We start from the raw sequence: 57,671 nt of genomic DNA, 5'->3' as shown, positions 1-57,671 counted from the left end.
GTTAAAAAACAGAAAATGAAAATCACGCACACAGCTTTGTTAACTCTTCTTCTTGTTTCCTCCAGTTGCTTGTCAAAAAACAATCAATCACAAACTGAATTGGTCCAGAAAGAACAAGAAACCACATTAGAAACAGCTCCTCTTACCGCCGTGGAATTACAGCAATTCGAAACAGCTTATTTCGCCAGTGGTTGTTTTTGGTGTGTAGAAGCCGTTTTTGAAAGTGTAAAAGGTGTAAAAGAAGTCTATTCCGGGTATTCGGGTGGAACAAAAAAAAATCCTACTTACAAAGAAGTGGCTTACGGTTTAACCCGCCATGCCGAAGCAGTTGAGGTCTATTATGATCCTAAAATGATTTCCTTCACCCAATTGGTTCAAGTTTTCTTCGGCTCGCATGACCCAACCACACTAAACCGACAAGGACCGGACAGAGGAGCCCAATATCGTTCCATTGCATTTTACAAGAACGAAGAAGAAAAGAAAATTATAGAAAACTACATTGCCGCGCTGCAGTCAGAAAACATTTATCAGGGACGTCCAATAGTCACAGAGGTCACAAAGTTTGACACTTTCTACAAGGCTGAGGAATACCATCAAGATTATGAGCGCAAGAATCCAAATAATTCCTACATACGGAATGTTTCCGTGCCAAGATTAAATCGATTTAAGAAAAACTTTAAATCCCTTTTGAAAGAAGAATCTCATTGAACTGCAAAGGTTTCAAAATGGAATTAAGGAAAAGAATTTTAAAAGTGCCATTTGAATAATCGCATTGGATAAGATTGTTTTCGGCAAAGCTCAGGTTTGTTTTTGGGAAGATTTAAAAGTGAAGGACTACGCTACTCTTTCAGTACAACATCGCCGTATCTGGAAGTTATATTAATGGATTGACTATTTTTTTTGCTTTTGTAATAGCCTCTATATACCCTATTATTGTGGTTTTTAGAGGAATTCAAGGTCAATGTTGTCGGGTATTTGAATTCGGATAAGGTTTCATTTACATAGATGGAAAAGGGAACGGATGGCAACTTGAGGTCAACTTCCCCGTGCTCCACTGAAATATCAATGCTTGAAAACCTATCGTCGACGGAATTAATACGCAATGATCCCAGGTTGTTGGAAACTAAGACATTGTCCAAGATCCTATCTATGGTTACATTGGAAGAGATGGCGTTCAATTTCAATTCCTTTACCTCTTTTAGGTTTACCTCATCGGAATAATCTGTTTTAAGTTGTCCATAGTTCCATTTTTGAACCAATACCGGAGAATAGGAGGCCCGAATATTGGTGCCACTACCATCAATGGTAGTGGCAAGCAAGCTTGCATAGGACAAGCTTGCATTGATGTTCCTAGTGTTGTCGGCCAGCTTTACCTCACCATGTCTAACGTCCATTTTAAGTTTAACGGACTTTGGCATGTTAATCTTGATGTGGATTTTAACCTTATATTTTTTGCTCTCCCCATCGGAAGAAAAATAGAAAACATTTGAATTACCATCGGAATGAATCCTGACACTTCGCTCTATTCTTGCCTGATGCCTTAACCCATCCCTCTGTTTTCTTAGCTCATCGCGCTGCTTTCGTGCTTCATCCCTTACCTTTCTGGCTTCTTCTCTAATTCTTTCCCTTTCCTCTCTAAGTTGCTTTATTTCTTCCTCCCGTTCTTTGCTCATTTTTTCCACTTCCTTACTCCACTCTTTTATATGCTCTTGATACTCCTCATCAAAGTTTTCATCAAAATCTTCTTTCCATTCCTTAAGGTACTTGTCCCCATCTTTTTTATAGGCATTATAATCAAATTCCAAAAAGGGAATGGGTGGCATAGGCGGCATTTCGGGGATTACCATTACCTCAGGCAACTCAATACCTTCCAAAAGGTGTTCTACCGAAGGAATATCGGGAATAACTATATCTAAATCCCCAATGTTAAACCCATAAGGCGCGTGCATTGTCATTCCTCCCCCTACGGTCCGTACTTCAATTTCCTTACTGTTTCCGACAATTTTTATCGGATCCTTCTCAAAAAACACTACTGCCTCTTCGTCTGTAGCATTCTCAAGTTCCACCACTGCGGTAACTTCCACTTGGTTTCTATCCCAAGTTTCAAATTCGATATCCGCATGGCTGGTGTTAATATTTAAAATGGCGTCATTACCTACATTAAAGGTTTCTTTGTAGGTCTTGCTCGTTTCCTGTGCATGGCACCAAAAACCCGCCAACACAAAAAGGGAAACATTAAACAATATGCGATGATTTCTGTTCATTTTTTGATGATTTTAATTGGTTCAACTTTGATTTTAACTTTTGCAACAATTGTAGTCTCAATTGAAGATTCTTCACTAGGGCATTAATGGTATGATCGTTGGGGCCCAATTGATTAAGTTCTTGATTTAGGCGGCGGTACTCAGCATCCAACTCGGCCAACCTTTCCATAAAACTGTCCATAACCTCCTTATTGCCAGGATCAACTTCCAAATCTGAAAGTTGAAGGTTGATGTTGGACAAATAGTAGTTTTCAATCTTCTTTAAATCGGGGGAAAGATCACCCAAGGAAATCGATCCTTCCATTTTCTGAGATGTATTTGTATCCACAATTTGGGTGTCCGTTTCCTTTTTCTTGTTGAACCCATCATTAAAAAAATAGATTCCTAGACTTACAAATAGAATGACCGAAGCCGCCACTTGAAGCCAAAAGGGGAAACCGCTTTTCTTTTTTGTGGTGTTGATGGTCATCTCGGCTTCCAATTTGGATAAAAACCGTTCCTCGTGTCCTTTCTTCAAGATTGGATTTTCCTTTTCCCGCTGTTTAGCAAACATCTTTTTAAGATCATGTGCCATATGCTCTCTTTTTTAAATTTTCTTTTAACTGTGCCTTGCCCCGAAGCAATCTAGTCCTGGATGCAGTCCCTGAAATTTTCAAAATTTGGGAGATTTCTTGATGATCATAGCCTTCAACCAAGAACAACTGTACCACATATCTATATTTTTCAGGAAGTTCTTCAATAGCAGAATTCACTTGCTCAATCGAATGGCTTTCTTCAACGGTCCAGTCCTCATCATCCTCAGCCAAGTGTAGGTATTGTTCATTGAGTTCCACCGTTTTCTGATGCTTTGATTTCAAAAAATCAATGCTCCTGTTCACTACAATTCTTTTAAGCCAAGCTCCAAAAGTCACCTCTCCCCTAAACTGCTCTATCCTTTGAAATGCTTTTATAAAAGACTCTTGTACTACATCTTCAGCATCATCTGGATTCTTCAAAAAACGCATTGCAACCCCATACATGCCATTACAGTATTGTCTGTACAGTTGTAATTGGGCCTTACGATCATTGGCCTTGCATCTTTCTACCAGTTCAATTTGAAACACTTTCAGTTTTGTGGTTTGGTATCGTAGTTGTTCGTTTTAAGGACGGAGGAAAAAAAGTAATGTTGCAAAATAGTGTCAATTTTGATTTCTTTTAACAAAAAAATCCCGTTGAACAATCAACGGGATTTTTTAATATGGTGACAGAAAGCCTATTCATCCACCAGTAAATTCAAGTGTACCGTTATATTGTCCCGCGTAGCTTTGCTGTACGGACATATTTCATGTGCTGAGTTGATCAAGCTCTCTCCAGTCTCTTTGTCCACTGTGGGCAAATAGGCATCTATGGTAGCTTCCAAAAAAGCTCCGTCCTCCTCAGTATTAAATGCTATCGTAGCTGTTACGCTAAAGTCGCCTAAATCGGATACCTTATGATTTTTGGCCACAACTTCCAGTGCACCTGCAAAACAAGTGGAATAGGCAGCGGCAAAAAGCTCCTCCGGATTGGTGGTCTTCGGGTCAGTTTTCCCTTTTGAGTTTGGCATACTAATGTCAAAATCCAAAAGACCATCCTCGCTTTTCACGTGTCCCGACCTGCCCCCTGTGTTGGTAGCTTTGCTTTCAAAAATAGTTTTCATAAATCAATATTTTGTTTTACTTCGAAAAGTTACTATTTGTAAAGCTATAGCCCTAATAAAATTCCATTAAATTTTTGTGAATGCCCCCTACTAATTGACACCTCTGCTATTCCCGATTAAATCATTATAACAAGAGATATACCTTAACCCATGAAAACTTTTTACTTTAGTGGGGAATTACACTCGAAAATCCTTGGAAAACAATAAAAACCAAAGGTCCAAAACCGTTTCTCGAATCAAACAACTACGCAAGCAGGAAGTTGGCGTGGAAATCTTGGTAGATGGTATTTTTAAGGGAGACCAAGCTTTGTTGGCCAAGGCCATAACACTGCTGGAAAGCAGCAATCCATCCCATTTTGAAAAAGCCAACACCCTAATTGAAAGATGTCTTGCCAAACCCAACGACAGTATACGAATTGGTATTACCGGGGTTCCAGGGGTGGGAAAAAGCTCTTTTATCGAAGTGTTTGGAAAAATGCTTACCTCAATGGGTAAAAAAGTAGCCGTATTGGCCGTAGACCCTACAAGTTCGTTGAGCAAGGGTAGCATTTTAGGGGATAAAACCCGAATGCAGACACTTTCCAAAGACCCCAAAGCCTTTATCCGTCCCTCGCCTTCTGGGTCTTCATTGGGCGGGGTGGCCAAAAAAACCCGTGAGAGCATCATCATCTGTGAAGCCGCAGGGTATGATGTAATCCTGGTAGAAACCGTTGGTGTGGGGCAAAGCGAGATTGCCGTGCATAGTATGGTAGACTTTTTCCTGTTGCTTAAGCTTTCAGGGGCCGGAGATGAATTGCAGGGAATAAAAAGGGGCATTATGGAGATGGCCGACGCCATTGCCATCAATAAAGCAGATGGAAGTAATCTGGAAAAAGCCAAGCTTGCGGTTACCGAGTTTTCAAGGGCTTTGCATCTATATCCGCCTAAGGAAAATGGATGGATTCCCAAAGTCATGGCCTGTTCGGCCACTGAAGGTACGGGAATCAAAGAATTGTGGGATATCATCCAAGCGTTTACAGAACAGAATAGGGCGAACAGCCATTTTATCCGGAACCGAAAAAAACAGAACATCAATTGGTTCCTTCAAACCGTTGACGAACATATAAAGCATTTTTTTCATCAGAAATCCTCTTTTAAAAAGGCCCAGGCGAAAATGTTGAAACAAGTGGAAGAGAGCAAAATATCCCCCTTTTATGCTGCTCAGGTTTTGATAAATGAGATTACCAAAGAACTTTAAATAAAAGCGATAACTTTGCACGGATCATATACCAACAAATGAGCGCCATAACCGAATCTCTCCTGTCCATAGTGGTCCCACTTTATAATGAGCAGGACAATGTGGTTCTTTTGACCCAAAAAATACACGAAAGTCTTAAAGGTTATAACTACCAGATAGTTTATATCGATGATTTTTCCTCAGACCAAACCCGAAAAGTGGTCAAAGACATGGATGATCCAGAAGTGCATCTGATCGAGCTCAAAAAGAATTATGGGCAAAGCTTGGCCTTGGCTGCTGGAATTGACTACGCACAAGGGGAATATCTCATCACTATGGATGGAGACCTTCAGAACGACCCATCTGATATTCCCACCATGTTGGAGCACGCCTTAAGCGGGGAATATGATGTGGTAACCGGAATTCGCCAAAAGAGAAAGGATTCTTTGGTCAAAAAAATACCTTCCAAAATCGCCAACTTTTTGGTAAGAAGAGTTACTAAACTCGACATTAAGGACAATGGTTGTGCTTTAAAAGTGTTTACCAAGGATATTGCCAAAGGATTGAATCTGTATGGGGAAATGCATCGATTTATTACGCTTTTGGCCCATTTGGAAGGGGCCCAGATAAAGCAAGTGCCGGTAAAGCACCACGCCCGTCATGCCGGGGTATCAAAATATGGACTGGAACGGGTCTTTAAGGTGGTGGCCGATATGATGTTACTCCTATTTATTAGAAAATATTTTCAACGTCCCATTCACCTCTTTGGAATTTTTGGCGTGCTGTTGATTATTCTCGGGGTGTTCATTAATATCTATTTGTTGATCGTAAAACTAGGCTTCGGGGAAGATATTGGAAGCAGGCCCTTACTTATTTTTGGGATGATGTTCATTTTGGGGGGCATTCAATTGTTCACCATTGGCATTGTGATGGAATTGCTGATAAGAACGTATTATGAATCACAGCAGAAAAGACCCTACCGTATCAAAAACATTTCCATAGGTGACGGAAAAACAGCGTAAAAGGCTATTGACCACACTGAAAATTGTTGTCAGTGCTGTGTTAATCTACTTCATATTTACTAAAATAGATTTGGATGAGGTATTGAAGACCTTGAAAAAGAGCCGTCCTGAATATCTATTTATGGCTTTGTTATTTTTTATCCTATCCAAAGTATTGTCAGCCTTTCGTCTTAATCTGTATTTTCACAAGATTGGAGCCCACCTGACACAAAAAAGTAATTTGGCCTTATACCTGTTGGGTATGTTCTACAACCTCTTTTTACCAGGTGGCATAGGTGGTGATGCCTACAAAGGCTACGCAATTCAGAAAAAGTATCAATCGGGCACTAAAAAGGTCGTTGCGGTTTTACTGTTGGACCGCTTGAGCGGTATGTTGCTCATCTTTATCTATGCCTGTATCTTGGCCCTGCTGTCAAAACAGGTTGTTTTTGCAAACTTTGAATGGCTTTTTGCCTTGATGATTCCATTAAGCGTACTGGTCTTTTGGTTGTTCAAGAAAAAACTCTTTTCGTACACGCTTCCCATTTTTTGGAAATCCCTCACGTACTCCGCTTTGGTACAATTTGCGCAACTTGTGAGTGTTTGGTGCATTTTACGATCCCTTTCGCTTCACTCTGACATTCTTGAATACCTCTTTGTATTCCTGATTTCATCCATAGTTTCTGTTATTCCATTGACCATTGGTGGTATTGGAAGTAGAGAGGTGACCTTCTTATACGGGGCCAAATGGTTGGGGCTAAATGCCAGTACTTCGGTGGGCATTAGCTTCACGTTTTTTTTGATTACAGCTTTGGTATCCCTTTCCGGTATAGTCTACCATTTTAAAAAACCCGATTTAGAGACGGTTTCTTAGTGTTTTAGATGCACTAAATGCATCCGTTCCAATTTTTTCTGTCTTGTATGCGGATTTAAAAACTTAAACTGAAGCCTGGTAATCCGGAATTGGTCAACGGTTATTTGCTCATGCCAATGAAATCCTTCACTGCTCAGTTTATCCAATTCCTTGTCTGTGGCATACAGCCAAATATCCTGCATCTCCATCAACTTATCCGTGGATACTATATTGACAGGATTCTGATTGTAGAAGTCCAAGGCCCATGTGTGACGTTCCGAAATTTTATAAATGCTATCCACTGGAATTTTGTGCTCGGCTACCTTTTCGGCCATAGAAGATCCTGCTTGATAGTTCAACAGACGAGGATAAAAATGCGTGTTTAAAACCCCATTCAACAACAAGGAACTACATACGGAAAGGGTAATGATCCGCATATATTGTGCTTCCCGTTTCAAACAGAAATATATGATTCCCGCAAGTACCCCAACCAATATGAGGTACCCATGAAAATGTTCAAATTTAAAAACATAAAAACATATCAAAAGAGAAAAAATGAACACAATCCCCAATATAAAATATTGGATGCCCAACAAAATGTTTGCTACCTTATGCTTGTCATATCGGTATAAACTGTAGAGATATGAGGCAGAAAGTATAGCATACAAGGGCATTAGAATGTTCATGTAATGCGGAAGTTTGAACTGTGCAAAACTTATGATGAAAAACAGGACTGTGATTGCACCCAAAGTCAGAAATTCGTACTGTGGAAGATAGGCAAAACGCATCTTCAAAAATGTTTTAACTCGACACCAATAAGCAATTAGGGCCAACACGGTCCAAGGCAAGAAAATCCACAAAAATGTATGAAAAAAGAAGAAGAAATCACTGCTGTTTTTTCCAACACCTTCCCCACTCAACCGCTCAAAACTTTGTTCCCAAAAAATAAAGAAAATACCACTTCGGTGGTCCTTTCCGCGAATGACTTTTTCAGGGTGTAGATCAAATTGATTGTAATAAGCATAGAGCATTGGAGCAATGGCAATTGCAAAGACCAATAAGGCCACCACGACTTTCCAATTTAACAAGCATTTCCATTTTCGGGTGTAAGCCAAATGACAAAATAATGATATGCCTATGACCACCAAGGCAATTTGTCCTTTGGTGGAAAAGGCCAATCCTGCCCCTAAAGCACCTAATGCTATATTTTTGATTGAATTTGTTTCAACAAAGGCTGCCAATTGCCAAATGGAAAAGATGGTAAAGCCTGTCAATACGGCATCAGTCCTAACATCGATTACTGCGAGTACAATGGTCTGTGCCGTCATAAAAATCAATGCAGAAAATCGACCAATATCCTTGTTGTACAGCAAATTTCCCAGACCATAACAACTATAAGCCCCCAGTAAAGTCACTAGAATAGCCGGAATTCGATATGCCCATTCATTAATTCCAAATAGTTTGAAAGAAAGGGCCGCCAACCAATAATGCATGTGAGGTTTGTCCAAATACTCCTCTGTGCCCTTTATCAGCGTCAGAAAGTCATTTTCCTGGACCATGCGCATTGCCATTACCGCAAACTGCGCGGAATCGTTTTCAAAAAGGGTCACGAACATTCCGGCGATATAGACCAGAACAACAAGGGCAATTAAAAACCAGTACCTGGTTGAAGAAATCATTTCCCCAATTTTTGGAATGCAAATATAGCCAACTTGGCAAACAACCAACCAAATAGCATTCCAATGCAAGCTCCGGTGAGCACATCCAAGGGATAATGTACCCCGATGTAAATGCGGCTATAGGCGACCAAGCATGCCCATAGAATAAGGACAATTCCTATATACCTTACGCTATTTCGAAACAAAATCACAAAAAAAGCAGCAGGACCGAAGGAATTGGCGGCATGTGCAGAAAAGTAGCCGAACTTGCCACCACAATAACTTTTCACCAAACGCATGGTCTCACTGACTTCTTGATCATAACACGGCCTTAATCGACCAATGCCATATTTAAAAAAGTTTGAAAGTTGGTCCGTGCAGGTAATCAACAAGGCGATGGCCACCAATATGATACCGGTCTTTTTCCATCCAAAGGTCTTATAGGTCAAATAAAGCAACAACAGGTAAAGGGGAGCCGAGTTTCGGGTTTTGGTGATAAACATCCAAAAGCCATCCCAAGTTGAAGTTCCCAAACCATTTAGGAACAAAAATAAATCTTTGTCAAACTGTACTAATTCCTCAAGCATCACGAGTCATATCTTGAAACCTCCCGATCATAAAAGGCGGTAGCTGCTTCAATCAAGTTTTCAGCCTCCGAGGCCAATTCTTTTTCATCTTCTTTGGAAAACTCTTCCAGCCATTCCACTTCATCATTTTCTAAGTTGATAATGAATCGGGGATACTGGGTATGAACTATAAAAATAGCATCGGGATAATCCGTGTTATCGCCCAAAAGAAATTTCGGTAATTCCATGTGCTCTTGATTTAATGGCTTGGTACGTCCGATTTAGTTTTTATCAGTTTTTTGGTCAAATAGTTGAATCGAATATACAACATTACCGCCGATGCGGTAAGCCCCAACAAGAGGCCCAACCAAATACCTGTGCTCTTCAGTTCGGAAAACAGGCCAAAGTAATATGAGACTGGAAAACCTATCAACCAATAGGCCACAAAAGTGATCAAGGTGGGTATTTTTACATCTTGTAGTCCCCGCAGTGCTCCCAAAACGACTACTTGGAGTCCATCTGAAATCTGGAAGAAGGCAGCTACCAGCAGTAGTTTGGCGGCTATTATAATTACCTCGGTATTATCCATTTGATTGGCAATGTCATCTACATCCAAATATATCGTAGGCAACCAATGTCTACCCAAAAGAAAGAGTGATGCAAAGATCACTTCCAGTAGCAAGGTCAGAAAAAAGATGGATTCTGCAATTCGCCTTAGTTCTCTGAAATTTTGTAATCCCTTTTGATTACCAACCCTTACCATCGCCGCTACGCTGAGCCCCATACCCACCATAAAGGTCATACTGCTCAAGTTCAAGGCAATTTGGTTTGCTGCCTGTGCATTTTTGCCTAAAACTCCGCTCAACCAAATGGCGGTAGTAAAAATGGCGACTTCAAAAAACATTTGCATGGCTGAGGGAAAGCCCAGGCTGATAATTTTTTTCATCACCTTTTTTTCGATGTTTTTAAAATTGAAATTGGTGACGAATGGCTTAAATTTATCCTTTCGCTTAAGAAGATACCAGATATACCCAACCATAATAAAACGAGATGCCAAAGTTCCCACAGCGGCACCAACAATTCCCAATTTTGGAAAGCCAAACGAGCCGAAAATGAGCAAATAGTTGATGCTAATGTTGATCACATTGGCCAAAATGGTGGCAAACATAGGGTATTTGGTCTGGGAAAGTCCTTCGGAAAACTGTTTAAAAGCTTGAAAAACAATAAGGGGAACCAAAGAAAAAGCCACCAAATCCAAATAAGGAATGGCCAATTCCACTACTTCGGGAGGCTGATTCATGGAATGTAAGAGCGGTTTACAAAGCAATATTACGCCGAACAAAGAAAATCCCAAAAGCGTGCAGAGTACAAGACCATGTTTTAAGGCGCTTTTCCCATCTTTATGATTACCGGCGCCATCCGCTTCGGCAACAAGTGGTGTTATGGCTGTGGAAAAACCAATACCCAACGACATGGCTATAAACACAAAACTGTTGCCCAAGGATACCGCTGCGAGCTCTGCCGTGCCAAGTTGCCCTACCATAATGTTATCCGCAAAAGCCACGAAAGTATGGCCCAACATTCCCAAAATCACGGGATAGGACAACCTTAGATTATAGGCAAACTCTTTGGTGTATTGTTTTAGCAAAATGGATACTTAAAAGCGGACAAAGATAACTGAATAGGCACATCTAAAGATGCTTCTCCGGGTTGTTTTTGACTAAAAATGAACAATGATTTAAGCTCTTTTTGCCTCTTCCCAGAAGACATCCATTTCGGCCAAGGTCATTTCCTTCAAGGGCATTCCCTTTTCCTTCGCCTTTCTTTCCAAATACTGAAATCTATTCATGAATTTTTTATTGGTACGCTCTAATGCATTCTCAGGGTTTATACCTAAAAAACGGGCATAGTTGACCATGGAAAAAAGAACATCTCCAAACTCGGATTCCATTTGTTCAATGTTGTTCAATTCTACCTCCACCTGCAGTTCTCCCAGCTCCTCTTTCAATTTCTCGAAGACCTGTTCGGGTTGTTCCCAATCAAACCCTACCCCAGCTACTTTTTCCTGAATCCTGTTGGCCTTGACCAAGGCAGGCAGACTATTGGGCACGCCTTGTAGCACACTTTTCTTACCTTCTTTGAGTTTGATATTCTCCCAATTCTGTTTTACCTCCTCTTCATTTTCAACTTTCACATCGCCATAAATGTGAGGGTGGCGGTTGATTAATTTATCGCAGATGTCATGGGCCACATCAGCTATATCAAAATCCTTGGTTTCTGAGCTAATTTTAGCATAAAAAACTATATGAAGCAACAAGTCGCCCAACTCCTTTTTTACCTCCTCCAGATTATTGTCCAAAATGGCATCGCCCAATTCGTACGTTTCCTCAATGGTCAAGTGCCGTAACGATTGTAGGGTCTGTTTCCTGTCCCATGGACATTTTTCCCGGAGTTCGTCCATGATATCCAAAAGTCGTGCAAAGGCCTCGAGTTGTTGTACTCTACTGTTCATCCTTCAAATTTTTATTAAAAGTACAAATCCCCTGTTTAGCAAACTTCTATTTCTTTCATAAGACTTCTTATTTTTAAACAACCGAAGGATAAAAAAACAGTTGTATTTTTGAATAAATACCAGATAGCATGAGATCAATTGCACTGTTCGCCCTTCTGCTCAGCATATTAAAACTTTCTGCCCAAGAAATTGTAAAACTGCCTGTGGACGAGAACCCATCCGTGGAATGGACCACTGCGATAAATCAATATTATTCTCCCATTTGGCAAACAGAGGTGGTGACCAATGTTTCTGAACCTTCGCTACAGGTTTTCCGTCCAAATGAAGAAATAAACACGGGAACATCGGTAATCATAGCGCCTGGAGGTGGCTTGTACGCGCTCAGCATCAACAATGAGGGTTCCGAGGTAGCAAAATGGCTCAACCAAAAGGGCATTACCGCCTTTATTTTGCAATACAGATTGGTTCCCACAGGACAGGATGGTGTGGCAGAGATTACGGATTTATCCATCAACAATCCCGACAAAATTGGTGAAGAGGTAGCCAAGGTACTCCCCTATTCTATTGAAGATGGGCTTAATGCTATTGAGCATGTTAGAGCAAATGCGGTAACATATGGTGTGGATCCCAGCAAAATTGGTTTTATGGGATTTTCAGCAGGAGGAGCGGTCACTGTAGGGGTAGGCTATAATTATTCCCAGGAGAACAGACCGAATTTTTTGGTGCCGGTGTATTATTGGTCTGATGTGATTCCACTCCAAGAACCCAAAGCCGATGCGCCACCCATGTTGCTCATTTGCGCCTCGGATGATCCATTAGGATTGGCAAAAGGAAGTGTTGATCTATATTCCTTATGGTTAGAAGCGGAAAAAACTGTGGCCTTGCATATGTACAGCATGGGAGGACATGGTTTTGGAATGAAAAAGCAAGGATTGCCATCAGATTCTTGGATTGAGCGTTTTTATGAATGGAGCCTTGGCCAAAACCTAATTAGCAATTACTGATTTATTTTTCCAAAGACCTTCTAAAGCATGTTCTATTTATTTCCCGTTCCAATATCATGAAAAGACTTCTTGTCCTCTTAATTGTGTTACCTGTTTTAAGCCAGGCCCAGGACCCAGAACGATTTGCCGAGGAGATTGTTGAGATTCAACACAAGAATGATTCCATCTGGGACTCCTCAAGACCTGTTGTTGTATTCACTGGTAGTTCCAGCGTGCGGTTGTGGGAAGATTTGCAAATGCGATTTCCGGAACATCAGATTTTAAATACTGGATTTGGGGGTTCTCAATTTTCTGATTTGGAACATTATCTAAACCCTCTGGTGTTGAAATATGGTCCTGCGCGGATTTTTATTTATGAGGGCGACAATGATATCAGCGACAAGAAAAGACCTGGACGTATTCTGAAAACCACGAAAAGAATCATACAAAAACTTCAAATGCAATTGTCGAATCCTGAGATTGTGCTTATTTCACCCAAACCCAGTATTGCCCGATGGCGACTTAGAGGAAAATATCGTCGGCTCAATCGCAGACTGGCTAAATTTGCTGCAAATACCCAAGGAGTGCGTTTTGCCGATGTCTGGCATCCTATGTTGCACAATAGAAAGCTGAAACCTAATCTGTTTATTGACGACGGTTTGCACATGAACACAATGGGCTATGATATATGGTATGATGTTTTAAAAGAATTTGTTGATGATGCCAAATAAAACCCATTATGTTTAAAAAGGTAATTGTTGTATTCTTGGCTATGCTCATTTTTGCCGCTTGCCAACCTGAAAAAAAAGAAATCTTGTACCCCCGAACAGACCTATCAAATGCTCCTTTGATTCCAAAACCAGTTAAAACAGTAGCTACACATAGTGCTTTCGGGTTGGATCAGAATACCGTTATTAAAACCACAAGTGATAAGGGCTTTGAAAAGGTAGGTCATTTTTTGTCTGAAAAAATCAAATGGCAAACGGGATTGCAAATTCCGGTGAACGATCCCACAAAAGATGAACCGTATCAACGTTTCATTTACATCAGCCATGCAGATACAATTGAACTAAAAAAACCTGAGTCTTATCAATTGTACATAAAACAAGATTCAATTTTCATCAATTCCAGCACAGCAGCAGGCGCTTTTCGGGGCGTACAGACCCTTAGGCAACTCATCCCAGAAAAAAGCAACGATACGCTCACGGACCACCCGTTGTGGTTAGTTCCCACCGGAAAAATAATAGATGGCCCCAGATTTGAGTTTCGCGGTACTATGCTGGATGTCGCACGTCACTTTTTTACGGTAGAAGAAGTAAAGAAGTATATCGACCTTTTGGCCTATTACAAATACAACATGTTGCATTTGCACCTCTCGGATGATCAAGGTTGGAGAATCGAGATTAAATCATGGCCCAAGCTTACGGAAGTTGGGGGCTCTACAGAAGTTGGTGGTGGTGACGGAGGGTTTTATACCCAAGAGGATTTTAAGGAATTGGTCGATTATGCCGCTGAAAGACACATCACCATTATCCCAGAAATAGATATGCCTGGACACACCAATGCAGCATCTCTAAGCTATCCTTTTTTAAATGGCAATGGAAAAACCTTAAAACCCTACACAGGAACCCGAGTTGGCTTTAGCACTTTCGCAACAAATAAAGACACGGTTTATGCCTTTTTGAATGATGTGGTTCGCGAAATCGCTTCCATTTCACCTGGCCCTTACTTCCATATTGGTGGTGATGAAAGCCATGTTACACCAAAAAAAGGATATATCCACTTTGTGGAACTGATGGAAAAAATTGTGCGAAAACACGGCAAAACCATGATTGGTTGGAATGAGATAGCACAAGCGGATATCAGTTCTTCAAGTGTGGTTCAACTGTGGAAAGAAAAAAAACATGCCCTAAAGGCTGCTCAAAATGGTTCCAAAATCATTCTGTCCTCTGCTGAAAAGGCCTATTTGGATATGAAATACGATTCCCTGTCCACCTATGGGCTGGATTGGGCAGGTCACATTCCCGTGGACTCGGCCTATGCTTGGAATCCTGAAACCTATATTGAAGGTTTACCTAAGGAAAGTATTTTGGGCATTGAAGCACCATTATGGTCCGAAACCATTTCCAATAGCCCTGAACTAGAGTATTTGGCCTTTCCCAGAGCGATAGGATATAGTGAGCTGGCTTGGTCCATCCAAGAACATTGTGATTGGAACGACTATAGAAAAAGATTGGCACGCCATACCCCTTATCTGGAGCGAATGCAGGTCAATTATTATCCAACAAAGCTGGTGGATTGGAAGAAATAGGATACCTTATTCCTCATCGGCGGCGGCTGTTTGGACAGTTTCTTCCGTTTCGCTTTCCGAAAAATCAGTGATCTTGTTTTCTACGAGAATGTTGTACCACTGTACTATTTTTTTGATATCACTAGCATACACTCTATCCTCATCGTAGTTCGGCAAAATCTCAAAGAAGTATTCCTCCAAGTCCAATTTTTGTGCTTTATGGCTGATCTTGGTTTTTTTGCCCCCTTCTTTTTCCATTATTTTTTGGAAAACTTCTCTTAAGGGAACCTCTTCTTCCAACGTATATATGGCAATTTCGGATAAGACGCTCACGTTGTTTCTAAGGCCAACGGTAATTCGTTTTCCATCGAGTAAAGATTCTCCAACAAATCCGCTTCTCGTTTGGGTCAACAGTTTATAAAGTCCAGGCTTTCCGCCTATGGATAAAATTTTATCTAATGCCATTTATTTTATTTTCTGGGCGTAAAATTATGGTTTTGTTGCAAATGCTATTTTTTTTAACGTCTTTTTTTGATTTTGGGAAACCGCATCTTATAATCCACATTGATTTTTCCTTTTGAAATCTTATCTAATCTGCTTTTTAGTAAACGCTTTTTGAGTGAAGACAGTTTGTCCGTAAAAAGAATTCCTTGAATATGGTCATACTCATGTTGTATTACACGGGCCAACAATCCATCATAGGTCTCCGTATGGGCATTGAAATTTTCATCTTGGTAGGAAATTGTTATTTCAGGCTTGCGTTTTACATCTTCACGTATTTCGGGAATGCTCAAACAACCTTCATTGAAATTCCAATCCGTTCCATTTTCTTCGCCAATTTCAGCATTGATGAAAACTTTTTTGAAATCCTTTAACCGTTCTTGTTCCTCTGGACTCAGTTCTTCATCGTCTGCAAACGGCGAGGTGTCCACAAGAAAAAGCCGTATGGGCAAACCGATTTGCGGTGCTGCGAGGCCTACACCATGGGCATTGTACATGGTCTCCCACATATTGGAAATCAACTCTTCCAATTTTGGGTATTCGTTGGTAATCTCCTTGGCCTCCCTTCGCAAAACAGGGTCTCCGTATGCAACTATAGGTAAAATCATAAATTAAATTCTGTTAAGGTAAGCCTGCAAAATTATCGTGGCGCTTATTTCATCGAGCTTTGCCTTGTCTTGACGTTTTTTCTTCTTCATTCCACCTTCAATCATGGACCGTAATGCCATCTTGGAGGTGAACCGTTCATCCTGTCGTTCAATGGGTATTTGCGGAAATTGATTTGACAGTTTTTCCAAGAAGGGTTGAATCAACTCTTCCGATTCCGACGCCGAACCATCCATCTGTTTTGGAAGGCCCACCACAAATGTTTCCACGGCTTCTTTGTTGGTGTAGTCCAAGAGGAACTGTATCAAATCCTTGGTTGGAACCGTCGTAAGTCCGGAGGCAATCATTTGAAGTTCATCGGTAACTGCTATTCCTGTCCTTACTTTTCCAAAATCCAAAGCTAAAATTCTCGCCAACCCAATTTTTTTTGCAAAAATAGCTTAAAAATGTTACGTCTTTAAAATAAGGCACATTATTCTGACGAGGAAGTTATCTTTGCGCAAACTTTAATTCACATGACAAAATTACGAGCCTTGGTGGAAAGAGCATGGGAGCAACGAGAGCTCTTACAAGAGGACGAGACACAGAAGGCCATACGCGAAGTGATAGACTTGATTGATATAGGCAAGTTGCGTTGTGCTGCTCCCACGCCGGAAGGTTGGACAATCAATGAATGGGTAAAAAAAGCAGTAGTGCTCTATTTCCCAATTCAAAAGATGGAAGTTTTGGAAGCCGGCATTTTTGAATATCATGACAAAATTCCATTAAAAAGAGGATACAAAGAAAAAGGTATACGGGTGGTACCGCATGCAGTGGCCAGACATGGGGCCTACATTTCGAAAGGAACGATTCTAATGCCCAGTTATGTGAACATTGGGGCCTATGTCGATGAGGGCACTATGGTGGACACTTGGGCCACAGTAGGAAGTTGCGCCCAAATAGGAAAAAACGTCCATTTAAGTGGTGGTGTCGGCATCGGTGGTGTCCTGGAACCCTTGCAGGCAGCTCCTGTAATCATTGAAGACAATGCCTTTATTGGTTCAAGATGTATCGTTGTAGAGGGGGTGCATGTGGAGAAAGAAGCGGTTTTGGGAGCCAATGTTGTCCTAACCGCATCTACAAAGATTATCGACGTTACCTGTGAAGAGCCAACTATAGTTAAAGGCCGAGTACCGGAAAGGTCGGTGGTGATTCCTGGAAGTTATACCAAAAAGTTTCCGGCTGGAGATTTCCAAGTTCCTTGTGCGTTGATAATTGGTAAGCGCAAAGAAAGTACCGACAAAAAAACTTCTTTGAACAACGCATTGCGAGAGCATGATGTTGCCGTATAACGCTGGGGCTCATGAGACTGACAATAAACTCCATTTAAAAAAGTGAAAAAAATGTTAAAATACAAAGCAACCCTTTTTCATTATTTAATCCTACTGGGTAGATGACAACCTCAACATTACTTATACAAAAGTAGGGTATATTCAATTTCAGTTGTTGTAAGAAAAACTGACTGCGCAACAATTTTTACCCCATTTTTTTGTTATAATTTTGTCAAACCAATTTTGAAGACCAATGAATATGGCTGAATTGAGTGCCCCAAAGCAAAAATTATCAGCATTGATCATAACCTACAATGAAATGGGTTATATTGAAAAATGTATTGAATCCGTCTCATTTGCTGATGAAATTCTAGTTGTTGATTCTTACAGTACGGACGGTACTTTCGAATATTTGCAGAATCATCCCAAGGTTAGGGTACTTCAAAATCCATTTGAAAACTTTACAGCGCAGAAATCTTTCACCTTAAAACAGGCTTCCAACGATTGGATCCTTTTTGTTGATGCCGATGAAATTGTTACTGACGAACTTCAGGCAGAAATAATTAGTACCATTAATGACCAAAAAGCATGTGAGGCTTATTGGTTCTACAGGAAGTTCATGTTCAAAAATGAACCATTGCATTTTAGTGGCTGGCAAACCGATAAGAACCACAGACTCTTCAGAAAAAGCAAGGCCAAATTTACCGATAAAAAGATAGTCCATGAAACGCTGGAGGTTGACGGAAACTCTTGTATCCTCAAGGAAAAACTGGTGCATTATTGCTACAAAAATTACGAGGACTACAAAGGAAAAATGTTAAAGTATGGTCAATTGAAGGCCAAAGAAGCTTTTTATAAAGAAAAGCAGTTCAATTATTTTCTTATGGTCTTTAAACCACTTTGGAAATTCTTCAACCATTATGTGCTCCGACTTGGATTTTTAGACGGAAAAAAGGGTATGATTGTATCGTATTTAAATGCTCTAGGAGTTCTGGAAAGGTACCGTGAACTTAAACGATTGGAGAAGAAAAATGAGCTTGCCTACTATTTGGTGATGCCATGATGGGTCCAAACCACTTTTTGGGACTTAGTTTCTTTTCTTATAGCCAGATTCTTAGCTATTGATTCTGGAGTTTTATAGCCGCGCTTATGATCTAAATGCACACAAACAGCGCTATATCGTAGCTGTTTAGACTTAATCCCAAAATTGAACAAACGTTCGCCTAGCTCCCTATCCTGACCTCCATATTGCATACGCTCATCGAAACCGTTAACATTAAGAATATCTTTCTTCCAGCCCGATGAATTATGACCGTTCCAACTTGCATTGGTGGGCGTAAGGGTGTTCAAAAACTTTGAGATAGCCCCCCTTGCGGTAAGCTTGTTGTTTTTAAACGTCTTTGGAATACCTTTTTCTTTTAGCCAATGAATATTAAAGCAGTTTTGCTGCTCAATATCCTCAAACGTAATCATTTTGGAAATATTCATGGGGAGCATGTAGTACCCTCCCGAAATGAAGTATCCTTTTTCCTTGTTGATATAATGCACCTCAACAAAATCCTCCCTGGGAATACAATCCCCATCGGTCATGATAATGTAGTCTGCATTGCACGCCTCCACCGCTTTGTTGAGTATTCTGGATTTTTGAAAACCATCGTCTTCCTGCCAAACGTGAATGATATTGTAAAAGACCCGTTTGGAAAGTTCATCCAAAAGCTCCTTTGTCTTTGGTCCCGAACCATCATCAGCTACTACCACCTCAAAATCTTTGAATATCTGGCAATTAAAGCCCCATAGCACCTTTTTTAACCACTCCTCGGCATTGTAGGTGCTTACGATTACGGAAATTTTTGGTGCTTCCTGTTCTTTCTGGTTCATCTTAGCAAAAATAGAAATATTAAATGTTATCGCATATCCTTAATTTTGCAAGACTAAAATCCTTTTATGAAGGTAAAAGAAATACCCGTTTCGCTTTTTCATCAAATTCGGCTTTCTTCCAAATCTAAAGGCAGCTTGAAAAGGAACAAGAAACGGGTTCCAGTAATCGTTTCCCTGGCTTCAATACCGTCCCGGCTGGATGTTGTCCATTTGACCATACGCAGTATTTTGGACCAAGATGTGCTTCCTGAGAAAATTTTCCTATGGCTACATGAAGACTTAAGAACCAAAATTCCAAAAAAACTGTCCAGTCTAATCGGCGATATTTTTGAAATTAAGTATACAAAATACTCCAGTTCGCACAGAAAACTGGTGGAACCCCTAAAACTATTCCCTAAGAAAATAATCATTACCTGTGATGATGATATGATGTACCCGAAAGATTGGTTGCCCAAACTGCATGAATCACATTTAAAAAATCCCAATTGTGTGGTAGCTAACCAAACACGTTGTATTTCTTATTCCGAATCTGGAGATTTACTTTCTTACAATCAATGGCTGTCCAAATCAAAATCTTGCAAAAATCCATGGGCAACCTTACCCATTGGTGCAGGCGGTACATTATATCCTCCAGGTGTTATGAATGAACAAGTCTTTGATCAACAATTATTTCTGCGACTTGCTCCCAAGGCGGACGATCTTTGGTTCAAAGCCATGACGCTGTTAACAGAAACATTGTCGAAACAAGCAAAAAGCAGCAAAAAAGAGCCCATCCCAATTTTGGGCTCGCAAAAGACTTCGTTGAAAAAAACCAACATTAAAGAGGACAAAAACCGCACACAATGGTTGGCACTAACTGATTATTTTCAACTAAAACTTCAAAAATATTGACTGAAGAAATCAATAATTGTATCCAAGAACTCGAAAAGGGAAATCTTATTTTATACCCTACTGATACTGTTTGGGGCATTGGTTGCGATGCCACCAATTCTGAGGCTGTAAAAAAGGTGTATGCCCTAAAACAACGAGAAGATAGCAAAGCTTTAATCTGTTTAGTATCCAGTCAAGCCATGTTGGAGCGATATGTAAAGCAGGTTCCCAACGTGGCTTACGACATTATGGATTTAGCTACAAAACCTACTACTATCGTCTTTGATGAGCCAATAGGCATTGCCCAAAATTTGGTGGCTGCGGACAACACTTTGGCCATTCGGATAGCCTCTGATAAATTTTGCCAGTATCTCATCAACAAATTTGGCAAACCCATAGTATCCACTTCGGCCAATATTTCTGGACAGCCAACACCCAGAAACTTTAAAGAGATCGACACTAAAATTTTAAAAGGAGTGGACTATGTGGTAAATTTGCCAGACGAAAGCAAAAGCCCTTCCCCCTCCTCCATTATTAAATTGGGTAACGATGGGCAAGTAAGGGTAATTCGGGAATAAAATGACGCAGGAGTTCCATAAAGAAGCCATACAACATCCCATTTTTCAAACTATCGGAAAAACCGCAGAGGAACTAGGCATGGATGCCTATGTCATTGGTGGTTTTGTTCGTGATTATTTTTTAAAAAGAGACACCCCAACCGACATCGATTTTGTGGCCATCGGAAGTGGAATTCAACTAGCCAAAAAAGTGGCCTCCCAACTTAAAGGAAAACCAGAGGTCACCGTATTTAAAAATTTTGGTACGGCCATGATTAAACATCAGGGTATGGAACTGGAATTTGTGGGCGCCCGCAAGGAAAGCTACCATAAAGACAGCAGAAAACCTGTAGTTGAGGATGGCACCTTGGAGGATGACCAAAACAGACGTGACTTCACCATCAATGCAATGGCACTTTCACTCAATCCACAGAGTTTCGGCATTTTATTGGATCCCTTTGATGGTTTGGGCGATTTGGACAAAAAAATCATACGTACCCCATTGGAACCCGGCATCACCTATTCCGACGACCCTCTGCGGATGATGCGCGCTATACGTTTTGCAACACAATTACATTTTAACATTGCCTTACCTTCTTTAAAAGCCATCAACCAGCACAAGGATCGTCTCAAAATCATCTCCAAAGAACGTATAGTCGACGAACTCCATAAAATATTGATGAGCCCCAAGCCCTCTGTTGGTTTTACATTGATGCACCAAACCGAACTATTGTCACTCATATTGCCTGAACTTACAGCACTTCAAGGCATTGAAGAAGTGGAAGGGCAGCGCCATAAAGACAATTTTTGGCACACGCTCGAGGTAGTGGACAATATTGCCAAAACCACTGATAACCCATGGTTGCGTTGGGCCGCCCTTTTGCACGATATCGGAAAGGCCCCTACCAAAAGATTCCACAAAAAAATAGGCTGGACATTCCATGCGCATGAATTTGTAGGTGCCAAGATGGTTTACAAGTTATTCAAACGGCTTAAAATGCCATTGAACGATAAGATGAAGTTTGTTCAAAAAATGGTGTTGATGAGTTCCCGGCCCATAATCTTGGCCGAGGAGCATGTCACAGATTCAGCAGTGCGGCGTTTGATCTTTGATGCCGGTGAGCATGTGGATGAACTGATGACACTTTGCGAGGCCGACATCACCACCAAAAACCCCAGAAAACAGAAAAAGTATAAAAACAATTTTCAACTTGTTCGTCAGAAAATAGTGGAGGTCGAGGAACGGGACCATATCCGTAATTTTCAACCTCCCGTCTCTGGAGAAGAAATCATGAAAACCTTTAACCTAAAACCATCTAGGGAAATTGGTATTATTAAGGAGGCGATAAAGGAAGCCATTTTAGATGGAGAAATTCCCAACGAATATGAAGCAGCCTATCAATTTATGTTGGAAAAAGGTAAAAAGATGAAATTAAAAGTCCAATCTTAATGAAGGAGAACAAATATGTAATTTATTGGTTATTAACTGGGTGCGTTCTTATTTTTGTTATGGTTTTAGTGGGTGGCATCACTCGCCTAACCCATTCCGGGCTTTCCATATCAGATTACAAACTGATACAGGGCACCTTACCTCCAATGAACGAACAGGAATGGCAAGAGGCCTTCGAACTTTACCAGCAATATCCTGAATACCAAAAACTCAATTATCATTTTGATCTTGAGGATTTCAAGGACATCTATTTTTGGGAATGGCTGCACAGAGTGTTGGGAAGGTTTATCGGAATTGTATTTATCCTGCCATTTCTCTATTTCTGGTTGACCAAAAAATTGGATAAGTCTACCCTAAAAAAATGCTTAGTCCTACTTCTTCTAGGTGGGTTTCAAGGTTTTTTGGGGTGGTACATGGTTAAAAGTGGTCTTGTTGATCGCCCCGATGTGTCGCATTATCGGCTGGCTGCACACTTGACTACAGCCTTCATAACCTTCGCTTTCAGTCTTTGGGTGGCCCTAGACCTTATTTTCCCTTTAAAGAAAGAAATTCAAACAGGAATTCGGAACCTCATAAGAGTTGGGCTCTTGGTACTTTTGGTTCAAATTATTTGGGGTGCTTTCGTGGCCGGACTGGATGCGGGTTTTATTCACAACCATTGGCCTATGATGAGTGAGGGCAAATTGATTCATGAAACGGTGTACATTGAACAGCAACCTATATTGAAAAATTTTGTAGAAGGAAGAAGTGGGGTCCAATTTGTGCACCGCTACCTGGCCTATGTCGTAGTTGCATTAATTGCATTGATTTGGTTCAGAACCCGAAGGACATCAAGAACACCATGGCAAAATAAAGGCCTTCAATCCGTTTTGGTTCTTGTTTTCATTCAATTTTTGCTCGGTGTGCTCACCTTGGTTTACGCAGTACCACTATGGCTGGGAGTAGCCCATCAAATAGGTGCATTTTTTCTATTGGCCGCTATGACCTTTACCTTGCACCGGTTCACCAAATAACAGTGAATTGTCGTAAATTTGTGCCCACTTTAATTTTTTTAGATGATTTATAAAATCAGGATTATTCTTGATGCTGAGGAAGATATCTTTAGGGATATTGAAATTGAGGACGGTGAGACCTTGGAAGTACTACACAATGCCATTACCCAAGCCTTTGGTTTTGGAGGCGACGAAATGGCTTCTTTCTATACCTGTGATGAGGAATGGAACCAAGATGAAGAAATTGCACTTTTTGACATGGGTGAAAACGGTTCTGAGATTCGATTGATGAACGAAACATTTTTAGAAGAAGTCCTCAACGAAAAAAGTCCCAAATTGATTTATCTATATGATTTTTTCAGCATGTGGACTTTCTTTGTGGAGTTGGCCGATATTGTCGAAAAAGAAGACGGGAGATCTTACCCCAACGTGTTGTTCAGTTTTGGAGAACTGCCTGACTCGCCCCCCGAGAAAAGATTTGAATCCAAACCCAGTATGGAATTTGAGGATCCCATGGACAACTACGATGATTTTGATTTTGATGAAAACTGGAACTAAACCACCATTACCTTTTACCTTTTACCTTTAACGCTTATGCTGAACCTATATTCCGCCCAAATTGAAAGTATTTCCCTCCATCGGGTAGGGAACAAAAGTAAAAATGAAACTGCTTTCCTATCCGCCGAACCTTTTACACTAAACGATGAAATGGCCGGCTTGCTCAAAGAATACTTTTTTAAGCCCTTTAGAGAGAAAGAAGAGAACTATTTTCAGTTTTCGCATGAAGTTGATTTGGAGTTCAATGAAGTTTTCAACGCTGTTACCGAAATTTTTAAAAATCCTTCAAAGGTTCATGCTTCGTCAAAAAAAATAACCCAACACCTTTTTGAGCAGTCAAATCATCCACATATTAAAAGTGGGGAGGTTTTCGTGGCGCATTTTTCAGATATGGTAGTGGATAACCAAAAAATAGATGCCGTAGGTATTTTTAAAAGTGAATTGAAACATGATTTTCTTCAATTTCGCGAAAAAGAACAAAACTTGGACATTTTCATCCGCCAGGGCATCAACACCAATAAATTGGATAAGGGATGCATTGTCTTCAATATAAACCAAGAGGAAGGGTACAAGGTATTATCCGTGGATAGTAATCGATACGATGCCAAATATTGGCTGGAAGATTTTTTAGGTGTAGCTCCCTTGGCCGATGAGAATTTTTACACTAAAAACTACCTCAAGTTCTGCCAAAATTTTGCAAAAGATGTGGTATTGCCCGCAGAGGATAAACAACAAGAAGTGCTTTTCATGAACCGGGCGGTGAACCATTTTGCCAAGAACGATGCCTTTGAGGAAACTTCATTTTTGAACGAGGTGATGGAAAACCCGGAATTGATTCCCGAGTTTAAACATTACAAAGTTGAAAAGGGCCCAAAATATAGTATTGAAGATGTTTCCAATTTTGATATTTCCAACAAAGCGGTTTCAGATAGCCGAAAAAAAATCAAAAATGTCATCAATCTCGATACCAATATCCAGATAAAAATGGATTTTATCAATCCAGAATCGGCCCAAAAGTTCGTGGAAAAAGGTTGGGATGAGGAACGGCAGATGTATTACTATCTGGTCTATTTCAACAAAGAGCAGAAAAGCTAAAACTTCTTCTCAATAATTTCCTTCATGCTCACATCTTGGTAGTTTCGTTTTACAAATTCGAGTGCTGTGAAGAGTATTTGCCCCATGGTATTGCATTTTTTAAATTCCAAGTCCATGGTAAAATCGTGCAGCTCATTTCTTAGTCGTTCCACATTTTCGGGCAAGGATATTCTATCGGTCTTCACACAATTGATGAGACGTTTTATTCGGTTCCCTGAACTAATGATTCGCTTGGCCACAATGGAACGTTCCTCAATCTTATATTGGTCCACAGAATATTCTTGAAGCTTTTTCCCAACCAACTCCACCATATTCAGGTTTTCTTTAAAAAATTGGGGCAAGTACACCTTGAATTTACCTTCAAAGCATTGCTGGTCAAAATCAATGGCCCGTATCCTATAAACCACATGATCGAAATCATGCACCGGTACAATCACATAATTGTAAGATCGCATATCGCCCAAAAGCCGTATCATGCATCGTTCATTGAATTTTACGAACTCCTTAGCCAACTGGGCCTTTTCAGGTTTTGAACATTTTGGCAGCATATCCTTTATAAACACATCACCTGGAATACCAGCAATGTGTTCTTCAATCAAGGTATCCTTGTACACCAAAAAGTTAAGGTTGTAAGGCGAAAGCATATGTTCCAATTCCAGGCCATACACCCGAGAAGCATCCGTCTTTTTGACATAAAAATAGGTATAGTTGTCATTTAGGATATTCCGAATCTTTATACGAAAAGGTTTTGAGTTTCCGAAGGTGCAAAAATCCACGGCATCCACATTGAGATAATCCAAGATTCGGTTGCTCCCATCGGAATGCAAAATGGAATACACTTTTTTTAGGCTGAGGTCTATTTCCTCTCGATCAAAATCGGAATAATACACCCGTACCCATAAGGTATCGATTCCATCATTGTCATAGACAACGACCGAACCTGAAAAACGCAACAAATCGTCATAGAAGATCGGGATTTCAATTTTACGGTTGTACCGATCCAGATAGCCATCCAATTTTTTTGTGATTGGAAAAGCCGGTTTTTTTTTCGACATCAATTTTTCCTCGGACATTCTTTCGCTATTTTGTAACAATTTTCCGTTAACCTCGTCAAGTTACTATAAACAAATCGAAAAATGATTCCGTCTTGCAAACAATACTGACTGTAACCAATCTAACAAAGAAATTCGGCTATCTCACGGCTGTAAAAGACCTGTCGTTCACCATTGAAAAGGGTAATGTATATGGCATTTTAGGGCCTAACGGAAGTGGAAAATCCACTACTTTGGGCATTATCTTGAACGTGGTGAACCGAACATCCGGCAACTTCAGCTGGTTCGATGGAAACACCTCGACCCATGATGCCCTAAAAAAAGTGGGGGCCATTATTGAAAGGCCCAATTTTTATCCCTACATGACTGCTGTTCAAAATTTGAAACTGGTTTGCAAGATCAAAGAAGTACCTGAAACCAAAATCCAGGAGAAATTGGAGTTGGTTGGGCTTTGGGAACGAAAAGACAGCAAGTTCAAAACGTTTTCCCTAGGGATGAAACAGCGTTTGGCCATAGCCTCAGCCCTTTTGAACGACCCGGAGATTCTTATTCTGGATGAGCCCACAAATGGGTTGGACCCTCAAGGAATCCATCAAATCAGGCAAATCATAAAAAAGATTGCCAGTGAAGGCACGACTATTTTATTGGCTTCACACTTGTTGGACGAAGTGGAAAAAGTATGCTCACACGTGGTCATCCTCAGAAAAGGAGAAAAATTATATTCCGGACCCGTCGATGGCATGATGGCAAGCCATGGTTTCTTTGAGCTTCGTGCCGGCGATATGGAAGAATTGAAAGCCCTCTTGGAAAAGAATGTCAGTTTTGGGAAAGTGGAAACCTTCAATGGAACACTTACTGCCTATTTAAAAGAAGAGATGGACGCTGAAGCCCTTAACAAATTTTTGTATGATAAAGGTATCGTCCTTTCCCATCTGGTAAAACGGAAAGAAAGTCTTGAAGAACAATTCCTCAACCTAACCAACAATAAATAATCAAAGAACGAATGGTACGCTTACTACAAATAGAGTTCATAAAACTTTGGAACAATAGGGCCAGCAGAATCCTGATCACCTCCTATTTTGTGCTGTTGACCTCAATTGCACTAATCGCTGCGATCAAGTTTGATATTGGCCCGGTACAGTTTCATTTGGCCGATCAGGGCATTTTTAACTTCCCGTACATCTGGCATTTCAACACTTGGGTAGCAGCAATTTTCAAGCTGTTTTTGGCAATTGTAATTGTTTCCATGATGGCCAACGAATACAGTAACAAAACCATCAAGCAAAATCTGATTGACGGGCTTTCCAAGAAAGAATTTATTCTTTCCAAATTCCTGACAGTCATTTCTTTTGCCTTGATTTCCACAGTATTTGTTTTTATCACTTCCATTATTTTGGGATTGATCTATTCCGATTATAATGAAATCTCGATTATTTTTTCAGACCTGGAATTCTTGCCAGCCTTCTTTGTAAAGTTGGTTGGTTTCTTTTCATTTTGTCTCTTTTTGGGTATGCTGGTAAAACGTTCTGCATTTGCCCTCGGGTTCCTAATTTTATGGACTATTTTAGAACAGGCCATTTTTGGTATTTTAGGCTGGAAGGTAATGAGTTGGCCCGCTGCCAAACGTGTAAAGGATTTTTTTCCGTTGGAATCGATGATGAACCTAATTAAAGAACCCGGCTCTCGGCTTTCTGCAGTGCAGAACATAGGAGATCAGATTGGGGAGAACTTTCGATTTGACTACCACACGTATTGGTACGAGTTTGTAATTGTAATCTTTTGGACTGCACTTTTCATCTATTTGTCCTACGCTTTATTGAAAAAGCGTGATTTATAGTATCTTGTAAGATGCTATAATGAGGATGAATGCTATTTCGACACCACTATTTTTTATTGGTCTGTCTTTTTTCCTGCTTTACTGTCCTAAGTCAGGATGAAACCTCCAATTGGTATTTTGGAAATGGGGCAGGTATTCGATTTAATACCGATGGTTCCGTAACCCCACTAACGGATGGAAGGCTCGACACCTTTGAGGGCTGCGCGTCAATTTCGGATGCTACTGGCAATCTTGTTCTTTATACGGATGGTATTACCGTCTACGATCGCAATCATAATATTATGTCCAACGGAACAGGGCTTTATGGAGACCCCTCCAGCACACAATCTGCCATAATTGTACAAAAACCCGATGATCCCAACATACTTTATGTTTTCACAGTAGACACCAAGACTTTTGAAGAAGACCCTGATCGCGGTTTCAATTACTCTGTTGTAGACCTTTCGTTAAACAACGGCAATGGGGAGGTGACCCAGAAAAATATCACCCTTTTAGCCGATTGTTCCGAAAAAATATCCGCGGTATTAAAAGATTGTTTTGATAAATCCATATGGGTGGTTACCCTCGGGCCTCCAGCTGGCGATCCAACGCGGTTCAATACCTATTATGCGTATGAAGTCAACAATTCAGGAGTGAACCCATTTCCTGTGGTGAGTACTTTTCCGGATCTTCAAATACAGGATCCCAGGGGCTATTTAAAATTTTCACCCGATGGCACCATTCTGGCCAGTGCCAATGCCCTTGGCGGACTCTATCTTTATGATTTTGACCCAGCAACTGGAATTATCTCAAATCAACAATTAATAGCCACGTCAAACTCCAACAACATTTCCTACGGGGTCGAATTCTCTCCGAATCAACAATTTTTGTATGTAATGTCCTCTGGTGCCCAATCTCCAGATGAACCACAAGCCCCATCAACATCCTTGTTGCAATATGATCTTACGGAGACGGATATTGCTCAATCTGAGGTAGAGTTGGACCGAAGGCCTTTATTTCGTGCAGCCTTACAGCTCGGACAAAACGGCAAAATATATAGGACCATAGCACAAAGTTATCTGCAGGGAACCCCCTATTTAGGTGTTATACAAAATCCTAATGAACAAGGAAATGCTGCCAATTACGTTCACAATGCCATTTTCTTAAATGGAAGAAATGCCACCCAGGGGCTTCCGCCTTTTGTACAGTCCTTTTTTAATAAAATCGATTTGATACGAAATCCAGATGGGACTACCAGCAGTTCAATGGAAATTTGCGACGGTGAATCCATTACCCTGGAAGGTGATAACATCCTAAATGCCACTTATATTTGGGAGAAAGATGGTGCAACTTTGACCAATTCGGGCAATACCCTAACTATTAACCCTGCAAATATTTCTGATTCTGGTCACTATACCTTGGAAATAATTTCCAGTGACCCCAATGAATGTCCAATAATCGGCGAAGCATTTATTTCAGTAAACCCGTTGCCCAATGCTGAACCTCTTTCTTTGGTTCAATGTGATGCAGCAGCTACCAACACTTCAGACGGCCTAACCACCTTCAATTTGGAGCAGGCGATTACAGACACATCTTTCACTTATCATTTTTATGAATCCCTTACGGATTTGAATACGGACAATCCAATTACGAATCCAGTAGGATACGTCAATACCCAACCTTTTGACCAAACATTATATTATAAAATTACCGACGGCAACGGCTGTGAAGATGTCAATGAATTAACGCTTCAGGTGCTTTCTGTTATGCTCAGTGAAGGTGAAAAAACATATTACGTATGTGATGATATTGCGGAAGATGCATTTTTAGAAGGTAGTTTCAATCTTGATGATATTTTGGATATAGACTATCCAAACCAAGATGTTACATTGTACACCACGCTAGAGGATGCCAGTTTGGAACAAAACCCAATATCGGGAACCTATTCAACTAGCTCCACCATGCTTTATGCGAGGATTGAAATGAACAATCAATGTGAAGATGTGGACCGATTGAACCTTATTGTGAATCCAACACCTTTGTTGGATTTCCAAGAAGAAATTTTATGGTGCACGGATGGACCTCCGATTTCCGTAGATGCACCCCAAGGGTTTGATATATACCGATGGTACAAAGCCGATGGCAGCAACTTGGTCGAGGTAAGTGACCAATCCTCGTTGCAGGTTTCCGAAATTGGGGAATACCATTTGGAAGTGGCATATCTATACTTTACTGCCGAGGGAACCCAAGAATGTTTCAATTCGAAGGCCTTTAAAGTGATACCATCCAACAAGGCCACTATTGAAAATGTGCTTGTAGAAGACATTTCAGAAAACAATGTGGTGGAAATACTTGTTTCTGGAGACGGTGATTATGAATATGCGCTAGATGGTATCAATTATCAGGATTCATCCATATTTCAAGATGTACAACCAGGATTCATTACAGCAACGGTTCGGGACAAAAATGGATGTGGAATTTCCGAAGAATTAATTTCCGTGATTGGATATCCAAAATTCTTCACTCCAAATGGTGACGGAGTCAACGATTTATGGCAAATACAAGGTGCAGATAATCAATTCCAATCAGAAAGTATTATTCACATTTATGATAGATATGGAAAGTTAATGGCGCAAATAAGCCCCAAAATGGCAGGATGGAACGGCATGTACAACAACAGTCAGCTCCCGGCCTCTGATTATTGGTTTCAAGTTTCACTGGAAGATGGAAGAACATTCAAAGGACACTTTAGTCTGAAGCGTTAATTAAAACAGAATTATTTCGTAAATTAAAATGTTTGGTTCCAGTCAAATGTTAAAAAAATTGCTATTCATATTGGCTTTCGGCCTATATGGCTTTGGTAGTGCACAACAGTGTCCCGCATTGTTGAGCCCTACTGATGGTGCAACGGGTGTGCCGCTGAATACGACTATTACTTGGGAATTTGTGGATAATGTTCAGGCATTTATTATTGAATTGGGTACTTCTCCGGGTGCTTCTGACATCTTGTCCCCTCAATTCGCAAGTGGAAATTCCTTTACTCCACCCCAAGGCCTTCCTCAGAATCAAGAAATCTTTGTAACCATTTCGCTATTTTTCTTTGATAGGCCCAATGTGGAATGTTTTAGTCGAAGCTTTACCACAGAAACAATAACGGTAGCGCCCAACTGTACGCAAATGTCCAATCCGATGGACATGTCCGTAGATGTAACACCGACAACCAATATTTCTTGGGAATATGCGTATGGAGCTACGGGATATATCATCAGTTTAGGAACCACCGCCGGAGGAACCGATATCCTAAACAATCTTGATGTTGGGAATACGTTGACCTACAATCCTCCAGATCCTCTTCCATCAGAAGATACAATTTACGTCACTATAACCCCCTATAACAACATCGGGATGCCCATGGGCTGTTCCTCTCAAAGCTTTACCACCAGTGCCGCATCCCCACTACCCTCTTGTGCACAGATGGTTTCTCCAAGAAATGGTGAAATCAACGTGCCACTATCCCCAATTCTTGAATGGACACAGGTGCCAGGCGCTACGGGTTATCGCGTTACTATTGGAACAACCCCCAATAGTGCTGATATTCTTGACGACAACGTATTCAACTCAAATTCAACTCCTGTAATCAATTTTGAACCCAATCGTACTTTTTTTATTACTGTTATTCCCTTTAACGACACTGGAGATTCCATAGGTTGTGGGCAAGAGAGTTTTTCAACGCTTTTAGGATGCGGCCCTTATTTGGATTTTACTACCGGTGAATTTGTGACCTTAAACCCTGAAATTGACTTTCCTGATGAAATCTCGTTTTGCGAAAATGAAGCTCCTTTCACCCTAACCTCAACCGATGTTGCCGATGGCTATCGATGGTATCAGGTAGATCAATCGGGTGTCGAAAGCTTGATTTCCGATACCAATCAAGTAATCCTTATGGAAAATGGCAACTATAGATATGAAGCATACAATATCGCATCTCAATCCGGTAACACCATTGAATGTCCTGCCACCAAGGAGTTCAAGGTGGTTTCCTCCGAAATTGCCACTATACAACGTTTACGGGTTGAATCCAATGGTTTGAACCTCCAGATTACGGTGGACGCTACCGGAAATGGAAACTATGAATATGCCATAGATAACGAAAATGGCCCATATCAGGACAGTAATGTATTCAGAAATGTGGAGCCTGGCACCCATATTTTCTTCGTGCGGGATAAAAATGGTTGCGGGGTGGTACAGGAAGCCTTTATCCAAGATTTGACCGTTGAAGGTTTTCCAAAGTTTTTTACCCCAAACGGTGATAACATAAACGATTTTTGGCAGTTTATTCAACCACCCAATTCAGATGCCATTGTGCTACAAAGTATCCGAATTTTTGATCGTTTTGGTAAGTTTTTAGAAGAGATTTCACAAGATTCGCAAGGGTGGGACGGAAATTTCGCAGGAAGACCATTACCCTCAGGGGATTATTGGTTTAGGGCTGTTGACGATACAAACAGGGAAATTATGGGTCATTTTTCTCTTAAGCGATAATCTTCTTTTTTTACTTCGTTTTGGGTAAGGCCTTTAGTATTTTTACCTAATGAAGTTTCAAGTAGTCTCAGAATTTAGCCCCACTGGCGACCAACCCCAAGCCATAAATCAGCTCGTAAAGGGTATTGAAGACGGTGACCCGCACCAAACACTGCTTGGTGTTACCGGATCGGGCAAAACTTTTACCGTGGCCAATGTGGTGGAGACCGTTCAGCGCCCCACCTTGGTACTCGCGCATAATAAGACTCTTGCCGCTCAGCTATATTCTGAGTTCAAGCAGTTTTTTCCAAAAAATGCCGTTGAATACTTCGTATCGTACTATGATTACTATCAACCCGAAGCCTACATCCCAACAAGTGGACTTTATATTGAAAAAGATCTTTCCATTAATGAGGATATTGAAAAACTGAGATTGAGCACAACATCCTCATTACTTTCCGGGCGAAGGGATGTTTTGGTGGTGGCTTCCGTTTCCTGTCTTTATGGTATTGGAAACCCTATTGAGTTTCAAAAGAATGTGATTTCTATCCAAAGAGATCAGGTTCTTTCCAGGACCAAGTTTTTGAAACAATTGGTGCAAAGCCTTTACTCCCGCACAACCGCTGATTTTAGAAATGGAAATTTTAGGGTAAAGGGCGATGTGGTGGACGTTTTCCCTGGATATGCGGACCACGCCTTCAGAATTCACTTCTTTGGAGATGAAATAGAGGAAATAGAAGCCCTAGATCCATTCAACAACAATGTCATAGAGGTTTATGATAGCCTCAACATCTATCCAGCCAATATGTTTGTCACCTCCCCGGATATTCTTCAAAATGCCATTAGGCAAATTCAAGACGACCTTGTAAAGCAGGTGGATTATTTTAAAGAAGTAGGTCGCCCTTTAGAAGCCAAACGTTTGGAAGAACGTACCAATTTTGATTTGGAGATGATTCGGGAATTGGGCTATTGTTCAGGGATTGAAAACTATTCAAGATATTTGGATGGTCGAGAGCCCGGCACAAGGCCCTTCTGTCTATTGGATTACTTTCCAGATGATTATTTGATGATCATTGACGAAAGCCATGTCACCATCCCCCAAGTACATGCCATGTACGGTGGTGACCGCTCAAGGAAAGAGAATTTAGTGGAATATGGGTTTCGACTTCCTGCTGCCATGGACAACAGGCCATTAAAGTTTGAGGAGTTTGAAGCACTGCAGAATCAAGTAATTTATGTCAGTGCCACCCCTGCTGATTATGAGTTGGAACTTAGCCAAGGGGTTTATGTGGAGCAAGTGATACGTCCAACAGGGCTCTTGGATCCCATTGTTGAAGTAAGGTCGACTTTGAATCAAATTGACGACTTGATTGAGGAAATACAACAACGGGTCGAGATTGATGAGCGGGTTTTGGTTACCACGTTGACCAAACGAATGGCAGAGGAATTGACCAAATATTTGACCCGCATCGATATAAGGTGTCGGTACATCCATAGTGATGTTGATACCCTTGAGCGAGTTGAAATTATGCAGGATTTGCGTAAAGGAATTTTTGATGTGTTGATTGGGGTAAACCTGCTAAGGGAGGGATTGGATTTACCGGAGGTTTCGTTGGTCGCCATCTTGGATGCGGACAAAGAAGGTTTTTTGAGAAGTAACCGCTCGTTGACCCAAACAGTGGGCAGGGCCGCACGAAATTTGAATGGTAAAGCGATTATGTACGCTGATACGATTACGGAGAGTATGCAAAAAACCATTGACGAAACCAACTATCGCAGGGAAAAACAAATGGCTTACAACAAGGAAAACAACATTGTCCCCACAGCTTTGAAGAAGAATTTGGACAGTGCACTTGCCAAAAATTCGGTGTCCACTTATCATTTTCAGAAAGAGGAACTGCGCGCTGCGGAACCAGACTTGGAATACCTTACGTCGGAACAACGCGAAAAACTGATCAGGAACAAAAGAAAGGCCATGGAAAAGGCGGCCAAGGAATTGAACTTTATGGAAGCCGCCAAACTCCGTGACGAAATAAAACAGCTTCAGGAGCAGGAATAAAAGCAAGCGCGCCACATACACAAAGTGCAGCAGCGCGCCCACAAACTAACCAACTCAATCAACCATCATGAAACACCTAAGTTGGTGTACTTTTACTCTTTATCCGATTGAAATCAATCGTTTTGGCTTTGGTAATGCCTCTTGTTTTTTAGGCAAGGTCAGTCTCAAAATTCCATTCTCGTACTTGGCGTCGATTTTAGAGCCATCTACTGTATCTGGTAAGGTGAAGGCTCTTTTAAAGGAAGAGAATGAGAACTCTTTTCGGGTATAATTGTCCTGGGTTTCTTCATTCTCAGTTTTAATTTCACTTGAAATGGTCAACACATCATTGTCCACTTCAACTGTAAAATCATCCTTTTTTACTCCTGGAACAGCTAGTTCGAGTTCAAAATTTTCTTCATTGTCCTTTATGTTGACGGCAGGAACAGAAGTATTCCAATTTTCAGTTCCACCGAACCAATCCGGACCCATAAAATCGTTCACCAATGATGGGAAAAACAGTTTATTTCTTTTTACTATGCTCATGGCGTTTATTTTTTTGATTAAACATTAAATTCAATCAATTACTGGCAAATGGTATACCAACGCTTAAAGCATGTCATTTTGACGTTTTTTTAACAAAAAATTATGTCAGAATGGCATCAATTATAATGTGCTTTGAAAATATTGATCAGTACATCCGCAGGGACGACCTTATCGGGATAGTTATGCATTATTTCAAGTACTTGTCCAATGGCGGCGGGCGGAAGTCCCATTTTAAGGCCTACATTATATAATCGTTGGATTTCCTTGCTATGTTGTTCTTGGTCAATGTTCATCAACAATAGCAACCTGTGAAATTGAACGATGCGGTCTGCTTGGGATTTAAGGACAACTTCTGGAGACTTTTTCCTTAACAGACTTTTCACGGCATCTTTATTGACACCCAAATTATTGGCCACTGTCAACAAAAACCGAAACTCCGACTTCTTCATAGAGTAATCCACCCTTGCAAAAGCAATCATTTCGGAAAGAATACTCAGTTTTTCCTGATAGGATTTCATCGGTTGGGTGTTGAAAGTACTTTAGTATATAACTCATAACCGATGTGTTTTAGTGTACTGCTGCCAAATGATATGAATACTATAGAAAAGAAAAAGGGCAAAACCTTAAAATCAGGTTTGCCCTTTTAATATCACAACAAATGAATCCGCTAGGCCAATACTTCTTTAACCTTGTCCGCAGCTTCTTGAAACTGAACTGCAGAATGAACCGCCAAGCCGGAATTATCTATAATTTCTTTCGCCAACTCGGCATTGGTTCCTTGCAATCTTACAATAATGGGAACCTTAATGGCATCTCCCATATTCTTATAAGCATCTACAACACCTTGAGCAACCCGGTCACAACGAACGATACCACCAAAAATATTGATTAATATGGCCTTGACATTGGGGTCTTTCAAAATTATTCTGAAAGCCTCCTCTACCCTTTTGGCATCGGCAGTACCACCTACGTCCAAAAAGTTAGCCGGCTCTCCGCCTGCCATTTTTATCAAGTCCATCGTTGCCATGGCAAGTCCGGCGCCATTTACCATACAACCCACATTGCCGTCCAAATCCACGTAGTTCAAACCCACTTCGCGTGCCTCCACCTCAATGGGGTTTTCTTCACGTAAATCCCGCATTTCTGCATAGGCTTTTCTTCTATATAGTGCATTGTCATCAATGGATACCTTGGCATCCACTGCCATAATCTTATCGTCCGAGGTCTTCAAAACGGGGTTGATTTCAAAAAGGCTGGCGTCACTTTGATCATATGCCTTGTACAGGGCAGAAACAAATTTCACCATTTCCTTGAAAGCGGTTCCGGACAATCCCAGATTAAATGCTATTCGTCTTGCCTGGAAAGGCAACAATCCCATCCCCGGGTCAATTTCCTCGGTAAAAATGAGATGAGGAGTCTTCTCGGCTACTTCCTCGATATCCATTCCTCCCTCTGTGGAATACATAACCATATTCCTGCCTGTGCTTCTGTTCAGCAAAACAGACATATAGAACTCATTGGTCTCATTATCCCCTGGATAGTAGACATCCTCGGCAACCAAAACTTGGTGTACTTTTTTTCCTTCTGCCGATGTTTGGGGCGTTATCAGATTCATTCCAATGATGCTTCCCGCCAATTCTTCAACTTCCTTCAAGTTTTTGGCCAATTTCACGCCTCCACCTTTTCCACGTCCACCAGCATGAACCTGTGCTTTAATTACGTGCCAACCTGTTCCCGTTTCTTGTGTAAGCTGTTTGGCCGCATCTACTGCTTCCTTGGCATTTCGAGCCACAATCCCGCGTTGTATGCGGACACCAAAGCTGGCCAAAATTTCCTTTCCTTGATATTCGTGAAGATTCATCTATCTGATAACTTTTGTTCGCGGACAAAAATAGAAAACAGCATTGACAAAAGGAAGATGATGATGAAGAATTATCGCTATACTGGATTCTATATTTTGAAATCCTTGAAATCCAAAGGGTCAAAGTTTTTAAAGTGCCCATTCATTTCTATAATTCCCTTGGTACGGTTTATTTCCTTCAAAACCCGGATGGTGGTCTCCAAATGGGTTTTAATGAAGTTTAAACGGTCTGTTTCCTTGGGAATCTGCAGTAGTTCGTATTCCTGTTCGAAGGAAAGCCCCATTTTATGCGCCAACGAATAACTGTTGAATTGTTCGGGAGGTATTTTCGAAAAAGGGACTTCCATTAAATTATACAATATTTCAATATTGTCCAGGACCTCTTTTCTAAGGGTATTGTCGGCATCGTATTCCAAATCCAAGAACCGCACTTCCCCGCCAGCATAAAGTTTTTCTTCCATTTGTTGTTCAAAAGAAAGTATTTTGAACACCTGACGGGCCACGCATACCACGTCCATTGCATCATTCTCGTAGGTGTTGACCACTTCTACCAACTGGACCTCGGTTCCATAGGAAATAGTGTTGTTTATAAATACCGGAATTCCAAAAGTGATAGCTTCACTTCTGCAATCGTGGATAAGCTGTTTGTAGCGTTCCTCAAAAATGTGAAGCGGTACGGTTTCTCCCGGAAAAAAAATGGTCTGTAACGGAAATAGGGGTAATTTCATCTGCGCAATTTGTTTTAAATGTACAATCTGAAGGTCAAAAGAGCAAGAACAGGATGACCCTCTTTTTGTTATTTTTAAAACATTTTGTTATAAAAATTTTATTTCGGCGAATATGCTTGTGCAACACAGGGACAAGGTTTAGTTTTGTTTTAAAGATTTGATATTAAGATGGAATCCCAAAACCTATTGAAACTTGCAGCCCAATTTGATGCTCCACTATACGTATATGATGCGGCTAAAATTGCTTCACAGTACCAACGGCTCACAGAAGCCTTTAAAGGAGTTGGAAATCTACGGTTAAATTATGCCGCCAAGGCATTGTCCAATATCAGCATTCTCCGGTTAATGAACCATTTGGGGAGCGGTTTGGATACGGTATCCATCCAGGAGGTGAAGTTAGGGCTTATGGCCGGTTTCCAGCCCGAGTCCATAATCTTTACCCCCAACGGTGTTTCCTTGGAAGAAATAGAAGAAGCTGCGGCTCTCGGGGTACAAGTCAACATTGACAATCTTTCAATTTTGGAGCAATTCGGGAGCAAACATCCTGATATTCCCGTGTGCATCCGTATAAACCCACACGTGATGGCTGGGGGCAATTCCAATATTTCCGTAGGGCATATCGATTCCAAATTTGGCATCAGCATCCACCAGATTCCCCATTTGTTGCGCATTGTTGCATTGACCAAAATGAATATAAATGGCATTCACATGCATACCGGCAGTGATATTCTTGATATTGATGTGTTCCTGTATGCGTCGGAAATCCTTTTCGAAACTGCCAAAAACTTCAAGAATCTTGATTTTATTGATTTTGGTAGCGGTTTCAAGGTTCCTTACAGGGAGGGTGACATCGAAACCAATGTGGAAGAACTGGGCAAAAAACTTACAGCGAGGTTCAATGAATTTTGTTCGGATTACGGTAAAGAGCTTACCCTTGCTTTTGAACCCGGCAAGTTTTTAGTGAGTGAAGCAGGACACTTTTTGGCCAAAGTGAATGTGGTAAAGCAGACCACGTCCACAGTTTTTGCCAGTGTGGACTCCGGTTTCAATCACCTGATTCGTCCCATGTTATATGGTTCCAATCACCAAATTATAAATATTTCCAATCCAAAAGGTCGGGAACGTTATTACTCGGTAGTGGGTTATATTTGTGAAACGGATACCTTTGGGAGTAATAGAAGAATCAGTGAGATTTCAGAAGGGGATATTCTGTGTTTTAAAAATGCCGGGGCCTATTGTTATACCATGTCCAGCAACTACAATTCGAGATATCGTCCTGCAGAGGTGCTTTGGCTTAACGGAAAAGCTCACTTGATTCGGGAACGCGAAAATTTTGATGATATCCTAAGAAACCAAGTGGACGTAAAAGACATATTTGAAACCCCAAAAACAGAGACCATTAAATAGTATGGATGTTTTGGCTGTTATACTTTCCATTGTTTTGATTTTTTTGGCAGCCCTACATTTTTACTGGTCCCTATTTGGGATTAAAGACCCTGAAGCCGTACTTCCCACAAAACTTGAAAATACTACAGCAATGTCTCCTGGTAAATTTGGAGCGGCTCTTGTGGGCATCATTTTGTTATTATTTGCCTTTATATTCATTAACAAAGCGCTACTCCTTATCAACCATCCTTTGCTGGGCTACATTTCCTTTGGAATTGGGGTGATTTTTATATTGAGGGCATTTGGTGATTTTAGGTATGTTGGCTTTTTCAAAACTGCCAAGAACAGCAAATTTTCTGCTTTGGACACCCGTTATTATTCTCCTTTGTGCCTGCTGATGGGAATACTAATACTCATTTTGGAAGTTTTCGGATAGATACTTTTTTGGCACAATTTTCGTTAGTTTTGTATAGATAGCACGACAAAATTGTCAAAAATTAATCCTATGCGCGCAACGGTTACCCAAATCGGCTTACTTTTTTTCTTGTTAATTGGATTTCAGTCACAAGCCCAAGACATCAATTGGTTGACTTGGGAGGAAGCTGTTAACTTATCCCAAACGGATGCCAATCCCAAGAAAATATTCATTGATGTGTATACGGACTGGTGCGGTTGGTGCAAAAAGATGGATAAAGATACTTTTCAGAATCCTGAAGTATCAGCCTATATGCATGACAATTTTTACATGGTAAAAATGGATGCCGAAGGTAAAGACCCCATAGAATATCAAGGAAAAACCTTCAAGTTTGTGCCCAGTGGTCGAAGAGGCTACCATGAGTTGGCTGCGGCCTTGTTACAGGGCAAAATGAGCTATCCTACCGTTGTTTTTTTGGATGAAAAGCTGAATATGCTCTCCCCGGTCCCGGGTTATCAAAAAGTGAAGCCTTTTATGCAGATTGCCAAGTATTTTGGCGACAACATATACAAGGAAAAGGACTGGCAGACCTATGCTGGAAAATAAAATCCTTATCGACTATAATTCGGACTTTCCTTGGTGATTGTCACATTATGTGGATGGCTTTCATGGATTCCGCTGGAAGTAATCTTTACAAAACGACCTGTTTCTTTTAATGTAGCGACATCTTTAGCGCCGCAATACCCCATTCCGGCGCGTAAACCGCCAATGAATTGGTGCATGCTTTCGTAGAGTTCGCCCTTGTAAGGCACCCGACCTACTATTCCTTCGGGAACCAACTTTTTAATGTCATCTTCAACATCCTGAAAATAACGGTCCTTGCTCCCTTCTTTCATGGCTTCCACAGAGCCCATGCCACGGTAGGACTTGAACTTTCGACCTTCATAAATGATGGTCTCACCCGGAGATTCTTTGGTGCCTGCAAGCAACGAACCCAGCATCACCGTATCTGCACCGGCAGCAATGGCTTTGGGAATATCACCCGTATAGCGTATTCCTCCGTCGGCAATAACAGGAATTCCTGAACCTTTCAAGGCTGTAGCCACTTCCAAGACTGCTGAAAACTGTGGGAATCCAACACCAGCAACCACCCTGGTGGTACATATGGACCCAGGACCAATACCTACCTTTACCGCGTCAGCGCCAGCCTCTACCAAAAACTTAGCTGCTTCGGCAGTTGCAATATTTCCTACCACAACCTCCAATTCTGGAAAAGCTTTTTTTACACTTTTCAAAATACTCACCACACCTTTGGTGTGCCCATGTGCCGTATCAATAATTATAGCGTCCACACCGGCTTTGACCAAGGCTCCTGCCCTGTCCACGGCATCTGAAGTAACACCAATGGCAGCCGCAACCCGCAATCGGCCGTATTGGTCTTTATTGGCAATAGGTTTTTGAGTAAGTTTGGTGATGTCCCGAAATGTAATCAATCCGACAAGGGTGTTTTCCTTGTTGACCACTGGTAATTTTTCAATTTTATTCTTCTGAAGGATTACCTCGGCTTGCTCCAAAGAAGTACCCTCCCCAACAGTAACCAAATTTTCTGAGGTCATTACCTCTGAGATGGGGCGGTCATTATTTTTTTCAAAACGAAGATCTCGATTCGTGACGATTCCAATCAACTTTTTGTTGTCATCCACAATGGGAATTCCTCCGATACTGTGTTCTTTCATATTGGCTTTGGCATCCCAAACTGTTGAATCCAATGGCAAAGTGACCGGATCCATTATCATTCCACTCTCAGCTCGTTTTACCTTTCGCACTTTCAAGGCCTGCTGTTCAATGGTCATGTTTTTGTGCAACACCCCTATTCCTCCCTCCTGAGCCATGGCAATGGCCATACGAGATTCGGTCACCGTGTCCATGGCCGCGGATACAATGGGCACATTTATGGTAATGCTCCTGGTAAATTTTGACTGGATATTGACTTCTCTGGGGAGTACTTCGGAAAATGCTGGCACAAGTAGGACATCGTCGTAAGTTAGTCCTTCGCCAACAATTTTGTTTAGGTGGGCTTCCATTGCAATTACGGATTAATTGCGTGCAAATATACCATATTTAATTCAATATAGAGGTGCCGCAAAGACTTTCAGAAATACATTATTGAGACTTCTTCTTTTTAAAACTAACTGATAATCATTTAAATAATATATAATATATATTATTTGTTTTTATTTATTCTAAATAAGCTTTGATTTTAAAAAGAGTGCATGTACTTTTGTCGTTCACTAAATTATTTTTAACCAGTCTTAATAAATAAAATGATGCGATTAATTCCAGTACTCCTTTTTTTATGCTGTTTCTTCGTAAAAGCCCAACAAAATCCAACCGCAAACGATTCCTCCCTCATTAAACTGGACGAAGTTATTCTCTCCGCAAAAGTCATTTTCGGAAGCAAATTTGTTGCCAAGAACCGGACAGGGTCTGCTTATTACATTTCTCCAGAAGAGATAAAAAAATTCAATTATACCGATGTTAACCGCACCCTGCGCAGTGTGCCCGGGGTGAATGTATATGAAGAAGATGGGTTTGGACTCCGGCCCAATATCAGCCTAAGGGGAACTTCTCCAGAGCGAAGTGCAAAAATTACGTTGATGGAAGATGGTGTACTTATCGCACCGGCTCCTTACAGTGCGCCATCAGCCTATTATTTTCCTACCATAGCCCGCATGCAGGCCGTTGAGATTTTAAAAGGAAGTAGTCAGGTACAATTCGGTCCCTATACCACTGGTGGTGCCATCAATATGATTTCCACCGAAGTTCCGGATACATTTGAAATCTTTCTTAACTCTAGCTATGGTAGTTTCCAGAGCGGCCGGGTTCATGCCCAGTTGGGAGATAGTCGCAAAAACTTTGGCTATTCTGTGGAATATCTCAACTACAACTCAAACGGTTTCAAAGATTTGGACAACGGGGCCAACACTGGCTTTGACAAAAATGACCTAGTCGCAAAGTTTAAGGTGAACACCAATCCAGAAGCAAAAATTGGGCAAGCATTTGAGTTGAAGTTTCAATATTCCGATGAAAACTCCAACGAGACTTATTTAGGGCTTACGCAGGAAGATTTTGACGCCAATCCCTTTAGAAGGTATGCTGGGTCACAGGAAGACGAAATGACCACTGAGCATATACAGTTTATGGGAACCCATACACTCGACTTCAGTGATAATTTTAGGATAACCACCACTGGATATATCAACGACTTTAGCCGCAATTGGTACAAGGTTGATTTTGTAACCATAAATGGCGAGCGTGAAGGCATTGGAAGCATATTTGGCAACCCAACGGATTTTGCACCTTATATAGATTTGGTAACAGGTGCATCAAACAGTGGCGCTGACGACACCCTCAATGCCAGAAATAATAACCGAGATTATTATTCCACAGGACTACAAACCAAGTTGGATTACCACTGGAATGGGGAAAACACATTTCATGATCTAGAAATAGGTCTGCGATATCATTTTGATGAAGAGGACCGTTTTCAGTGGATTGATGACTATGCCATGGTCGATGGGGACATGCAATTGGTGAACGCGGGCATCCCAGGCACCAACGCCAATCGAATCAGTGATGCTAGAGCATTTGCCAGCTATGCTATGTATAAAATAAAGTATAAGGATTTAACCTTGACGCCAGGTATACGTTATGAGAACATTACATTAAGAAGAAAAGACTACGGCAACAATGACGTAGATCGTACTAGTGTTGATCTTGCTGAAAGAGAAAACAAAGTGGATGTATTCATCCCTGGAATTGGCTTCAACTACAACTTTCAGAATCTATCAGTGTTTGGTGGTGTACACAAAGGATTTTCCCCTCCCAGCAACCAACCCGATGAGGACCCCGAAGAAAGTGTCAACTATGAGTTGGGGACACGATTCTCCTACGCTGGTGTTTCTGGTGAAATCGTTGGATTTTATAACGATTACAGCAACCTCTTAGGGAGTGATCTAGCCGCCACTGGTGGCACAGGATCTTTAGACCAATTTAACGCAGGTGAAGTTAAGGTGCAGGGTATTGAACTATTGTTGAACTATAACTTTTTGGAGAAGAATGAAACGCTTCAAATGCCATTTACTTTCGGATATACGCTTACTGATACCGAATTTTTGAACACTTTTGGCAGTGAGAATGATATCTGGGGTGAAGTTACTGCCGGCGATGAGCTTCCCTACATTTCGAAGCATCAGTTCAATGCGCAGCTTTCCCTAGAGCATGAAAAGTTCGAAATCAATTTAAGTGGAAGATATAATGGTCAATTCAGAACAGAAGCGGGCAGTGGCAGTATTCCCCAAGATGAATTAGTCGCCTCTAATTTTATTATGGACCTTGGTGGGCGTTACCGCATAAATCCACATATCGCGTTGACCGCCAATGTAATTAACCTATTGGATGAAAGTTATGCTGTGGCTCGTGTTCCTGCTGGACTGAGACCAGGGCATCCTTTTGGCATCTATGCTGGTTTGGAGCTAAGGTATTGATGTAAGTTTAGCTTAATTTTAAGTTTTAGGGCATCTGGATATTCAGATGCCTTTTTTTTGTTAATGGTATACCGAAAACAATTCGGTTGCCTTATTGAACGCTGCCTCAAAAACCATCCAGTTCACCCCTGTATCTGCTTTTTCAGCGGTAAAATAGGACAACATTTTTTCAGTGGGCATATTGCCCGTAAGTTCGTCTTTGGCCATTGGACAACCTCCAAAACCTTGAACCGCCCCATCAAAACGGCGACAACCTGCCTTGTAAGCGGCATCAACCTTTTCCTTCCATTTCGTCGGTGTGGTGTGCAAATGTGCGCCAAACTCAATATCCGGATACTTCGGAATAAGTTGTGAGAACAAATAATCTATAACCTCAGGTGTGGAACTTCCGATGGTGTCTGAAAGTGAAAGGATTTTGGTGCCCATGGCAGCCAATTTTTCGGTCCACTCCCCCACAATGTCCACATCCCAAGGGTCACCGTAGGGATTGCCAAATCCCATGGAAATGTAGGTAACCACTTCTTTTTCATGAGTATTCGCCACCTCCAAAATACCCTTTAGGGTATCCACGGATTGAGCTATGGTTTTATGCGTATTCCGCATTTGAAAGTTTTCGGAAATTGAAAAAGGGAAACCCAGATAATCAATCGCTTCATGTTCGCAGGCATCATTGGCGCCGCGAAGGTTTGCCACAATGGCCAAAAGCTTACTCTTAGTCCTTGACAAATCCAACAGGTCCAAAACTTGTGCCGTATCCTGCATTTGAGGAATTGCTTTTGGTGATACAAAGCTTCCAAAGTCGATGGTATCAAAGCCACATCCCAACAATGCTTGTATATATTTGGCCTTTTCTACTGACGGAATAAAGGTTTTAATGCCTTGCATGGCATCCCGAGGACATTCTATGATCTTGACCTTTGACATGGAAACCATAAAATTACCACTTATTTATTCGACAAGAACAGATATATGGCAATCCCCAGAAAAACAATTATTTGCAGCCATTTAAGATACCATCCGGCCCTGGGATGCTTGGTCAGATAGTGTGAAATATTACCAGCCAACAAGGCAATCGAAGAAAAGATAAGGAAAGCTACCAACATGAAAAGCAATCCCAATACATAGAACTGAATTACCGTATTCAGGGTGTCACTGAACAAAAATCCGGGAAAAAAGGCCAAAAAGAATATGGTGACCTTCGGGTTCAATACATTCATTGTGAAACCGACACGAAACAAACGTGTCAATCCTTTGGATTGCATCTTGTTTTGGTTCAAAAGTATGGGGGCATCACTTCGGTACACCTTATAGGCCAGATACAACAGATATAGTGCCCCGAAAATTTTGATGGCATTGAACAGCACATCACTTCTTTTTATGATTTCCGAAACCCCAAAAGCCAACAGCGTGGTGTGCACCAAACAGCCGCTTACGAGTCCTACCACTGTGGCCAATCCCGATTTAACTCCGTTGGAAAGGCTTTGGGTTAGCACAAAAATATTGTCAGGACCTGGTGCAATGGCCAGTGCCGATGCCGAAATCACAAAACCAATAAGTATGGAATAGTTAATCCCTTGAAAAAATTGAATGAACGATACGTACAAGAGATCCATCACATCCTTTCCAATAAGGCCTTGTTGATTTTTTTGATAAGCGCTGGTCCTTCGTAGACAAATCCGGTGTACAACTGGACCAAATCAGCACCAGCATCCAATTTTTCAAAAGCATCCTCGGCGGAATGTATACCTCCCACTCCTATAATGGGAAATGCCTTGTTACTTTTCTCCGCTAAAAATCGGATTACCTCAGTGCTTCTGTTCTTTAAAGGTTTTCCACTGAGACCTCCTTTTTCTTCCGTTAAAATTAAATGGGATTTTAACCCGTCTCTAGAAATCGTAGTGTTGGTAGCTATAACTCCATCGATACCTGTTTCTTTTATAATGGAAATTATATCCAGTAGCTGATTATTGGTCAAATCTGGTGCAATCTTGAGAAGTATGGGTTTTTGTTTGAGCTCTAATTTTTTGGACAACTTCGCATTGTGACTTTTCAATTTGTTCAAGAGCTTGGTTAGAGGCTCTTTGTCTTGTAGTTCTCTCAAACCTGGTGTATTTGGAGAGCTCACATTCACAACAAAATAGTCTACGTACTCAAAAAGAGCATCAAAACAGATCATATAATCCTTAATGGCATCTTTGTTCGCTGTAGTCTTGTTTTTTCCAATGTTACCCCCAACAATTACCCTATGCTTTTTCTTCAACTGCTCGACCGCTTCAAAAACACCTTTGTTATTAAAACCCATTCGGTTGATGATGGCCTTATCCTCCAAAAGACGGAACAATCGTTTTTTAGGATTGCCCGCTTGGGGTTTTGGTGTAACGGTCCCTATTTCCACAAAACCAAAACCAAAATCGGAAAATTCATTGTACAACTTGGCATCCTTATCAAATCCTGCGGCTAGACCCACCGGATTTTTGAACTTTAATCCAAAAACCTCTTTTTCCAGTCTTGAGTCATTTACATGGAACGCTTTACGAAACAGTCGTGTCAAACCCAGCCTGGATAGTATTCCAATGGCGCTGAACGAAAAATGGTGGGCGGTTTCCGCATCAAACAAAAAAAGGAACGGCCTAATGAGGAGTTTATACATTCAAAAAATTTTGACAAAAATATAAACTCTTCAACGCCGATGTAAGAAATCGGCTATTTTTCGTCAACTGACCTTTCTATGTGGATAGGACGTAATGCAAGCTGTCGGCAAAACTTCAAATAGAGTTGATACTGTTTTTCATTAAGAATGGACAGCATTCGAGTATCTATCATTCGTACATTCTGCTTCATACTGTCCAAAATGCCTTTATACTGGGTGGACACGTTAATTAAAACCTCAGGGGAACTTTCTTCGTGCCTTTTTATGAGATATTTGGCTTGATCTTTAAGAAGATCATTTCTGACTTTAAGTTCCGCACTCCAGTTCGTCAATTTTTCTTGTTGTTCTTCATTTAATTGAAACACTTCGATAATCGTTTCATCGTCCTTTCCACCAATACCTAAAAGACAATCTCGTTGTGAAAATCCAAAGAAGTAGCTAAACAGACACATAAATACTAAGGTTGATTCTAATCGCATACTTCCAAAAAAAATGAAATATAGGTTTCTAGCTCCTATTTTTCCCAAAATCACGATTGAATTAGCGTTATTTTTGATAAAAAGCATTTCATGGAAAAATTATTACCCCGATTTCTGGAGTATGCAACCATCGATACTCAGAGCGATCCCTATTCCAAAACCACCCCTAGCACAGAAAAGCAATGGGCTTTGGCCAAAAAATTGGTGATGGAGCTCCATCAAATCGGAATGCAAGAGGTTTCCATTGATGAAAATGCATATATCATGGCCACCTTACCCAGTAACTTGGACAAAAAAGTACCTGTTATAGGTTTTATTTCCCATATGGACACATCTCCGGATTTTTCAGGAAAAAATGTGAAACCACAGCTCATAAAAAATTATGATGGAAAGGACATTGTTCTCAATAAAAAAAAGAACATTGTCCTATCACCTGATTATTTTGAGGATTTATTGCAGTACCAAGGGCAAACGTTGATCACCACCGACGGTTCCACCCTCTTGGGAGCAGATGATAAGGCAGGCATTGCCGAGATCATCACTGCTATGGAGCATTTGGTCAACCATCCCGAAATAAAACACGGAGAAATACGGGTGGCATTTACCCCTGATGAGGAAATTGGCAGAGGTGCCCATAAGTTTGATGTAAAAAAATTTGGTGCTGATTGGGCCTACACTATGGATGGAAGCCAAGTAGGTGAGTTGGAATTTGAAAATTTTAATGCGGCACGTGCCACCATAACAATCAAAGGAAAAAGTGTACATCCAGGTTATGCCAAAGGAAAAATGGTCAATGCCGTTGGCATTGCCAACGAGTTTTTAAGTCTGTTGCCCCCACGTGAAGTCCCGGAACATACTCAAGACAGGGAAGGTTTTTTTCATGTACACAAGATAAAAGGAGAAATTGAACATGCTGAAATAGAACTTATTGTCAGAGACCATGATCTTGTACATTTTGAAGCAAGAAAGCAATTGCTACAAGATATTCAGAGAAAAATCTCAAAAAAGCATGGGGATTGCATCGTATTGGACATTGAAGATCAGTACAGGAATATGCGTGAGAAAGTAGAGCCGGTGTTTCACATTGTTGAAATTGCCAAAGAAGCCATGGAATCTTTGGGCATTGAACCGATTATAAAACCTATACGGGGTGGAACGGACGGTTCTCAGTTAAGCTTTATGGGTTTGCCCTGCCCCAATATTTTTGCTGGGGGACACAATTTCCATGGAAAGTATGAATACATTCCTTTGGAAAGTATGGAAAAGGCGGTCATGGTCATTGTAAAAATCTGTGCGTTGACTGCCGAACAAATAAAGTAAAATGGAAAAATCAGAAAAACTGGAGGCGTATTATGACAAAGAAAGCCCTTTCAAAAAAGGTATAGCGCTATTGCGAAAACTGGCAGCGCAATCGGATTGCTTTGAGGATTTCAAATGGAATTTCCCCGTTTATACCGTAAATAACAAAAATGTCTTTGGTATTTGCCGATTCAAAGAACACTTTGGGATTTGGTTCTTTAATGGAGTTTTTTTGAGTGATCCCAAGAACATATTGGAGAACGCTCAGGAAGGTAAGACAAAAGGTATGCGACATTGGAAATTCCGTGCAGTGGAAGAAATTGATGAACAAATGGTCTTGGAATATATGAGGGAATCCATTGAAAATCAGAAAGAGGGCAAGGAAATCGAGGTGGAAAAATCGACCGGTACTACCATACCCGAACTATTAGAGGAACGACTCCAGCAAAGCGACCGACTAAAAGTAGCTTTTGAAGCATTTTCCCCTTATAAGCAGAAGGAATTTTGCGAGTATCTCATGGAAGCAAAACAGGAAAAGACCAAATTAAGGCGGCTGGAAAAAATCCTTCCCATGATTGAAAAAGGTATTGGTTTAAATGATGCTTATCGATAAAAAAAAGCGCCTTTAAAGGCGCTTTTCTATGTTGTTCGAAATAAATTTACTTCTTGGCAGGAGCATTCAATTTCTTGCTCATTTCCATCGAAATAGCCGATCGATCAAACTTTAGGCGGCCGGCCATGGTTTCAATTACGCAGGAAAAATCCTTGTCGTTTAACTCCACGACTTTTCCGTGCAGGCCACTTTTGGTAATGATACGATCTCCTTTCTTAAGCGCTGAAGCAAATTTTTTCTCATCCTTCTGACGTTTGACCTGCGGACGTATCATAAAAAAATATGCTACGGCAAAAATCAATATCAGCGGTAAAAACTGTCCTAAATTTTCCATGTAAATTTTACCCTATTTTACGGGACCGGCCGGAGCGGCATCCTTGGGATTAACAAATGCCTTGATCCTTAAAAGTTCAGTGCCCTTTTCGGTGTTTGCCGTAACGGTTACGGTTTTGGTCACCTGATTTTGTCCAGAACCATTAAATTTCACCAACAACTCCCCAGATTCTCCAGGAGCAATAGGTGTGTTTCTTGGGTATTCTGGAACGGTGCAACCACAGCTGCTCTTGGCATCTGTGATAATCAATGGGGCGTTCCCGGTATTGGTAAATTTAAAGGTTGTTTCTTGTGGGGTTCCACTCTCGATACTTCCAAAATCGTGTTCAGATTTCTCAAAAGTCATTACAGGAAGGTTTTTTTGTGCTTCGTCCCTACCAGTGGCACTTTCCACGTTGTCGGCCACCACTTTGTTGGAAGCCTTGTCCTTGCAGGAAACACTTATCGTGGCCACTGCCATGATTAAACTCAAAACTGTTGTTATTCTTTTCATGGTATAAAAATTATTTTTTCCAAAATTAAACAAATATTGTTTATCGAAGGCCTCGACCTATTTTTTGAAGTCTTCCATCTGCTTTATATTCTTTCGCCAGTTTGTCCAAAACCCCGTTTATAAAAATGCTGCTCTTGGGCGTGGAGTATTCCTTAGCAATCTCCAAATACTCGTTCAGGGTTACCTTTTCCGGAATGGTTGGAAAATTGAGCAGTTCACAAATGGCCATTTTTAGAATGATGGAATCGATTTCTGCGATTCGATCATTATCCCAATTCGGTGTTTTACCTTCTATTTCGTTCTCCCATTTTGCATCATTCAACAAAGTTTTGACCAAAAGCTCATTGGCATAGACCATATCTTGCTCATCTTTGAGCAGTTCGGGCAAAAAGAAACCTTCACTGGTGGATTCGTTGGTTTTTTTAAGGCGCTTCACCAAATATGTATTGACAATCGGAATGTCGTCTACCCAAGTGAGTTTGTCATCTTCGAAGTATTCGTAGATTTTTTCGTTGGGGGCTATAATACTCTTAAAGAGTTGCAGCACCACCTCGCGATCATCTTCATAGCTATCATGACCATTGGTCATATAATTCTTATATATGTCACTGGCTACAATTTCCTTATAAAGTATCTTCACGTATTCCTCGTTCAGGTACCAATTGTTGAGTTTTCTTTTGGAAAGTGCCTCTTGCAACAAACGATTGTTCGAGATTTGAAGCAATAATCTGTTCTTGATGAATTTTTCAGGATTTGGATAGTGGTCTTCCTCGGTGCTCACATACTTTTTTGGGGCATGGGTCACATATTTTTCAGCGAGTCGATGAAGTTCCACCAAAAGGCTTAAAATCAGGAGATAGAGCACATACATATTCTCGATGCTCACTTTGAGAAACTTCTCCTGTTTCTCCAATGAATCGTCCTTGGATTGGACCAAGGCGTAGATGCATTGCATTACTTTAACTCTGATATGCCTTCGGGTAAGCATTTTTTAAAGAACTTTTAAAGTCGTTTTTTGGCTTTTACTGCGCAAAAGTAATCTTATATTTCATTCTTGCACCACCAAAGTGGTTTTCTTATCAGTTTTATAACATTTACTTTGTGGTCAAAGGCATATATTTGCCGAATGGTCAGACCTTTTTAACCATCTTCCCTCCCATGAAGGAACTAAAGCACCTAAATAAATACTTCAAAAAATATTGGTTTAAGCTATTGCTGGGGATTTTAATCACCATTATTGCGAGGGTATTCTCCCTGATCATGCCTTCTTACGTTAATAAATCCATACAGGCCATTGAACAGTTTATGGCCAAAAATATTTCCATGGACCAAGCGAAGGAATTTTTGTTCCAATACATTCTGATAATTGTCGGTGCTGCGATTCTATCTGGATTGTTCACCTTTTTGATGAGACAGACCATTATCAATGTATCAAGATATATTGAGTACGACCTTAAAAATGAGGTTTTTGACCACTATCAAATATTGAATCTCAATTTTTACAAAAAGAACCGAATTGGAGATTTAATGAACCGCATCAGTGAGGATATCAACCAAGTCCGCATGTACGGTGGACCTGCCATTATGTATGGTATACAGACCCTGACCCTGTTCGTTTGTCTTATTCCACTTATGTTCATTAAAGCGCCAACCTTGGCCGCTTATACATTGCTTCCACTGCCTATTCTATCTGTGTTGATTTATCAGATAAGCAGAATTATCCATACGCGAAGCACCAAGGTTCAGGAATTTTTGTCCACACTGTCCACCTTTACCCAAGAATCCTTTTCTGGTGTGGCAGTGATAAAAGCCTACAGCCTTGAACCCAAGATTAACGCAGAAATACAGGATTTGGCGCAAGAAGGAAAAGATACCAGTATGGATCTTGCTAAGGTGAATGCATGGTTTTTTCCCCTAATGATTCTTCTTATTGGTATCAGCAACATTTTTGTAATCTATATTGGCGGCAAGCAATATATAAATGGGGAGATAACCTCAATAGGAATCATTGCTGAGTTTATTCTTTATGTAAACATGCTTACATGGCCGGTGGCCGTGGTGGGATGGCTTACTTCTATTGTACAACGCGCAGAAGCATCCCAAAAAAGGATAAACGAGTTTTTAAAAGTGGAGCCTTCCATAAAAAATGAAGTGACGCAAACTACGCCGATAAAGGGAAACATTGAGTTTAGGAATGTGACCTTTACTTACGAGGACACGAACATCACAGCACTCGACAACATTTCCTTTAAAATTGATGCTGGGCAAACTGTAGCCTTTTTAGGCAAAACTGGATCTGGAAAGTCCACAATCTTGGACATGGTGGCCCGATTGTACGATGCAACTTCTGGTGAAGTATTGATTGATGGAACACCTATTCAGAAATTAAATCTCAACAGCTTGCGAAGTGCCATTGGGGCCGTTCCTCAGGATGCTTTTCTTTTTTCCGACACTATTGAGAACAACATTCGCTTTGGTGATGAGACAGCCACTTTGGAAGAAATCAAAGAGGTGGCCAAAAAAGCCGTGGTGCACAAAAACATTGAAGGTTTTTCCAAAAAGTACAATACCGTTCTTGGGGAACGTGGCATTACGCTGAGTGGTGGCCAAAAACAACGGGTTTCCATTGCCAGAGCCCTACTAAAAAACCCTAGAATATATCTTTTTGATGATTGCCTTTCCGCTGTAGACACCGAAACAGAGGAGGAAATATTGAACAACCTTAAACAGCTTTCGGAGGACAAAACCACACTGATCGTGAGCCATAGAGTATCTTCTGCAAAAAATGCGGATAAAATTATTGTGTTGGAAAATGGCAAAATCATACAAGAGGGCACCCATGAAGAACTGAACAACGTTGATGGCTATTATAAAGAACTCTATCTCAGTCAACTCTCCGAGAAAGAATAGCAAAAAAGTTGCTGAATTAGCTTTTTTTTTACATTTTTGGTTGAATTATACAACATTGCAACAAACACACACTAGACCATATGAGCGATAAAGATATCATGGACCAGGAAGAGATTTACTCCAAAGTGCTTAGGGCTGGGAGAAGAACCTACTTTTTTGATGTTAGGAGCACCAAGGCGGGTGATTACTATCTGACTATCACCGAAAGCAAAAAATTCACACATGATGATGGTTCTTTCCATTACAAAAAACATAAAATTTATCTATACAAAGAAGATTTTTCCGCATTTAGGGAAAACATGGAAGAAATGATGGATTACATCATCAATGAGAAAGGTGCAGAGGTGATTTCAGAACGTCACCAAAAAAACTTTAAAAAAGAAGAGAACAAAGCAGAGGAAAATGGTGAATCCTCCGGTAGCTTTACCGATGTGGATTTTGATGACATCTAACTGAATATTCATAAAAAAACCAAAAAACGGCCTGTATTGAACAGGCCGTTTTTTATTTTTATCACAGACTAATTCAAACAAACCTATATGAAACAATTGTTTACGCTATTTTTTGCGGTATTCATCAGTGCACATTTGATTTCCCAAGAGATTACCCTCGACTACTACCTTCCAAAAAATGTAACATACAATCCAAACATTCCCAAGCCCGCCGAAATTATTGGCCATGAAGTTGGAGAATGGCACGTTACCCACGACAAGCTGGTTTCTTACATGCAACAATTGGCTTCGGCCAGTGATAGAATGGTATTGGAGAACCGGGGCAAAACCTATGAAGGAAGACCAATTTTGTTGTTGACCGTCACTTCCCCAAAAAATCATCAAAACCTAGAAAGTATTCGTAGGCAACATATTGCCATGACAGAAGGGGATACCAGCAGTGATTTGTCCAATATGCCCATAGTGGTTTATCAAGGATTTTCCATTCACGGAAACGAACCAAGTGGTTCCAATGCAAGTTTGGCCTACGCATACTACTTGGCGGCCGCTGAAGGACCCGAAGTTGAAACCATGCTCAACGACATGGTCATTCTATTGGATCCCAGTTTCAACCCTGATGGTTTGCAGCGCTTTGCTTATTGGGCCAATGTTCATAAAAGTCAAAATCTAAATCCAGACTCCAATGAAAGGGAGTACCACGAAGTATGGCCGGGAGGTCGCACAAACCATTATTGGTTCGACATGAACCGGGACTGGTTGCCCGTGCAATTGCCCGAAAGCAGGGCACGGATAGAAACCTTTCATAAATGGTTGCCCAATATTTTGACCGACCATCATGAAATGGGCACCAATAGCACCTTCTTTTTTCAACCTGGCGAACCATCAAGGGTACATCCTTTGACTCCAAAAATAAATCAGGAACTTACTAAGGAAATAGGGACCTACCACGCCAAAGCTTTGGACAATATTGGCTCGCTATATTACTCTGAAGAAAACTATGACGACTACTATTACGGCAAGGGATCTACATTCCCCGATGTTAACGGAGGCATTGGAATCCTTTTTGAACAAGGCAGTTCCCGTGGACATATACAGGAAAGCGAAAACGGCATCCTTACTTTTCCGTTTACCGTAAGAAATCAATTTACCACTGCAGTTTCCACCATTGAGGCTGCAAAGAACATGCGTATCAAAATTCTAGACTATCAGAAGAAGTTTTATGATGATATGCGGCAAGAAGCTTCACGTAACAGAACCAAAGCCATCATTTTTGGTGACAATAAGGATGCAGCCAAAACTTGGCATTTGGCAGAAATCTTAAATCGGCACAAAATCAAGTTCCATGAACTCGCCAAAGATGTCACCCTAAACGGGAAAACCTATAAACCAGGATTTAGTTACATCGTTCCGATGAATCAAAAAAATCCAAGATTGATTCAGACCATGTTCGAAAAGCGTACCACCTTTACCGACAGTCTTTTTTACGATGTTTCCGCATGGACCTTTCCACTGGCATTTAACGTGGATTACACGAATCTGACATCGCTTGCCAATGCCGGACAGGAGATTACCGATTTTAAAATGCCCACAGGAGGGGTGGACAAAAAAAGCCAATATGCATATCTGTTTGAATGGCATGAATATTATACCCCTGAGGCTTTGAACAAAATCTTGGAGAAAGGATTGCGCGCCAAAGTGGCCAAATCTCCTTTTACCGTTGAAGGCAAAAAATATGATTATGGCACCATAATGGTCCCTATTCAGAATCAAAAACTGAACCCTGATGAATTGTATGGCTTTTTAAATGAGGTAGCGAAAGAAAGTCATATAAAAATAAATGCCGTAACCACGGGTCTTACCCAAGGCATTGATTTGGGCAGCAACGATTTCGATCCCATAAAAAGGCAGAAAATTGCCATTTTGGTCGGTGATGGGGTTCGTTCCTATGATGCAGGGGAAATATGGCACCTTTTTGATACGCGTTACGACATAAAAATCACCAAGATAGATTCCCGTTATTTTAATGATGTTGATTTGGACAAATACACCGATTTGATACTTCCGAGTACCGGTTGGGGTGGAGGCTCCAAATTGGACCAAAAAAGTGCGGAAAAAATTGAAGAGTGGGTCAGAAATGGGGGAACCGTCATCGGATACCGCACTATGGCCGATTGGTTCAAGAAAAACAAATTGATGGAGTTGGAAATGAGGAAAGATACTTTGGTAGCTACGAATGTTCCGTTTGACCAAAAAAGTGATTTTACAGGTGCACAGGTTACTGGTGGGGCTATTTTTGAGGCCAAACTTGACCGTTCCCATCCTGTTAACTATGGATACAAAAATGATAAACTGGCCCTGTTTAGAAACACTAATGTTTATCTGGAGCCTGAAAAAAATAGCTATGACAACCCTATTCAATACATGGAAAATCCCCTCTTAAGCGGATACATTTCGGAAGAAAATGCTGCACTTATTAAAAACAGTGTGCCCTTTAAAGTGAAAAAGTTAGGTAAGGGTAGAGTAGTTCTATTTACGGACAACACCAACTTTAGAGCTTTTTGGTATGGCACCAACAAGTTATTGATGAACACTATTTTCTTTGGAAAGATGATGTAATTCCAATCTTGACCAGCAGAATATTTAAACCGGCATGCCCAAAAACAGCAAGGCATGCCGGTTTCATATTAAATACATTGACGAGCACCAACAGGCAAACCAAATAAATAAGAGAATAGAATAGCAAGGAAAACCCAAACCGATAAGTGGCCATAAACTCATCTTCGGGAACTTTGGGCTTTATAACGATTCGCCAAATCAATACCACGGGCAGATTCCAGAGCAAGAAAATATTCTTTAAAAATCCACGCGCCAAATTATCTTTTTGCCTTGCTGACCGTGTATAAGTTTTGTTGGCAACCATGGCATTAACTTTCTCTGGATCAAGATATACTTTACCGTTTTTTCCTATCTCTTGGATAATGGCATCATACCCATCCTCTGGAAAATGGGCTGTTAGCGTGGTAAGACTATCAAACACTTGCTGCTTCAATTCTCCAACAAAGTCATTTGCTCCAATAAATTGCTGCACTGCAATCGGTTTTCCAAAATGAATTGTGGTCGAATCCCCGACTTGCATGGGATTTGCATAATTCTGCCCCACAGGTACCAATAAAAGGTCCAACCCAGGGTTCTTTTGCAAAGCTGCATGAACAATTCGGGTAAACCCTTTACTCAAGGGTCTTATCCTTCGTTTCAAGCTATGATTGGCTTCCGGAAACAACACAATTGCCTGTTTATCTTCAAGCAGGTTTGCACACGTATCAAAGATCATATTGTTTTTGGGCAGTGTGTCCCTCCCGTCCCGAAATCTATATATGGGCAGCATCTGCAGGAACGTAAAGAATGACCGTAGCCAAGGATTGTCAAAAACATCGGAACGAGCCAAAAACCAAGGTTTTCGTCTGCAACGCGTTGCGATCAGCAGGACATCCAACAACGCATTTTGGTGGTTGGACAAGAAAAGAACTGGTTGTTTGCTGGGAATATGTTCCCTACCCACTGCTTTTATCCGTTTGTAGTATAAGAAAAGGCCAAGTGACACCCACAGTTTGATTGCAAAATACCCCAGCCGCTTCAAACCAACTCTTCTTTTTCAATCGGCCTAACGCCCCAAATTCCTCCTAACACAAGTCCCGAAATCAAATGCCATATTCCCCAGAAAGCGGTAAGAAGTGCCATGCCACCCAAGCCATCAAAAAATGTAAAAATCAACAATAGGCCCAAGCCTGAATTTTGTATTCCTGTTTCAATGGTTATACATCGGATGTTTTCTTGGGACAATCCTACCGCCTTCGCAAAAGAAAATCCTGTTAGAAGGGCCACTAGATTGTGCAGTACAACCAACCAAAAAACATAGAGCACATATTCCATGAAAATGGCTTTGTTCTTGTAAAGAGCCAAGAATACCAATATCACAAAGAACAACAAGGACCCCAATTTAAACCCCTTGGCCAGTTTTTTGGCTATGTGAGGCTGATAATGATTCACAAGCATACCCATGACCAAAGGAACTCCAAGCAATAGGGATACCAGCTTAACCATTTCCAAGGGAGCAATGGAAACTTCTTTTAAGATGGAAGCAGTGGGGCCGTAGAGACCTCCCCATAAATTCAGGTTAAAGGGAGTCATAAAAATGGCCACTAAAGTGGCAATCGCCGTTAGTGTAACCGAAAGGGCCGAATTTCCTTTGGACAAATGCGTGAAAAAATTGGAAACATTGCCCCCTGGGCAGGCCGCCACCATGAACATGCCCAAAGCCATACTAGGAAGAGGTTCAATAAGCCATACCAAGGTAAAGGTGAGTGCTGGAAGCACTAGAAACTGGCAAAACACACCTGTCAAAACAGGTTTTGGAGTTCTTAAAAGACGTTTAAAATCATTCCATGAGATTTCCAAGGCTATTCCAAACATTACTAAAGCCAGGGCTGAATTGAGGGTCCAAAGGGATTTTTCATCAAAATTGATGTGAACGCTATCTATTATTTGCTCCAAGAAAAGTCCTATTTGGTTTACAAGATACAGGATTCAAGTGATTTCAGCGTTTTACTAAGTTTTAAGCGGCCACATCCGTTAATTTCATAATTTTAAAGCTATAAATAAGAATACTATGGCAAGAACCCCAAGCAAAATGCTTG

Annotated in this window: 58 protein-coding genes (1 of these 58 only partly in view); 30 read left to right on the top strand and 28 right to left on the bottom strand. The window is 40.9% G+C overall.

Annotated elements, in window-relative coordinates:
* Positions 1-15 precede the first annotated feature (15 nt).
* On the top strand, positions 16-708 hold the full coding sequence (msrA, locus tag GTQ34_RS00585; protein WP_166521821.1) for a peptide-methionine (S)-S-oxide reductase MsrA: 693 nt from the start codon (positions 16-18) through the stop codon (positions 706-708).
* A 131-nt stretch (positions 709-839) separates the two neighbouring features.
* On the opposite strand, the gene GTQ34_RS00580 is transcribed toward msrA, so the two are convergent.
* The 4 genes from GTQ34_RS00580 to GTQ34_RS00565 all read right to left on the bottom strand — a co-directional run bounded on the left by GTQ34_RS00580 (position 840) and on the right by GTQ34_RS00565 (position 3,942).
* Positions 840-2,264, bottom strand: coding sequence for a DUF4097 family beta strand repeat-containing protein (locus GTQ34_RS00580; RefSeq protein ID WP_166521820.1), 1,425 nt, complete (start codon positions 2,262-2,264; stop codon positions 840-842).
* On the bottom strand, positions 2,236-2,838 hold the full coding sequence (locus GTQ34_RS00575) for a hypothetical protein (RefSeq protein ID WP_166521819.1): 603 nt from the start codon (positions 2,836-2,838) through the stop codon (positions 2,236-2,238). Before GTQ34_RS00575 ends, GTQ34_RS00580 begins: the two co-directional genes overlap by 29 nt.
* Entirely contained in the window at positions 2,828-3,367 is a 540-nt protein-coding gene (locus tag GTQ34_RS00570) for an RNA polymerase sigma factor (RefSeq protein ID WP_166521818.1), read from the bottom strand. Before GTQ34_RS00570 ends, GTQ34_RS00575 begins: the two co-directional genes overlap by 11 nt.
* A 149-nt stretch (positions 3,368-3,516) precedes the next feature.
* Positions 3,517-3,942, bottom strand: a complete 426-nt coding sequence (locus GTQ34_RS00565) for an organic hydroperoxide resistance protein (protein ID WP_166521817.1) — start codon at positions 3,940-3,942, stop codon at positions 3,517-3,519.
* 169 nt (positions 3,943-4,111) lie between these two features.
* Here GTQ34_RS00565 and meaB point away from each other — a divergent pair, with 169 nt between their 5' ends.
* From meaB to GTQ34_RS00550, 3 genes are read left to right on the top strand one after another with little or no spacing between them, the layout of a single operon-like run.
* Positions 4,112-5,179, top strand: a complete 1,068-nt coding sequence (gene meaB, locus GTQ34_RS00560; protein ID WP_313790395.1) for a methylmalonyl Co-A mutase-associated GTPase MeaB — start codon at positions 4,112-4,114, stop codon at positions 5,177-5,179.
* Between the two features lie 38 nt (positions 5,180-5,217).
* Positions 5,218-6,180 carry a glycosyltransferase family 2 protein gene (locus GTQ34_RS00555; RefSeq protein WP_166521816.1) on the top strand — a complete coding sequence of 321 codons (963 nt, stop codon included), beginning with the start codon at positions 5,218-5,220 and terminating at the stop codon, positions 6,178-6,180.
* Positions 6,161-7,033 carry a lysylphosphatidylglycerol synthase transmembrane domain-containing protein gene (locus GTQ34_RS00550; RefSeq protein ID WP_166521815.1) on the top strand — a complete coding sequence of 291 codons (873 nt, stop codon included), beginning with the start codon at positions 6,161-6,163 and terminating at the stop codon, positions 7,031-7,033. The genes GTQ34_RS00555 and GTQ34_RS00550 overlap by 20 nt, the downstream gene beginning before the upstream one ends.
* Here GTQ34_RS00550 and GTQ34_RS00545 read toward each other — a convergent pair.
* The 5 genes from GTQ34_RS00545 to mazG form a co-directional block, all read right to left on the bottom strand.
* Positions 7,030-8,691: an ArnT family glycosyltransferase gene (locus tag GTQ34_RS00545; protein ID WP_166521814.1), complete on the bottom strand. Its 1,662-nt coding sequence runs from the start codon at positions 8,689-8,691 to the stop codon at positions 7,030-7,032. The genes GTQ34_RS00550 and GTQ34_RS00545 overlap by 4 nt on opposite strands.
* Complete coding sequence (locus GTQ34_RS00540; RefSeq protein ID WP_166521813.1) at positions 8,688-9,257, bottom strand: phosphatase PAP2 family protein; 570 nt, start codon at positions 9,255-9,257, stop codon at positions 8,688-8,690. The genes GTQ34_RS00545 and GTQ34_RS00540 overlap by 4 nt, the downstream gene beginning before the upstream one ends.
* On the bottom strand, positions 9,257-9,484 hold the full coding sequence (locus tag GTQ34_RS00535; RefSeq protein ID WP_166521812.1) for a hypothetical protein: 228 nt from the start codon (positions 9,482-9,484) through the stop codon (positions 9,257-9,259). Before GTQ34_RS00535 ends, GTQ34_RS00540 begins: the two co-directional genes overlap by 1 nt.
* 11 nt (positions 9,485-9,495) lie before the next feature.
* Positions 9,496-10,884: an MATE family efflux transporter gene (locus tag GTQ34_RS00530; protein ID WP_166521811.1), complete on the bottom strand. Its 1,389-nt coding sequence runs from the start codon at positions 10,882-10,884 to the stop codon at positions 9,496-9,498.
* 90 nt (positions 10,885-10,974) lie between these two features.
* Positions 10,975-11,748, bottom strand: a complete 774-nt coding sequence (gene mazG / locus GTQ34_RS00525) for a nucleoside triphosphate pyrophosphohydrolase (RefSeq protein ID WP_166521810.1) — start codon at positions 11,746-11,748, stop codon at positions 10,975-10,977.
* A 128-nt stretch (positions 11,749-11,876) separates the two neighbouring features.
* On the opposite strand from mazG, the gene GTQ34_RS00520 reads away from it, so the two are divergent.
* Genes GTQ34_RS00520 through GTQ34_RS00510 form a run of 3 tightly spaced genes read left to right on the top strand, consistent with a single transcriptional unit; the run spans position 11,877 to position 15,042 of the window.
* Positions 11,877-12,752 carry an alpha/beta hydrolase gene (locus GTQ34_RS00520; protein WP_166521809.1) on the top strand — a complete coding sequence of 292 codons (876 nt, stop codon included), beginning with the start codon at positions 11,877-11,879 and terminating at the stop codon, positions 12,750-12,752.
* Between the two features lie 56 nt (positions 12,753-12,808).
* A complete protein-coding gene (locus GTQ34_RS00515) occupies positions 12,809-13,462 on the top strand; it encodes a GDSL-type esterase/lipase family protein (RefSeq protein WP_166521808.1) in 654 nt (217 codons plus the stop codon).
* 8 nt (positions 13,463-13,470) lie between these two features.
* Entirely contained in the window at positions 13,471-15,042 is a 1,572-nt protein-coding gene (locus tag GTQ34_RS00510) for a family 20 glycosylhydrolase (RefSeq protein ID WP_166521807.1), read from the top strand.
* Between the two features lie 6 nt (positions 15,043-15,048).
* Here the strand turns inward: GTQ34_RS00510 and GTQ34_RS00505 are convergent, their stop codons facing one another.
* Genes GTQ34_RS00505 through ruvX form a run of 3 tightly spaced genes read right to left on the bottom strand, consistent with a single transcriptional unit; the run spans position 15,049 to position 16,544 of the window.
* The gene (locus tag GTQ34_RS00505; RefSeq protein WP_166521806.1) at positions 15,049-15,486 is read right to left on the bottom strand and encodes a DUF5606 family protein; all 438 of its coding nucleotides are present in this window, start codon (positions 15,484-15,486) and stop codon (positions 15,049-15,051) included.
* A gap of 53 nt (positions 15,487-15,539) precedes the next feature.
* Positions 15,540-16,130 (bottom strand): peptide deformylase, encoded by a 591-nt coding sequence (def, locus tag GTQ34_RS00500; protein WP_166521805.1) that lies wholly within the window; start codon positions 16,128-16,130, stop codon positions 15,540-15,542.
* Between the two features lie 3 nt (positions 16,131-16,133).
* Positions 16,134-16,544: a Holliday junction resolvase RuvX gene (ruvX, locus tag GTQ34_RS00495; RefSeq protein ID WP_166521804.1), complete on the bottom strand. Its 411-nt coding sequence runs from the start codon at positions 16,542-16,544 to the stop codon at positions 16,134-16,136.
* Between the two features lie 99 nt (positions 16,545-16,643).
* On the opposite strand from ruvX, the gene GTQ34_RS00490 reads away from it, so the two are divergent.
* Positions 16,644-17,459: a 2,3,4,5-tetrahydropyridine-2,6-dicarboxylate N-succinyltransferase gene (locus GTQ34_RS00490; RefSeq protein ID WP_166521803.1), complete on the top strand. Its 816-nt coding sequence runs from the start codon at positions 16,644-16,646 to the stop codon at positions 17,457-17,459.
* 238 nt (positions 17,460-17,697) lie between these two features.
* Positions 17,698-18,501: a glycosyltransferase family 2 protein gene (locus GTQ34_RS00485; protein WP_166521802.1), complete on the top strand. Its 804-nt coding sequence runs from the start codon at positions 17,698-17,700 to the stop codon at positions 18,499-18,501.
* Here GTQ34_RS00485 and GTQ34_RS00480 read toward each other — a convergent pair.
* On the bottom strand, positions 18,483-19,316 hold the full coding sequence (locus GTQ34_RS00480) for a glycosyltransferase family 2 protein (protein ID WP_166521801.1): 834 nt from the start codon (positions 19,314-19,316) through the stop codon (positions 18,483-18,485). The genes GTQ34_RS00485 and GTQ34_RS00480 overlap by 19 nt on opposite strands.
* A 66-nt stretch (positions 19,317-19,382) precedes the next feature.
* Between GTQ34_RS00480 and GTQ34_RS00475 the strand changes: the two genes are divergently transcribed.
* From GTQ34_RS00475 to GTQ34_RS00450, 6 genes are read left to right on the top strand one after another with little or no spacing between them, the layout of a single operon-like run.
* Positions 19,383-20,207, top strand: coding sequence for a zinc-binding alcohol dehydrogenase (locus GTQ34_RS00475; RefSeq protein WP_166521800.1), 825 nt, complete (start codon positions 19,383-19,385; stop codon positions 20,205-20,207).
* Positions 20,204-20,764, top strand: coding sequence for an L-threonylcarbamoyladenylate synthase (locus GTQ34_RS00470; RefSeq protein WP_166521799.1), 561 nt, complete (start codon positions 20,204-20,206; stop codon positions 20,762-20,764). The genes GTQ34_RS00475 and GTQ34_RS00470 overlap by 4 nt, the downstream gene beginning before the upstream one ends.
* Position 20,765: 1 nt before the next feature.
* Positions 20,766-22,193, top strand: coding sequence for a CCA tRNA nucleotidyltransferase (locus tag GTQ34_RS00465; RefSeq protein ID WP_166521798.1), 1,428 nt, complete (start codon positions 20,766-20,768; stop codon positions 22,191-22,193).
* A complete protein-coding gene (locus GTQ34_RS00460) occupies positions 22,193-23,206 on the top strand; it encodes a COX15/CtaA family protein (RefSeq protein ID WP_166521797.1) in 1,014 nt (337 codons plus the stop codon). The genes GTQ34_RS00465 and GTQ34_RS00460 overlap by 1 nt, the downstream gene beginning before the upstream one ends.
* Before the next feature lie 42 nt (positions 23,207-23,248).
* Complete coding sequence (locus tag GTQ34_RS00455; protein WP_166521796.1) at positions 23,249-23,743, top strand: plasmid pRiA4b ORF-3 family protein; 495 nt, start codon at positions 23,249-23,251, stop codon at positions 23,741-23,743.
* A 36-nt stretch (positions 23,744-23,779) separates the two neighbouring features.
* Complete coding sequence (locus GTQ34_RS00450) at positions 23,780-24,838, top strand: nucleoid-associated protein (RefSeq protein WP_166521795.1); 1,059 nt, start codon at positions 23,780-23,782, stop codon at positions 24,836-24,838.
* Here GTQ34_RS00450 and GTQ34_RS00445 read toward each other — a convergent pair.
* A complete protein-coding gene (locus GTQ34_RS00445) occupies positions 24,835-25,911 on the bottom strand; it encodes a hypothetical protein (protein WP_166521794.1) in 1,077 nt (358 codons plus the stop codon). The genes GTQ34_RS00450 and GTQ34_RS00445 overlap by 4 nt on opposite strands.
* A gap of 74 nt (positions 25,912-25,985) precedes the next feature.
* On the opposite strand from GTQ34_RS00445, the gene GTQ34_RS00440 reads away from it, so the two are divergent.
* Genes GTQ34_RS00440 through uvrB form a run of 5 tightly spaced genes read left to right on the top strand, consistent with a single transcriptional unit; the run spans position 25,986 to position 34,286 of the window.
* Complete coding sequence (locus tag GTQ34_RS00440; protein WP_166521793.1) at positions 25,986-26,882, top strand: ABC transporter ATP-binding protein; 897 nt, start codon at positions 25,986-25,988, stop codon at positions 26,880-26,882.
* 11 nt (positions 26,883-26,893) lie between these two features.
* On the top strand, positions 26,894-27,727 hold the full coding sequence (locus tag GTQ34_RS00435; RefSeq protein WP_166521792.1) for an ABC transporter permease: 834 nt from the start codon (positions 26,894-26,896) through the stop codon (positions 27,725-27,727).
* A gap of 29 nt (positions 27,728-27,756) precedes the next feature.
* Positions 27,757-30,471, top strand: a complete 2,715-nt coding sequence (locus tag GTQ34_RS00430; protein ID WP_166521791.1) for a T9SS type B sorting domain-containing protein — start codon at positions 27,757-27,759, stop codon at positions 30,469-30,471.
* 58 nt (positions 30,472-30,529) lie between these two features.
* The gene (locus GTQ34_RS00425) at positions 30,530-32,248 is read left to right on the top strand and encodes a T9SS type B sorting domain-containing protein (protein WP_166521790.1); all 1,719 of its coding nucleotides are present in this window, start codon (positions 30,530-30,532) and stop codon (positions 32,246-32,248) included.
* Positions 32,249-32,297: 49 nt separating this feature from the next.
* Positions 32,298-34,286 (top strand): excinuclease ABC subunit UvrB, encoded by a 1,989-nt coding sequence (gene uvrB / locus GTQ34_RS00420; RefSeq protein WP_166521789.1) that lies wholly within the window; start codon positions 32,298-32,300, stop codon positions 34,284-34,286.
* A 99-nt stretch (positions 34,287-34,385) separates the two neighbouring features.
* On the opposite strand, the gene GTQ34_RS00415 is transcribed toward uvrB, so the two are convergent.
* From GTQ34_RS00415 to GTQ34_RS00400, 4 genes are all read right to left on the bottom strand, one after another.
* Complete coding sequence (locus GTQ34_RS00415; RefSeq protein WP_166521788.1) at positions 34,386-34,811, bottom strand: Hsp20/alpha crystallin family protein; 426 nt, start codon at positions 34,809-34,811, stop codon at positions 34,386-34,388.
* A gap of 116 nt (positions 34,812-34,927) precedes the next feature.
* Entirely contained in the window at positions 34,928-35,329 is a 402-nt protein-coding gene (locus tag GTQ34_RS00410; RefSeq protein WP_166521787.1) for a TerB family tellurite resistance protein, read from the bottom strand.
* Positions 35,330-35,478: 149 nt separating this feature from the next.
* The gene (gene sucC, locus GTQ34_RS00405; RefSeq protein WP_166521786.1) at positions 35,479-36,672 is read right to left on the bottom strand and encodes an ADP-forming succinate--CoA ligase subunit beta; all 1,194 of its coding nucleotides are present in this window, start codon (positions 36,670-36,672) and stop codon (positions 35,479-35,481) included.
* An 89-nt stretch (positions 36,673-36,761) separates the two neighbouring features.
* Entirely contained in the window at positions 36,762-37,400 is a 639-nt protein-coding gene (locus tag GTQ34_RS00400) for an LON peptidase substrate-binding domain-containing protein (protein ID WP_166521785.1), read from the bottom strand.
* A 168-nt stretch (positions 37,401-37,568) separates the two neighbouring features.
* Between GTQ34_RS00400 and lysA the strand changes: the two genes are divergently transcribed.
* The 3 genes from lysA (at position 37,569) to GTQ34_RS00385 (ending at position 39,807) form a co-directional block, all read left to right on the top strand.
* Positions 37,569-38,807: a diaminopimelate decarboxylase gene (gene lysA / locus GTQ34_RS00395; protein ID WP_166521784.1), complete on the top strand. Its 1,239-nt coding sequence runs from the start codon at positions 37,569-37,571 to the stop codon at positions 38,805-38,807.
* A gap of 1 nt (position 38,808) precedes the next feature.
* The gene (locus GTQ34_RS00390) at positions 38,809-39,222 is read left to right on the top strand and encodes a DUF3995 domain-containing protein (protein WP_166521783.1); all 414 of its coding nucleotides are present in this window, start codon (positions 38,809-38,811) and stop codon (positions 39,220-39,222) included.
* A gap of 69 nt (positions 39,223-39,291) precedes the next feature.
* Positions 39,292-39,807 (top strand): thioredoxin family protein, encoded by a 516-nt coding sequence (locus GTQ34_RS00385; protein WP_166521782.1) that lies wholly within the window; start codon positions 39,292-39,294, stop codon positions 39,805-39,807.
* 5 nt (positions 39,808-39,812) lie between these two features.
* Here GTQ34_RS00385 and guaB read toward each other — a convergent pair whose 3' ends face one another.
* Positions 39,813-41,285 carry an IMP dehydrogenase gene (gene guaB / locus GTQ34_RS00380; protein ID WP_166521781.1) on the bottom strand — a complete coding sequence of 491 codons (1,473 nt, stop codon included), beginning with the start codon at positions 41,283-41,285 and terminating at the stop codon, positions 39,813-39,815.
* A gap of 240 nt (positions 41,286-41,525) precedes the next feature.
* Here guaB and GTQ34_RS00375 point away from each other — a divergent pair, with 240 nt between their 5' ends.
* A complete protein-coding gene (locus GTQ34_RS00375; protein ID WP_166521780.1) occupies positions 41,526-43,748 on the top strand; it encodes a TonB-dependent receptor family protein in 2,223 nt (740 codons plus the stop codon).
* A 60-nt stretch (positions 43,749-43,808) separates the two neighbouring features.
* On the opposite strand, the gene GTQ34_RS00370 is transcribed toward GTQ34_RS00375, so the two are convergent.
* The 4 genes from GTQ34_RS00370 to GTQ34_RS00355 are packed head-to-tail and all read right to left on the bottom strand — an operon-like array spanning position 43,809 to position 46,850.
* Positions 43,809-44,672, bottom strand: coding sequence for a hydroxymethylglutaryl-CoA lyase (locus GTQ34_RS00370; RefSeq protein ID WP_166521779.1), 864 nt, complete (start codon positions 44,670-44,672; stop codon positions 43,809-43,811).
* A 20-nt stretch (positions 44,673-44,692) separates the two neighbouring features.
* The gene (locus GTQ34_RS00365) at positions 44,693-45,361 is read right to left on the bottom strand and encodes a LysE family translocator (RefSeq protein WP_166521778.1); all 669 of its coding nucleotides are present in this window, start codon (positions 45,359-45,361) and stop codon (positions 44,693-44,695) included.
* A complete protein-coding gene (locus GTQ34_RS00360; protein ID WP_166521777.1) occupies positions 45,361-46,398 on the bottom strand; it encodes a quinone-dependent dihydroorotate dehydrogenase in 1,038 nt (345 codons plus the stop codon). The genes GTQ34_RS00365 and GTQ34_RS00360 overlap by 1 nt, the downstream gene beginning before the upstream one ends.
* A 53-nt stretch (positions 46,399-46,451) precedes the next feature.
* Positions 46,452-46,850: a hypothetical protein gene (locus tag GTQ34_RS00355; protein WP_166521776.1), complete on the bottom strand. Its 399-nt coding sequence runs from the start codon at positions 46,848-46,850 to the stop codon at positions 46,452-46,454.
* A gap of 117 nt (positions 46,851-46,967) precedes the next feature.
* Between GTQ34_RS00355 and pepT the strand changes: the two genes are divergently transcribed.
* Positions 46,968-48,197, top strand: coding sequence for a peptidase T (gene pepT, locus GTQ34_RS00350; RefSeq protein ID WP_166521775.1), 1,230 nt, complete (start codon positions 46,968-46,970; stop codon positions 48,195-48,197).
* 1 nt (position 48,198) lies between these two features.
* Positions 48,199-48,789: a YdeI/OmpD-associated family protein gene (locus tag GTQ34_RS00345; RefSeq protein WP_166521774.1), complete on the top strand. Its 591-nt coding sequence runs from the start codon at positions 48,199-48,201 to the stop codon at positions 48,787-48,789.
* 46 nt (positions 48,790-48,835) lie between these two features.
* Here the strand turns inward: GTQ34_RS00345 and yajC are convergent, their stop codons facing one another.
* The 3 genes from yajC to nusB are packed head-to-tail and all read right to left on the bottom strand — an operon-like array spanning position 48,836 to position 50,570.
* A complete protein-coding gene (yajC, locus tag GTQ34_RS00340) occupies positions 48,836-49,123 on the bottom strand; it encodes a preprotein translocase subunit YajC (protein ID WP_166521773.1) in 288 nt (95 codons plus the stop codon).
* 12 nt (positions 49,124-49,135) lie between these two features.
* The gene (locus GTQ34_RS00335) at positions 49,136-49,615 is read right to left on the bottom strand and encodes a DUF1573 domain-containing protein (RefSeq protein WP_166521772.1); all 480 of its coding nucleotides are present in this window, start codon (positions 49,613-49,615) and stop codon (positions 49,136-49,138) included.
* 40 nt (positions 49,616-49,655) lie between these two features.
* The gene (nusB, locus tag GTQ34_RS00330; protein WP_235914937.1) at positions 49,656-50,570 is read right to left on the bottom strand and encodes a transcription antitermination factor NusB; all 915 of its coding nucleotides are present in this window, start codon (positions 50,568-50,570) and stop codon (positions 49,656-49,658) included.
* A 203-nt stretch (positions 50,571-50,773) separates the two neighbouring features.
* On the opposite strand from nusB, the gene GTQ34_RS00325 reads away from it, so the two are divergent.
* The 3 genes from GTQ34_RS00325 to GTQ34_RS00315 all read left to right on the top strand — a co-directional run bounded on the left by GTQ34_RS00325 (position 50,774) and on the right by GTQ34_RS00315 (position 55,593).
* On the top strand, positions 50,774-52,525 hold the full coding sequence (locus GTQ34_RS00325; RefSeq protein WP_166521770.1) for an ABC transporter ATP-binding protein: 1,752 nt from the start codon (positions 50,774-50,776) through the stop codon (positions 52,523-52,525).
* 80 nt (positions 52,526-52,605) lie between these two features.
* Entirely contained in the window at positions 52,606-52,977 is a 372-nt protein-coding gene (locus tag GTQ34_RS00320; protein ID WP_166521769.1) for a PUR family DNA/RNA-binding protein, read from the top strand.
* An 87-nt stretch (positions 52,978-53,064) separates the two neighbouring features.
* The gene (locus GTQ34_RS00315; protein ID WP_166521768.1) at positions 53,065-55,593 is read left to right on the top strand and encodes a M14 family metallopeptidase; all 2,529 of its coding nucleotides are present in this window, start codon (positions 53,065-53,067) and stop codon (positions 55,591-55,593) included.
* On the opposite strand, the gene GTQ34_RS00310 is transcribed toward GTQ34_RS00315, so the two are convergent.
* Together GTQ34_RS00310 and GTQ34_RS00305 are read right to left on the bottom strand one after the other, a co-directional pair.
* Entirely contained in the window at positions 55,568-56,578 is a 1,011-nt protein-coding gene (locus GTQ34_RS00310; protein WP_166521767.1) for a lysophospholipid acyltransferase family protein, read from the bottom strand. The genes GTQ34_RS00315 and GTQ34_RS00310 overlap by 26 nt on opposite strands.
* 32 nt (positions 56,579-56,610) lie before the next feature.
* Positions 56,611-57,528, bottom strand: a complete 918-nt coding sequence (locus GTQ34_RS00305; RefSeq protein WP_235914936.1) for a bile acid:sodium symporter family protein — start codon at positions 57,526-57,528, stop codon at positions 56,611-56,613.
* A 115-nt stretch (positions 57,529-57,643) separates the two neighbouring features.
* On the opposite strand from GTQ34_RS00305, the gene GTQ34_RS00300 reads away from it, so the two are divergent.
* On the top strand, positions 57,644-57,671 hold the beginning of the coding sequence (locus tag GTQ34_RS00300) for a thioredoxin family protein (protein ID WP_166521766.1). The gene runs 533 nt beyond the window's last position; 28 of the gene's 561 nt are visible here — the first part of the coding sequence; the start codon lies at positions 57,644-57,646; its stop codon lies beyond the right edge, outside the window.

This window comes from Flagellimonas ochracea (genome assembly GCF_009903685.1).
GTDB classification, from domain to species: domain Bacteria; phylum Bacteroidota; class Bacteroidia; order Flavobacteriales; family Flavobacteriaceae; genus Flagellimonas; species Flagellimonas ochracea.
Note: the sequence above shows the minus strand (reverse complement) of the source record. Positions and strands in the feature narration are given on the sequence as shown.

What these genes read in the sequence shown, in the direction of transcription:
- msrA (WP_166521821.1), top strand. Translation starts at nt 16, where the DNA reads ATGAAAATCACGCACACAGCTTTGTTAACTCTTCTTCTTGTTTCCTCC.
- GTQ34_RS00580 (WP_166521820.1), bottom strand. Translation starts at nt 2,264, where the DNA reads ATGAACAGAAATCATCGCATATTGTTTAATGTTTCCCTTTTTGTGTTG.
- GTQ34_RS00575 (WP_166521819.1), bottom strand. Translation starts at nt 2,838, where the DNA reads ATGGCACATGATCTTAAAAAGATGTTTGCTAAACAGCGGGAAAAGGAA.
- GTQ34_RS00565 (WP_166521817.1), bottom strand. Translation starts at nt 3,942, where the DNA reads ATGAAAACTATTTTTGAAAGCAAAGCTACCAACACAGGGGGCAGGTCG.
- GTQ34_RS00555 (WP_166521816.1), top strand. Translation starts at nt 5,218, where the DNA reads ATGAGCGCCATAACCGAATCTCTCCTGTCCATAGTGGTCCCACTTTAT.
- GTQ34_RS00545 (WP_166521814.1), bottom strand. Translation starts at nt 8,691, where the DNA reads ATGATTTCTTCAACCAGGTACTGGTTTTTAATTGCCCTTGTTGTTCTG.
- GTQ34_RS00540 (WP_166521813.1), bottom strand. Translation starts at nt 9,257, where the DNA reads ATGCTTGAGGAATTAGTACAGTTTGACAAAGATTTATTTTTGTTCCTA.
- GTQ34_RS00535 (WP_166521812.1), bottom strand. Translation starts at nt 9,484, where the DNA reads ATGGAATTACCGAAATTTCTTTTGGGCGATAACACGGATTATCCCGAT.
- mazG (WP_166521810.1), bottom strand. Translation starts at nt 11,748, where the DNA reads ATGAACAGTAGAGTACAACAACTCGAGGCCTTTGCACGACTTTTGGAT.
- GTQ34_RS00520 (WP_166521809.1), top strand. Translation starts at nt 11,877, where the DNA reads ATGAGATCAATTGCACTGTTCGCCCTTCTGCTCAGCATATTAAAACTT.
- GTQ34_RS00515 (WP_166521808.1), top strand. Translation starts at nt 12,809, where the DNA reads ATGAAAAGACTTCTTGTCCTCTTAATTGTGTTACCTGTTTTAAGCCAG.
- GTQ34_RS00510 (WP_166521807.1), top strand. Translation starts at nt 13,471, where the DNA reads ATGTTTAAAAAGGTAATTGTTGTATTCTTGGCTATGCTCATTTTTGCC.
- GTQ34_RS00505 (WP_166521806.1), bottom strand. Translation starts at nt 15,486, where the DNA reads ATGGCATTAGATAAAATTTTATCCATAGGCGGAAAGCCTGGACTTTAT.
- def (WP_166521805.1), bottom strand. Translation starts at nt 16,130, where the DNA reads ATGATTTTACCTATAGTTGCATACGGAGACCCTGTTTTGCGAAGGGAG.
- GTQ34_RS00490 (WP_166521803.1), top strand. Translation starts at nt 16,644, where the DNA reads ATGACAAAATTACGAGCCTTGGTGGAAAGAGCATGGGAGCAACGAGAG.
- GTQ34_RS00485 (WP_166521802.1), top strand. Translation starts at nt 17,698, where the DNA reads ATGGCTGAATTGAGTGCCCCAAAGCAAAAATTATCAGCATTGATCATA.
- GTQ34_RS00480 (WP_166521801.1), bottom strand. Translation starts at nt 19,316, where the DNA reads ATGAACCAGAAAGAACAGGAAGCACCAAAAATTTCCGTAATCGTAAGC.
- GTQ34_RS00475 (WP_166521800.1), top strand. Translation starts at nt 19,383, where the DNA reads ATGAAGGTAAAAGAAATACCCGTTTCGCTTTTTCATCAAATTCGGCTT.
- GTQ34_RS00465 (WP_166521798.1), top strand. Translation starts at nt 20,766, where the DNA reads ATGACGCAGGAGTTCCATAAAGAAGCCATACAACATCCCATTTTTCAA.
- GTQ34_RS00460 (WP_166521797.1), top strand. Translation starts at nt 22,193, where the DNA reads ATGAAGGAGAACAAATATGTAATTTATTGGTTATTAACTGGGTGCGTT.
- GTQ34_RS00455 (WP_166521796.1), top strand. Translation starts at nt 23,249, where the DNA reads ATGATTTATAAAATCAGGATTATTCTTGATGCTGAGGAAGATATCTTT.
- GTQ34_RS00450 (WP_166521795.1), top strand. Translation starts at nt 23,780, where the DNA reads ATGCTGAACCTATATTCCGCCCAAATTGAAAGTATTTCCCTCCATCGG.
- GTQ34_RS00445 (WP_166521794.1), bottom strand. Translation starts at nt 25,911, where the DNA reads ATGTCCGAGGAAAAATTGATGTCGAAAAAAAAACCGGCTTTTCCAATC.
- GTQ34_RS00435 (WP_166521792.1), top strand. Translation starts at nt 26,894, where the DNA reads ATGGTACGCTTACTACAAATAGAGTTCATAAAACTTTGGAACAATAGG.
- GTQ34_RS00430 (WP_166521791.1), top strand. Translation starts at nt 27,757, where the DNA reads ATGCTATTTCGACACCACTATTTTTTATTGGTCTGTCTTTTTTCCTGC.
- uvrB (WP_166521789.1), top strand. Translation starts at nt 32,298, where the DNA reads ATGAAGTTTCAAGTAGTCTCAGAATTTAGCCCCACTGGCGACCAACCC.
- GTQ34_RS00415 (WP_166521788.1), bottom strand. Translation starts at nt 34,811, where the DNA reads ATGAGCATAGTAAAAAGAAATAAACTGTTTTTCCCATCATTGGTGAAC.
- GTQ34_RS00410 (WP_166521787.1), bottom strand. Translation starts at nt 35,329, where the DNA reads ATGAAATCCTATCAGGAAAAACTGAGTATTCTTTCCGAAATGATTGCT.
- sucC (WP_166521786.1), bottom strand. Translation starts at nt 36,672, where the DNA reads ATGAATCTTCACGAATATCAAGGAAAGGAAATTTTGGCCAGCTTTGGT.
- GTQ34_RS00400 (WP_166521785.1), bottom strand. Translation starts at nt 37,400, where the DNA reads ATGAAATTACCCCTATTTCCGTTACAGACCATTTTTTTTCCGGGAGAA.
- lysA (WP_166521784.1), top strand. Translation starts at nt 37,569, where the DNA reads ATGGAATCCCAAAACCTATTGAAACTTGCAGCCCAATTTGATGCTCCA.
- GTQ34_RS00390 (WP_166521783.1), top strand. Translation starts at nt 38,809, where the DNA reads ATGGATGTTTTGGCTGTTATACTTTCCATTGTTTTGATTTTTTTGGCA.
- GTQ34_RS00385 (WP_166521782.1), top strand. Translation starts at nt 39,292, where the DNA reads ATGCGCGCAACGGTTACCCAAATCGGCTTACTTTTTTTCTTGTTAATT.
- guaB (WP_166521781.1), bottom strand. Translation starts at nt 41,285, where the DNA reads ATGGAAGCCCACCTAAACAAAATTGTTGGCGAAGGACTAACTTACGAC.
- GTQ34_RS00375 (WP_166521780.1), top strand. Translation starts at nt 41,526, where the DNA reads ATGATGCGATTAATTCCAGTACTCCTTTTTTTATGCTGTTTCTTCGTA.
- GTQ34_RS00370 (WP_166521779.1), bottom strand. Translation starts at nt 44,672, where the DNA reads ATGTCAAAGGTCAAGATCATAGAATGTCCTCGGGATGCCATGCAAGGC.
- GTQ34_RS00365 (WP_166521778.1), bottom strand. Translation starts at nt 45,361, where the DNA reads ATGGATCTCTTGTACGTATCGTTCATTCAATTTTTTCAAGGGATTAAC.
- GTQ34_RS00360 (WP_166521777.1), bottom strand. Translation starts at nt 46,398, where the DNA reads ATGTATAAACTCCTCATTAGGCCGTTCCTTTTTTTGTTTGATGCGGAA.
- GTQ34_RS00355 (WP_166521776.1), bottom strand. Translation starts at nt 46,850, where the DNA reads ATGTGTCTGTTTAGCTACTTCTTTGGATTTTCACAACGAGATTGTCTT.
- pepT (WP_166521775.1), top strand. Translation starts at nt 46,968, where the DNA reads ATGGAAAAATTATTACCCCGATTTCTGGAGTATGCAACCATCGATACT.
- GTQ34_RS00345 (WP_166521774.1), top strand. Translation starts at nt 48,199, where the DNA reads ATGGAAAAATCAGAAAAACTGGAGGCGTATTATGACAAAGAAAGCCCT.
- yajC (WP_166521773.1), bottom strand. Translation starts at nt 49,123, where the DNA reads ATGGAAAATTTAGGACAGTTTTTACCGCTGATATTGATTTTTGCCGTA.
- GTQ34_RS00335 (WP_166521772.1), bottom strand. Translation starts at nt 49,615, where the DNA reads ATGAAAAGAATAACAACAGTTTTGAGTTTAATCATGGCAGTGGCCACG.
- nusB (WP_235914937.1), bottom strand. Translation starts at nt 50,570, where the DNA reads ATGCAATGCATCTACGCCTTGGTCCAATCCAAGGACGATTCATTGGAG.
- GTQ34_RS00325 (WP_166521770.1), top strand. Translation starts at nt 50,774, where the DNA reads ATGAAGGAACTAAAGCACCTAAATAAATACTTCAAAAAATATTGGTTT.
- GTQ34_RS00320 (WP_166521769.1), top strand. Translation starts at nt 52,606, where the DNA reads ATGAGCGATAAAGATATCATGGACCAGGAAGAGATTTACTCCAAAGTG.
- GTQ34_RS00315 (WP_166521768.1), top strand. Translation starts at nt 53,065, where the DNA reads ATGAAACAATTGTTTACGCTATTTTTTGCGGTATTCATCAGTGCACAT.